This is a genomic window from Pseudomonas sp. AC229 (genome assembly GCF_979254655.1).
Genome location: NZ_CEEDHK010000001.1, coordinates 456,696 through 514,366, shown reverse-complemented (window position 1 = coordinate 514,366; position 57,671 = coordinate 456,696). Strand labels below are relative to the sequence as shown.

Sequence of the window (57,671 nt, the reverse complement as noted above, 5' to 3'; positions counted from 1 at the left end):
ATGACGACCCAGTGTTTCCAGTCAAAAATACCCATGGAACGGTTCCTCTCGAGATGGTGGGTTACGCAGCGCAGGCTGCGAGTAACGCGTTAAAACGGATAAGTCAGGACGGCTCGCGAGCAGCTTTCTCTGCGTGGCCCGATAAGCCAAAACGCCGGTCCAGTTCGTCCAGTACCGCTTGTGGGTGCTGGCCCAGCGCGGCAAGCATCACCAGGCTGTGGAACCATAAGTCGGCGGTTTCGTAGATCACGTCGCTGCAATCACCACTGACGGCAGCATCTTTGGCGGCAAGAATGGTTTCGACCGATTCTTCACCGACTTTTTCCAGAATTTTATTCAAACCCTTGTGATACAGGCTGGCCACGTACGAGCTGTCGGGCGCAGCGCCTTTGCGCTCTTCAAGCACCTGGGCAAGGCGGGCGAGGGTGTCGTTCATGCCTGCGTTATTCATGCCTGGGTTACTCATGGTTGTGCCCGCCGGCATAGATCGCGTGGGGGTCCTTGAGCACCGGGTCGACTGCCTTCCAGGCGCCGTCTTCGTACACGCGATAGAAGCAGCTTTCACGACCGGTGTGGCAGGCGATGCCGCCGAGTTGCTCAACCATCAAAATGATGACGTCTTCGTCGCAGTCCAGGCGCATTTCGTGCAGCTTTTGCACGTGTCCGGACTCTTCGCCTTTGCGCCAGAGTTTGCCACGCGAGCGCGACCAGTAAATGGCGCGCTGCTCGGCGGCGGTGAGGCTCAGGGCCTCACGGTTCATCCAGGCCATCATCAGTACGCGCCCGGTTTTGTAGTCCTGGGCAATGGCCGGCACCAGGCCGTCACTGTTCCAGTTGATTTCATCTAGCCAATCGTTCATTGCAATTCCGTCGTTCGGGCGGGCACATCGTCGGGCGAGTTTGCCAGTTGAGGCCGCTACTGGCTATCGGCGCAAAATCAGGTACAGCCCGCTCGCCGCCATCAGCCATGCCGGCCAAGTGGTCGCTGCCGTCAGGCTCGCGGCTGCCAACGCCAGGGTAATGCCGCCACCCAACAGCGCGGTGCCCAGCAAGCGCAGCGTCCATTTATCGCCGCCGCCCGGTTGCTGTTGCAGGGGCGGGTTATACAGATGCGGCTGCGCCATGCGTTCGAGCAACTCGCGGGTCATGTGCGCCAAGTGCGGCACTTGTTCGACTTGCGATTGCAGGTTCTGCAGCAGGTTTTTCGGGCTGACGCGTTCACGCATCCAGCGTTCCAGGTACGGCTGTGCGGTGGCCCACAGGTCCAGGTCCGGATACAGCTGGCGACCCAAGCCTTCAATGTTCAGCAAGGTTTTTTGCAGCAGCACCAGTTGCGGCTGAATTTCCATGTTGAAGCGCCGCGCGGTCTGGAACAGGCGCATCAGCAGCAGCCCGAAAGAAATGTCTTTCAGCGGTCGCTCGAAAATCGGTTCGCACACCGTGCGAATCGCCGCTTCGAAGTCGTTCACTTTGGTTTCTGCAGGCACCCAACCGGAGTCGATGTGCAACTGGGCGACCTTGCGGTAGTCCCGCTTGAAAAAGGCCACGAGGTTGCGTGCCAGGTAGTCCTGATCTTCCGGGGTCAGGCTGCCGATGATGCCGCAGTCGATAGCGATGTACTGCGGGCTCCACGGCGTGCGGGTGCTGACGAAGATATTGCCGGGGTGCATGTCGGCGTGGAAGAAGCTGTCGCGAAACACCTGGGTGAAGAAGATTTCGACGCCGCGCTCGGCGAGCACTTTCAGGTCGGTGCGCTGGTCGGCGAGGGTAGCGAGGTCGGTGACCTGCACGCCGTAGATGCGCTCCATCACCAGCACTTGCGGGCGGCACCAGTCCCAATACACCTGCGGCACGTACAGCAGCGGCGAACCTTCGAAGTTGCGGCGCAGCTGGCTGGCGTTGGCCGCCTCGCGCAGCAGGTCAAGTTCGTCGTAGATGGTTTTCTCGTAGTCGCTGACCACTTCAACCGGGTGCAGACGGCGCGCTTCGCCAGACACGCGCTCGGCCAGTTTGGCCAGCAAAAACAGCCAGGCGATGTCGGCGCGGATAACGGGTTTCAAACCGGGGCGAACCACTTTCACCACCACTTCTTCACCACTGCGCAGTTGCGCGGCGTGCACCTGCGCCACCGACGCGGAAGCCAGTGGCTGGGTGTCGAAACGGGCGAACACGTCGCCGACCTTGGCACCCAGTTGCGCTTCAATCAGCGCCACTGAATGCGCCGGGTCGAACGGCGGAACCTGGTCTTGTAGGAACGCCAGCTCGTCGGCCATGTCCAGCGGCAGCAGGTCGCGGCGCGTAGACAGGAGCTGGCCGAATTTAATAAAGATCGGCCCCAGATCCTGAAGCGCCAGGCGTACGCGTTCGCCGCGGCTCAGCGCCAGCTTGCGACGCGGCAGCCAGCGCCACGGCAGAAAGTAGCTGACGCTGCGCAGCCACCATGGCAGCGGCAGCTCAAGAATCAGATCATCGAGACGGTAGCGAATGACCACGCGCTGGATGCGCAACAAACGGCGGACGGCAAGCAGCTTCATTCGGGTTCGCTAGGTTTGGAGTTGAGGGTCAGGGCCAGGCGCTCGACGCGGGCGTCGAGCCGATCAAGGGCAAGCTTGAGATCATCCAGCTCGGCAAAACGCGCTTGTGCTTCGTTCTCGCCCACCAGGGTGCGCGACTCTTCGCTGAGATAATCCGCCACGTTCTGGCGCAGGCTGTCGAGGTTCTGACTGGTCCAGCGCGCGCGGCTTTTCAAATGACTGCTGAGCAACTGGCTGCCTATCGGCCCGAGCCAGCGGCCAATTTCGTATTCCCAGTCCAGTTCGAGGTCTTGCAGCACGCCGGCCAAGTCGAGCAGTACGGCGCTGTCGCCATCCAGCTCGACCTCGGGGCTGTGCAACACAGCGGTTTTGTCTTTGCTGACGCCCAAACGCACCAAGCTACTGGCCGGCGCGCGCAGGCGGCACGCGATGTCGCCTTCCCACTGGGAAGCCAGACGCAGACCGGCACCGTCGGCCAGCACGAATGCCTTCACGGCCGGCGAGCTGCATTCCACGGCAATCACTTTGCCGGCGAGGTGCGCGAGACGCGGCAAGGCGGTCGCGTCGAGGCGCAGCACGCGGTTGATGCCGGTCTCGGCCGCAGCCAGAAGCGCCTGGGTCAACATCAGGGTTTGATACCGCGGTGCAAGGCGACGATGCCGCCGGTCATGTTGTGGTACGTGGCGCGCTCGAAACCGGCCTCGATCATCATGGCTTTCAGGGTTTCTTGGTCCGGGTGCATGCGGATCGATTCGGCCAGGTAGCGGTAGCTTTCCGAATCGTTGGTGATCAGCTTGCCCATCAGCGGCAGCAGGCTGAACGAGTAGGCGTCGTAGGCCTTGGACAGCAGGTTGCTGGTGGGCTTGGAGAATTCCAGAATCAGCAAGCGGCCGCCTGGCTTGAGCACGCGCAGCATGGAGCGGATCGCTTCATCTTTATGGGTGACGTTGCGCAAGCCAAAGGCGATGGTTACGCAGTCGAAGTGGTTGTCCGGGAAGGGCAGCTTTTCCGCGTCGGCCTGTACGAACTGCACATTGTTGGCCACGCCGCTGTCGAGCAGTTTGTCGCGGCCCACTTTGAGCATCGAGGCGTTGATGTCGGCCAGGACCACTTCACCGGTGGGGCCGACCAAGCGGGAAAACTGACGGGTCAGATCGCCCGTGCCGCCGGCGATATCCAACACCCGATTGCCCGTGCGCACGCCGGAAAGCTCGATGGTGAAGCGCTTCCAGAGACGGTGAACGCCCCCGGACATGAGGTCGTTCATCAAGTCATATTTGGCGGCTACAGAGTGGAAAACCTCGGCGACTTTGTCGGCCTTTTGGCTTTCCGGCACGCTTTGGTAGCCGAAGTGGGTAGTCGGTTCGGCATCACTGCCTTTGCGCGGATCGTTCATATGCGGTCACCGGAAGAAAGTGCCGGCCATTCTAATCGCGGTCACCGGCTTTGTCTTGGCAAGGCGTGCGGTGGCGGTTACGGGGCGACTGCCCTTGGCGTGGCGCTCGCGTTATAGTCGCGCGACTTTTGGTCGCATGAGTTATCAACTATGGCCCGCATTACCGTCGAACGTTCACACACTCTTGGCACGCAAGGCGCGCGCGCCAAAGCCGAGGCGCTGGCCGAGCGCCTGGCCGAAGAGTATTCGGTGCGTTATCAGTGGAAGGGCGACGTGTTGGAATTCAAACTCAGTGGCGCTGACGGCACCATTGAAGTGGGCGAAGACAACGTGCGCGTCGAGCTCAAGTTGGGCCTGCTGTTATCGGCCATGAGCGGCACGATAAAACGCGAAATTGAAAAAGGCTTGGACGAGTCCCTTAGTTGAGCCCGTGCATACCTAGTATGTGAATTCTAATTTTCCCGGCTAATTTCGGTGCAGGCCTGCAAAGAGCAGGCGGTTTTTTCCTTCTCTTTGTGAGGTGCACCATGGCCAAAGTTGCAGCTAAAAAAGTCGTCGTAAAAAAAGACGAAATCCAAGCGTCCCTGCTGACCGATGTTAAACATTACAGCCGCCAAATCTGGCTGGCCGGTTTGGGTGCCTACGCCAAGGTTGGCAAAGAAGGTGCGGGCTATATCAAAGGCCTGGTTAGCGAAGGCGAAGGCATCGAACGACAAGGCAAAAAACTGGTCACAACGCAGGTCGAAGCGGCGAATAGCCAGCTCGACTCGGTTAAACAATCAGTCAGCAGCAATGTCTCCAGCGTTAAAAGCAAAGTTGAAGTGCAGTTCGACAAAATCGAAAAACTTTTCGATCGTCGGGTCGCCAGCGCGTTAAATCGTGTCGGTATCCCTTCGCGCCAGGATGTTGATGCGCTCTCTGCTAAGCTGGACGTGCTGAATGCGTTGGTTGCACGTGTCGCTAAGACTCAATAAGGAGAGCGGGATGGTTGCTAAAAAGAAAGTCGAAAAACAAAGCAGCTCGTGGGTTGGCGAAGTTGAAAAATACTCGCGCCAAATCTGGCTGGCTGGGTTGGGCGCCTATTCGAAAATCAGCAAGGACGGCACCAAGCTGTTCGACACGCTGGTAACCGATGGCGAGAAAGCCGAAAAGTTGGCCAAGACCGAAGTCGAGAAGCAAGTTGGCGCCGTGAAAACGTCCGCTAAAACATCTGCCAAGTCGGCAAAATCCAAGGTCGAGGAAGTTCGCGGCCTGGCGATTGGTAAATGGGGCGAGTTGGAAGAAGCCTTCGACAAACGTCTGAACAGTGCCATTTCGCGTCTCGGCGTTCCGAGCCGCAATGAAGTGAAAGACCTGAACAGCAAAGTTGATGTATTGACCAAGCAGCTGGAAAAACTGACTGGCATTTCTGCCAAAACAGTGGCCGCTAAACCAGCACCGAAAGCCGCTGCCAAACCCGCCGCTAAACCGGCTGCCAAGGCCGCTGCTAAACCTGCAGCCAAGCCCGCAGCAAAAGCGGCGGCCAAACCTGCAGCCAAACCAGCAGCAAAAGCCGCCGCTAAACCGGCTGCCAAAGCTGCCGCAAAACCAGCGGCCAAGCCTTTGGTTAAAGCCGCTGCTAAACCGGCTGCTAAACCAGCCGCCAAAGCTGCCGCCAAGCCTGCCGCGAAACCGGCCGCCAAGCCGGCTGTTAAAGCCGCTGCCAAACCGGCTGCTAAACCAGCCGCGAAAGCCGCAGCCAAGCCCGCTGCAAAACCAGCCGCCAAGCCAGCCGCGAAACCCGCTGCCGCTAAGCCGGCTGCCAAGCCTGCGGTAAAACCTGCACCGAAGCCGGCTGCTGCCAAGCCTGCTGCACCGAAGCCGGCGGCCGCTGCTGCCAAACCGGCGACACCCGCACCAACGCCAGCGCCAGCAGCTACCGCTGCAACCACGCCGGCTGCAACGCCAGCTGCACCGACGACGCCAAGCACGTCGTCCTGAGTGGATGTGCGGTAATTGAAAAACCCGGCCAGATGGCCGGGTTTTTTTATGGGCAACTCAAATTAAACGGGACCGCAGCTCATGGTCACGCTTGCAGGTAGCGCTGCGCCAAGAGTTCAGCCGTGCCGCGCGAGTCTTCGCGCAAATGCGGCGTCACCAGCATCATCACCTGAAACACCACCAACCGAAGCTCGCCGACGTTGCCCAGAATGCGTTGGTAGTCGAGGGAGAACAGCAGCGTCAGGGTGATTTGTTCCACCAACAATCCCAGCGCCTGGGTGTTGCTGGTGACATGCCCGTCCGCTTTCAAACCCGCCAGCAATGCCGCCAGGGTGCGCTTCAGCGAGTTGAGCCACAGGCGAATACCGCGTGCCAGTTTTGGCAAGCGGCCGGCCAGATTGGAAAGGTCTTGGAACAGGAAACGATAGTGCGCCAGGCGCTCGACGATCAGGTGCAGGAACAGCCAGTAATCCTCCACGTTCAAGCGCGCACCGGCCGGTGGGTCGAGCAGCGGCGCCATGTCGGTTTCGAAGCGTTCGAACAGCTCCATCACCAGCGGCTCTTTGCCGTGGAAGTGGTAATAGAGATTGCCTGGGCTTATTTCCAGCTCGTTAGCAATTTCCAGGGTGGAGACGTTGGGTTCGCCCTGCTGGTTGAATAACACCAAGGCACATTCGAGGATTCGGTCGCGGGTTTTCATCCATTCTTCTTATGTCAGACGATCCATTGGCCGACGTTAACTGGCCAGACGCCGCCTGGCCAGTGTTGTTGCGCTTTACACCTCGTGCACGTAGGTGCCGGGCGCGGCTTGCATCGGCGGGTAGTTTTGGTTGCCGATGGCCAGTAGCGTTTCGCGCTGTTCACCGGAGCGCGCTTGAATCCATTCCATCCACACGGGCCACCAACTGCCCGTGTGCTGCTTGGCGTCGTAATACCAGGCGCGCGGGTCGGAGGTGAGCTTGGCGTTCTCGAAGAAGTTGGCTTTCGGATTGCCCGGCGGATTAAGGATGCTTTGGATGTGGCCGCTGTTGGACAAAATAAAACGCCGGTCGCCGCCCATTAGGAGGGTGGAGCGGTACACCGCATCCCACGGCGTAATGTGGTCGTTGATGCCCGCCACGCTAAAACTGTCGACGTTCACTTTTTGCAGATCGATAGGCGTGCCGCACACTTCCATGGCGCCAGGGCGGGTCAGTGGGTTGTGTTTGAAGAAGTCCAACAAGTCGCCATGAAACGCTGCTGGCAGACGCGTGTTGTCGTTGTTCCAGTAGAGAATGTCGAAGGCCGGCGGCTGTTTGCCGAGCAGGTAGTTGTTGACCCAGTAATTCCAGATCAGGTCGTTGGGGCGCATCCAGGCGAACACGCGCGCCATGTCGCGACCATCCAGCACACCGTTCTGGTAAGACCGGCGTTTGGCGGCTTCGAGGGTTTTCTCGTCGGCGAACAACATGGCCGGACTCTCGATCTGGCTGTCGAGCAGACTCACCAAATAACTGGCGCTGCTGACGCGGCGCAGTTGCCGTTTCGCCAACAAATGACCTTGCATGGCAGCGATGGTCAGGCCGCCTGCGCAGGCGCCGATCAGATTGACGTCTTTGCTGCCGGTGATCGCGCGGGCCACGTCGGTCGCGGCTTCCAGCGCTTGTACGTAACTCGACAAGCCCCATTCGCGGTGACGTGCATCGGGGTTGCGCCAGCTCACCATGAACACTTGCAGGCCGTTCTTCAGGCAGTACTGGACGAAGCTCTTCTCCGGGCTGAGGTCGAAAATATAGAACTTGTTGATTTGCGGCGGCACGATCACCAGCGGTTTGGCGAACTGTTTTTCGCTCATCGGTTTGTACTGGATCAGCTCCAGCATCTCGTTGCGAAACACCACGCTTCCCGGCGTGGTCGCCAGGTTGCGGCCGACTTCAAAGGCGGTTTTGTTTACCTGCCGGGGCAGGCCGCTGTTGTGCAGCAGGTCGTCATAGAGGTGGCGCACGCCCTTGAACAGGCTGGTGCCGCCGCTGTTGAGCAGTTCTTTAATGGCCAGCGGGTTGAGCACGCTGTTGGACGGCGACAGGGCATCGCCGAGCAAGGTGGCAATGAATCTCGCGCGGGTGCGGTCGTCGTCAGGCAGGTCGCTTTCTTCGATCCAGCGGTTCAGTTGCTGCTGCCAGGCGAGATAGGCCTGCAAGCTGCGGCGGTAGAAGGGGTTGAGGTGCCAAGTGGGGTCGGCAAAGCGCACGTCGTTGGGGTTGGGTTTGTGCAGCGTATCGCCGATGAGCACGCGGCCTAGCTGCCCGCCCAGCGCCAGGGCGTGCTTGGCGCTGTACACCGGCCGGCGCAGGCCTTGAAGTGCCACGGTGCGCATGGTGCTGAGCAGGTCGCGGCCGCGCAAACCCATGACAGCGTTCTGCGCATTCATTGCATTGGCCGGTGCAGTCGTCACCGGGGTGGTCACAGATTTGTCTCGCATGGGGCAACACTCCGTCGTCAAACCAGCAAGGGACTCAACGTCAATTGGTACAGAGCAAGGCTTGTACCAAGGCGCGCCGGAGGTGCATTCCAGACAACCGCGCAAAGAACAGCAGGTGGGGCGCCCAGCGCCCTATTGGGTCAGGCGCGCACTGCTCGAACTGAATCGGTGCGCACCGCTGGGCTGCTTGTTGTTGGGTCAGTGATCGCGAGCCGGCGAAGGTGTCGGCTGTGGGTGCATCACCGCACGTTGGCGTTCCTCTTGTAAGAATTTCATGATGATTGGCGCAACCGCTTCTGCCCGCGTAATGAGGAAGAGGTGGCCGTCGTCGATCACATGCAGTTCCGAATTCGGAATTCTCCAGGCTAGCAGACGCATGTTGATCAGGGGGATCAACGGGTCGTCATCGCCTGCAAGTACCAGGGTGGGTTGGGTAATTTTGTGCAGCCAGTGCACGCTGGTCCAGCCCATGCCGGCGAACAATTGCCAGTAGTAACCGAGCTTGCCGGAAGAGCGCACTTTGCTGGCGTGGGCCATCGCCAGGTTGGGGTCGCGACGGAACGCTCCGCCGTAAATATCCGGGGCGATCTGCACGCCGTAAGACGGCTGTACGTAGCGCCGAGGACTGGCCATGCGCCACAGCACTTTTGGTTTGCCCGGCACCATCACGGCGCCCGCTGAGGTGGCCGCGAGCACCAGCTTTTTACAGCGCTCCGGGTAGTCATGAGCAAACTGCTGGGCCAGCGCGCCGCCCCACGACACGCCGATGGCGTTGACCTGGCCGATGTCCAGGTAGTCGAGCATGCGCGCCGCCAGTTTGGCCAGGCCGGGAAAGCGGTAAGGCCGATTGGGCGTCGACGAGCCGCCTACGCCCGGGACGTCGAAGGCGATGACTTCGAGGTCAGGGTCCAGGGCGGCAACGAAGGGGAAAACCAATTCGAGGTTGGCGCCGATGCCATTGAAAATGAGCAACGGCGTCAGGTGCGGCTTACCTGGTCGGACCGCCGTGCGAATGGTTTGCCCATCGAGGTCGATGGTGCGGAAAACAAATGGTAACGGCATGCGCTAGCCCTATGGGTGACCCTACGAAGCTCTGGCGGCGCCGTCCCGCGCGCCTGTCCAGAATAACGAAACCGGCGTCCTTGCTGGCTTCGTGTCCACGACCGGCGTGTCAGGCCAGCAGTGGGCGGCACATCCGGGTGCCGCGGGCAGTGTATGCAGTCAATCTGTTTGTGGTGCCGCTCAGTAGCTTCGGCCGCGCGCATTGCAATCAGCCGCTCGCCCTTACCGCTCGTGTACATAGGTGCCGGGCGATGCTTCGCCTGGCGTGTACTGTTTGTTGCCCAGCACCACAGGTGCCTTTTTCAATTTGCCAGAGCGATCGGCTAGCCATTTTTGCCAGTGCAGCCACCAGGAATCGGTGTGTTTGGTGGCGTCTTCCTGCCAGGCTTTCGGGCAATCCGGCAGGTCGCCTTCGCTGGTGGAGAAGCGCGCTTTCGGATTACCCGGCGGGTTGAGAATGCTCTGGATATGGCCGCTGTTGGACAACACGAATTCAATCTTGCCGCCGAACAGCCGCGCCGAGCGGTAGCAGGCTTCCCATGGCGTGATGTGGTCGTTGGTGCCGGCGAGGCTGAAGATGTCGGCGGTGACTTTTTTCAGGTCGATAGGCGTGCCGCACACTTCCAGCGCGTCGGCGCGGGTCAGCGGGTTGGTTTTGAACAGCTCGATCAGGTCGCCGTGGAAGGCGGCCGGCAAGCGCGTGGTGTCGTTGTTCCAATACAGAATGTCGAACACCGGCGGTTCATTGCCGAGCAGGTAGTTGTTGACCCAGTAATTCCAGATCAGGTCGTTGGGGCGCATCCAGGCGAACACCTTGGCCATGTCGCTGCCTTCCAGAACGCCGGCCTGATACGAACGACGCTTGGCGGCTTCCAGGGTTTGCTCGTTAACGAACAGCGCCACCTGGGTGTCGAGTTTGGTATCGAGCACGCTGACCAGCAGGGTCAGGGCATTCACCTTCTTCTCGCCAATGGCCTGGTAGTGGCCGAGCAGGGCGGCGGTGGTGATGCCGCCGGAGCAGGCGCCAAGCATGTTGACGTCTTTGGCGCCGGTGATCGAAAGGATCACTTCAATGGCTTCTTTCAGCGCTTCGATGTACGTCGACAGGCCCCATTCACGCTGCGCCTTGGTCGGGTTGCGCCAGCTGACGATGAACGTCTGCACGCCGTTGCGCAGGCAGAAACGCGCCAGGCTTTTTTCCTGCGACAGGTCGAATACATAGAATTTGTTGATTTGCGGCGGCACCACCAGCAACGGGCGTTCGTGCACTTGCTCGGTGGTGGGCTTGTACTGAATCAGCTCCAGCAGGTTGTTGCGAAACACCACCGAGCCTTCGCTGAGGGCCAGGTTTTTGCCGACCTCGAAGGCGTCCATATTGACTTGGCTCGGCATGCCGCCGTTATTGACCAAATCTTTGGCCAGGTGGCCGAGGCCGTCTAGCAAACTCTTGCCGCCGGTTTCGAAGAAGCGTTTGAGCGCGGCCGGGTTGGCCATGCTGTTGCTTGGCGCCATGGCTTCGGTGAGCAGATTGATCACGAAGTGGCCCCGGCTGATGTCGGTCTCTGACAGGTTGCTGTGCTCGACCCAGCTGTGCAGTTCTTTGCGCCAGGCCAGGTAGCTTTGCAGGTAGCGCTTGTACAGAGGGTTTTGACTCCAGGCGGGATCGGCGAAACGTTTATCGCCGGCGTCGGCGTCCAGTTCGGAGCTGCCGAGCAGGACGTTTTTCAATTCGATGCCCAGGTGGGCGATGTGCTTGGCACTGTGCAGCGGTTGTTTGTAAGCCTGTGCAAGGATCATGCGGGCAGAAGCGAGAATGTCTTTGCCGCGCAGGCCAATGACAGGATTGAGCCCTAGGGTGTTGTCCGAGGCCTGGCGTTGCAGGTCTTCATTATTTTTGTTGCTCATCAACGACGCTCCATTGTCCTGAGGCTGATACCGGCATGCTGCTGTGCACGGACACAGGGCGTTGGCGCCTAGTACTGCTCGGGTTACCGGGGGCGGAGCTAGCTCCGCTTCATTCATTGCATCTGACACAGTCAAATGCACGGAACCTGCCAGGTAATTGGTTACCCGAGTTTCAGCGTTTGCGCAAGCAGGCCAGTCACTTGGCCAAGCGCGTAGGGGAGTATGCCGAGGGGGTTTAGAAAGTTCGCCCTAACCTGTCGGAAGGGTCGGATTAGAGCATCAGCTTGACCACGGACACCGCCGGGTCACGCGACTTTCCGGCGCGCGCGAGCTCTTGAAGATAATCAGCCCAGAGTTCTTCCTGACGTTGCGCCAGTTGCTCCAGATAGTCCCAGGTGAACAATCCGCTGTCATGCCCGTCGTCGAAGCACAACTTTAGTGCGTACTGCCCAGCCGGTTCGATACGGCTCAAGCCGACGCCTAATTTGCCAACCTGCAGAATCGGTTTGCCATGGCCCTGCACCTCCGCCGAGGGCGAATGCACCCGCAGAAATTCAGCGGGCAGGGTGTAGGTTTCGTGCTCGCCGTATTTCAGCGTCAGGGTTTTTGAGGCTTTGTGCAGCTCGATGGCGGTGGGAATACGCATGGTGCTGCTCGCTTGGAAAACAGGATGTTGAATCGTAGGAGCCAGCTTGCTGGCGAACCCTGGAAACGAGGTTTTCAGGGTTCGCCAGCAAGCTGGCTCCTACGAAAAGAAGAACGCGTTAAAGAATATAGCGCGACAAATCTTCGTCTTGCGCCAGTTCGCCCAGGTGGCTGTTGACGTACTCGGCGTCGATGCTGATGGCCGTGCCGTCCTGGCTGCTGGCCAGGTCACCGGCGCTGAACGACACCTCTTCCAGCAAACGCTCAAGCAACGTGTGCAAGCGGCGCGCGCCGATGTTTTCGGTCTTCTCGTTTACCTGCCAGGCAATTTCGGCCAGACGCTTGATACCGTCCGGGGCGAAGTTGATGCTCAGGCCCTCGGTCAGCAACAGCTCGCGGTATTGCTCGGTGAGCGAGGCGTGCGGCTCGGTGAGAATGCGCTCGAAGTCATTCGGCGTCAGGGCCTTCAACTCAACGCGAATCGGCAAGCGGCCTTGCAGCTCGGGCACCAAATCGCTTGGCTTACTCAGGTGGAACGCGCCGGAGGCGATAAACAGGATGTGGTCGGTTTTGACCATGCCCAGCTTGGTGTTCACCGTGCAGCCTTCGATCAGCGGCAGCAAGTCGCGCTGCACACCTTCGCGGGACACATCGGCCCCGCCGACATTGCCGCGCTTGGCCACTTTGTCGATTTCATCGATAAACACGATGCCGTGTTGCTCGACGGCTTCCAGCGCTTGGGCCTTCAATTCCTCTTCGTTGACCAGGCGCGCCGCTTCTTCGTCGCGCACCAGCTTGAGTGCCTCTTTCACCTTGAGCTTGCGGGCTTTCTTTTTGCCCTTGCCCATATTGGAGAACAGGCTTTGCAGCTGGTTAGTCATTTCTTCCATGCCGGGCGGGGCCATGATTTCCACGCCGCCGGGCGCGTCCGCCACTTCGATCTCGATGTCTTTATCGTCCAGTTGCCCTTCGCGCAGACGCTTGCGGAACAGTTGGCGAGTGTTGGAGTCGTGACTTGGCGTCTGGTCTTCATTGAAGCCAACGCGGGCCGGCGGCAACAGAGCGTCGAGGATGCGTTCCTCCGCGGCGTCTTCCGCGCGGTGACGGACTTTGACCATCTCCTGTTCGCGCAGCATTTTGATCGCGGCGTCTGCGAGGTCACGGATGATCGATTCCACATCGCGACCGACGTAGCCGACCTCGGTGAATTTGGTCGCTTCCACTTTCAGGAATGGTGCGTTGGCTAGCTTGGCCAGGCGGCGGGCGATTTCGGTTTTACCGACGCCGGTCGGGCCGATCATCAGAATGTTCTTCGGCGTTACTTCAGCACGCAATTCGGCAGGCAGCTGCATGCGGCGCCAGCGGTTGCGCAGCGCGATGGCTACGGCACGCTTGGCTTCGTCCTGGCCGATGATGTGACGGCTCAGTTCGTGAACAATTTCGCGGGGCGTCATGGGCATGGAATGGTCGGGCCTCAGACAGCGAGGTCCAGCTCCTCGATAGTCAGATTGTGATTGGTGAACACGCAGATATCGCCGGCGATACCCAATGCAGTTTCGGCCACTTCGCGGGCACTGAGTTCACTGTGCATCAGCAGCGCGCGGGCAGCGGCCTGGGCGTAAGGCCCGCCGGAGCCCATGGCAATCAGGCCGTCTTCGGGCTCAACGACGTCACCGTTGCCGGTGATGATCAACGAGGCGTCTTTATTCGCCACGGCGAGCATGGCTTCCAACCGGCTGAGGGAGCGGTCGGTGCGCCATTCTTTGGCCAACTCGACGGCTGCACGAACCAGGTGGCCCTGGTGTTTTTCCAGTTGCCCTTCGAAGCGCTCGAACAGGGTGAAGGCGTCGGCGGTTGCACCGGCGAAACCGGCAATTACCTGGCCGTGGTACAGGCGACGGACTTTTTTCGCATTGCCTTTCATCACGGTGTTGCCGAGAGAAACCTGGCCGTCGCCGCCCATGACGACTTTGCCGTGGCGACGAACTGAAACGATGGTGGTCAAGGGGAAAGTCTCCACGCTGGGGGCGAAAGTGCCCTAGTGGAAACTCATATGGGGGAGGGTGCCGGGCATTTCAACCGCTGCCGGGCAATGGGGTGGGATCAACGTTTACGTCAGTGTGTGTCAGCGTGGCGACGCTTAAGAAACAGCGAGGCAGGCGCCTCGCTGTTTCAACCGAACGCTAGTAACTCCTCAGGTTATTCGCGGGTCCAGGCCATTTGCCAATGCGAACCGGTGCCCGGCTCGTATTGGGTTGCGCTGGTGCTCCACTGCACGCAGTAGCCGCTGTAGGGGAACGGCTTGCAGACGTAAGTGTTGCCGTCGCGGGCCAACACTTTCGTGCCGGCTTTGTAGCTCTTCAGGCCATTGGGGAACACGTAGTCATGGGCGCTGACGCTTGGCGCGTCGATAGTGAAACGGTGGGTTTTTTGCAGCGGCTCGCCTTGTTCCGGCTTCGCCACCACCACCAGGTCGTAGCTGCCGCCCGCCGGGTTATCCAAGGTGAACATTAGGTGTGGCGAGGTCACGCCCGCAGCGCTCTGTTGATACGCCACGCTTTCGCCTGCGGCGTTGAAGATTGTGGCGCTGACGGTGTATGCGCCGCCTTGGGTGAGGGCGTTGAAATGCAGCTGTGCTTTGCCGCCTTCGACCCGGTAGGTGTCTTGCAGGCCGTTTAGCTCAAGGCTGCCCGCCGTGATGGGTGCGCCTTGAATCTTCTGGACTTCGACCCGCACGACATCGCTGTCGGCCTTGCTGTACACGCTGTTTTGCCCGTAGTTGGGCACCACTTCGTTGCGCGTGTTGAGCTCGCCCATCAAGTAACCGGCGTTAGCTTTCGCCACCTTTTGCGCCAGCAGGAACGGCCAAATGTTGGCTTGGGCCTGATCGGCCGTTTCGATGGTCAGCGTGGTTTGGCGGTCGGCTTGTTCGCCTTGGGCAGTGAATACGCGGGTTTTTACCGTGTCGCCCACTTGCAGGTCTTGCGGCTGCACGGTGCCGATATTTCTCCAGGCAGCGGCCGGTACGGTAACTGGCGGTGTGGCTGTACCTGGAGCGCTGGCGCCGGTGCCGCTGATGTTGACGTCGATGACTTGGTAGAACGTGGCGGCGGTGTCGGCAATTTTCCACGTGGCCAAGATGACGTGGTAGCCAGTGTGGTCGTTCGGAATATTCACCGTATGGTCGCTGCTGTCGCCGTTTGCGGGGCGCGCACCGTAGGCGTCTTCATGCAGCAGCGGCGTCAGTTCGAATGAGTCACGCGTCAGCGGTTGGTTGGGATTCCAGTCTTTCTTGGTGATGTAGAACTGGTAGTACGAGGTGGCGTGGCCAGCGGTGTAGTGCCATTTGAAGGTGTTTGGGCCGGGCTTGATCGGGTTCTTTGCCCAGCGCGTGGCGGATTGCTCGTTCAACTGACCGAACGCCGCCATGCCCGCGGCGGCGATGGTTTCGTTGGCCGGGCCGCATTGAGTGAAGTCGCCGGCACAGTACGCGCCGTTGAAGTGGTGGTTGACCGAGGGGCTGTATTCCAGGCTTTGAGGTTCGTACGCCACGCTGCCGCAGTTGCTGTTCAGGTTGCCGGCCGAGGCCGTGCACAGGACAGCACGCGATTTGGGTTGTTCCACATAACCGTGGGCCGATACCTGCTGAGCTGTAAGCCCGGCCAGACTCATCGCAGCTAGAAGTGGCAGATGACGTAAAGGCGAAGGAAGGGATGACTTATGCATACGAAGCGACCTTTTCATTAGGAGAGGACGCTCGGGCGGATAGGGCGTTGGCGTAGCTTTTTTCACGCTTAGCCCGAGCGGCTTCGACTATGCCGCTCGGGGGTATGGCGCCTATGTAGGAAGCTGCCCAAGGCCAGGGGGGCAACTTTGCGGCGCGCGGTGGCTTAACGCCCTTGTCGCTGTTGCAGCAGCAAGTTGCTGAAACCGCTGCCGGCCAGCTTCTTCTGCGCGGCCGTGAGTTGCTCACGGTTGCTAAACGGACCCACCAGCACGCGGTACCAGGTCTCCTCGCGCACCATGCCCGACTCCACCTGGACGTCCTGCCCCAGCAGAATGATCTGCGCGCGTACTTTGTCGGCGTCGTCTTGCTTGCGGAACGAGCCGGCCTGCAAGAAATATTGGGTCACTGCCGCTTTAACCGCCGTGGGCAATGGCGGCGGGGTTTCGCCCTTGAGTGCCGCTTCCGCGCGCGCGGCGTCGGCTTTGGCCAGCTCGGCCGGGGTGGCAGGTGGCGGCGTTTTCTCCGGCACGGCTTCCGGCGGCACGATAACTTCCGACTCGGGCAGCAAGGTATAGAAGTCGTACTTGGGCTTGACCGGACCGCTGGGCGTCGGCGTGTTGGGGTTCGCCGGGGTTTTCGGCACCACGGTGGTTTTGGTGTTCTTGTCGTCCGGCTTGTCGCGCTGGATTTCTTTGCGTCCCGGTTCAAGCTTCATCAGCAGCACAATGAACGCGCCGATGGCCAAGCCGCACGCCAGCCAGATCCAGCCCGGCACGGGACGCTTCGCAGGCGCTTGATAGCGGCTTGCGCCGCGCTTGGGTGCAGGTTTTTTCTTAGCCGCCAACTTACATACGCTCCAGAGTTTCCAGGCCCAGCAATTCCAGACCCTGCTTGAGGGTGCGACCGGTCAGGGCCGCCAGGCGCAAACGGCTTTGCTGAGTAGCCGGGTCTTCGGCAGCAAGAATTGGGCAGTGTTCATAGAAACTGGAGAACAGGCCGGCGAGCTCGTAGAGGTAGGTGCACAACGTATGCGGCGTGCCTTTCTCGGCCACGTTGCTCAGCACTTCACCGAACTGCGCGAGCTTGGCGGCAAGGTCTTGCTCTTGTGCGGCGTCCAGACGGATCTGGCCTTCCACTTCGTCGTAACCCTTGCCCAGCTTGCGGAAAATGCTCGCCACGCGGGTGTAGGCGTAGAGCAAATACGGCGCGGTGTTGCCTTCAAAGCTGAGCATCTGTTCGAAGTTGAAGCTGTAGTCGCTGGTGCGGTGTTTGCTCAGGTCGGCATATTTCACCGAGCCGATGCCCACCACACGGGCAATGGTGCGCAACTCGTCTTCGCTCACGTCCGGGTTCTTTTCTTTAACCAGGGCGTAGGCTCGCTCCTGCGCTTCATCGAGCAGGTCAATCAGCTTAACGGTGCCACCGTCGCGGGTTTTGAAAGGTTTGCCATCGGCACCGTTCATGGTGCCAAAACCCATGTGCTCAAGCTGCATGCCGGGGTGCACGAAGCCTGCGCGGCGCGCCACTTCGAATACCTGCTGGAAATGCAGCGCCTGGCGCTGGTCGACGAAATACAGCACGCGATCAGCCTTCAACACCTGGCTGCGGTAGCGCATGGCGGCCAAGTCGGTGGTGGCATAGAGGTAACCGCCGCCAGCCTTTTGCACGATCACCGGCAGCGGGTTGCCTTCGGCGTTTTTGAACTCATCAAGGAACACGCATTGTGCGCCGTTGCTTTCGACCAGCAGGCCGGCGCTTTTAAGGTCGGCGACCACATTGGCCAGGTCGTCGTTATAGGCGCTCTCGCCTTTTACGTCGGCGGGTGTGAGTTTCACGTTGAGGCGGTCGTAGGCTTTCTGGCAGTGCGCCAGGGAAATGGCATTAAAGCTATGCCACAGGCGCATGCACTCCGGTTCACCGGCTTGCAGCAGCACCACGAGTTCGCGGGCGCGGTCAGCGAATTCTGGGGATTCATCGAAGCGCTGCTTGGCCGCGCGATAAAAACCCTCGAGGTCTGACAATTCTGTTTCGCTGGTCGCCGGATTTTCCTGCAGGTAGGCCAGCAGCATGCCGAACTGGGTGCCCCAATCGCCCACATGGTTTTGCCGAATGACGGTATCGCCAAGGAACTCCAGCACCCGCGACACGCCGTCGCCAATGATGGTGGAGCGCAGGTGGCCGACGTGCATTTCTTTCGCCAGGTTGGGCGACGACAAGTCGACCACCACGCGCTGGGCAGGAGCGCCTTTGCGCACGGCGAGTTTGGCGTCGGCCAGGGCCAACTCAAGGCGTTCGGCGAGGGCCTGGGTGTCTTGGTAGAAATTCAGGAAACCGGGGCCGGCGATTTCGACCTTGCGGATTTGCGGGTCGACCGGCAGGGCAGTGATGATTTTTTCAGCCAGGTCGCGCGGCTTCATGGCAGCCGGTTTTGCCAACATCATGGCGATGTTGCTGGCGAAATCGCCGTGGCTTTTGTCTTTGGTGTTCTCGACCTGGATCACTGGCGTAAGGCCTTCGGGCAGTACGCCGTCGCTGACGAGGCGGGTGAGGGCTTGCTGGATCAGCTGGCGAATGGTGTCTTTCATGGTCTGCTCGTGCGGCCATCGGGGCGCCAGGGCGCCGGGAAGCGGGTGGAAAATGGGCCATTATCCGTGGCGATGACGGCATTGCCAACCGCACCGGTCATCGGTGGGGCTGCGATGGAGGCTGACAGGGTGTACGAAAAACGGATCGAACCGGCGGTTTAAAGTTACGCCTGGCTAAAACAGGTCAATCGGATCAACGTCCAGCGACCAGCGAACGGCTCGGCCGCTGGGCATCTTTTCCAGCGCCGTCAGCCAGTAGTTGAGCAGCTTGTGCAGCGGCGCACGGGCGTTGGCTTGCACCAGCAATTGAGCGCGGTAGCGGCCGGCGCGGCGTTCCATGGGGGCCGGCACCGGGCCGAGGAGTTCAATGCCGGTGAGGCTTAGCTCACCCAACAGGTGTTCTGCTTCGGTACAGGCCTCGTCCAGGAAGCCCTCGGCTTGGCCGGGTTTGTGTGCTTCGGCGCGCAGCAATGCCAGATGACAGAACGGCGGCAGGCCCGCCGCGCGGCGCTCGCTCAGGGCTTGCTCGGCAAAGGCGAAATAACCTTGTTCGGTCAGTTGCACCAGCAGCGGGTGATCGGCGAGATGGGTCTGGATAATCACTTTGCCCGGCTCTTCCGCCCGGCCCGCGCGGCCAGCCACCTGCACAATCAACTGCGCCATGCGCTCGCTGGCGCGGAAGTCGGCGGAGAACAGGCCGCCGTCGGCATCCAAAATGGAAACCAGCGTGACCCTCGGGAAGTGGTGCCCCTTGGCCAGCATCTGCGTGCCGATGAGGATGCACGGCTCGCCTTTGTTTATGGTGTTGAACAGGTTCTGCATGGCGTCTTTGCGCGAGGTGCTTTCGCGGTCGACGCGCAGCACGGGCACATCGGGGAACAAGGTAGCGAGGCGATCTTCGGCGCGCTCGGTGCCGGCGCCGACCGGACGCAGGTCAACTTGTGCGCATTTCGGACAATTGCTCGGCTGACGCTCGACGTGGCCGCAGTGGTGGCAACGCAGTTCGCGTGAGCGCTGATGCACCGTCATGCGCGCGTCGCAGCGGGGGCATTCCGACAGCCAGCCACAGTCGTGGCACAACAACGTAGGGGCAAAGCCGCGACGGTTGAGAAACACCAGCACCTGTTGGCCTGCCGCCAGGGTTTGGCCCATGGCTTGCTGCATGGGGCCCGAGATGCCGCTATCGAGCGGCCGGCTTTTTATGTCCAGGCGCAGAAAACGCGGTTGCTGAGCGCCGCCGGCGCGCTGGTTCAGCCGCAGCAGGCCATAGCGGCCGGCGTGGGCGTTTTGCAAACTTTCGAGGGAGGGCGTAGCCGAGCCCAGCACGATGGGAATGTTTTCCTGGCGCGCTCGCACCAACGCCAAGTCGCGCGCGTGGTAACGCAAGCCCTCCTGCTGCTTATAAGAGGCGTCGTGCTCTTCATCAATGATGATCAGGCCTGGGTTTTTCATCGGCGTGAACAGCGCGGAGCGCGTACCGATAATGATGTCTGCCTCACCGTCGCGAGCGGCGAGCCAGGCGTCCAGGCGCTCGCGGTCGTTGACGGCCGAGTGCAGCAAGGCGATGCGCGCATTGAAGCGACGCTCGAAGCGCGCCAGTGTCTGCGGGCCCAGGTTGATTTCAGGAATCAGCACCAGCGACTGCTTGCCGGCCTCGAGCGTTTCGCGGATCAGCTGCAAATACACTTCGGTTTTGCCACTGCCGGTTACGCCCGCCAGCAAAAACGCATTAAAGGTATCGAAACCGCTGCGGATGGCCTCGGTGGCGGCGCGCTGTTCCGGATTGAGCGGCAGTTCGGGTTGGGCAAGCCAATTGCCGTGGCGCTCGATGGCGGCATGGCGGCGAGCCTCAACGGTCACAAGGCCTTTCTCGCGCAGCAGTTCGAGGCTGTCTTTGTTGAGCTGCAGCTGACTGAGCAACCGATGCGCTACGCCGTGGGGATGCTGTGCGATGATTTTCAGGGCCTCGCGCTGGCGCGGGGCTCGGGCGAGGCGGGGGTCGTCCTGGGACGCTCCTTCGGTGACCTGCCAAAAGCGTTCCTGCCGCGCTTCGGCCGGTTCGCCTTGGCGCAACAATGTGGGCAGTGCCCAGCTAAAGGTGTCGCCAAGGCTGTGCTGGTAATATTGAGCAGTCCACAGGCACAGCTTGAAGAACGCGGGCGGCACGGGCGACTGCGCGTCGATGAGCGCGATGGCGGGTTTGAGCTTATCGGCCGGCACGTCGCTGTGGTCGCTGAGCTCGACCAAGATGCCGATTATTTCCCGTTTTCCAAACGGCACTCGCAGCCGCATGCCCGGCTGCAAGTCGCTGCCTGACACGCCATTGGGCGGCAGATAGTCGAACAGGCGGCGCAGGGGAGAGGGCAGAGCGAGGCGCAAAATGACGGCGGGCACGCGGTTATGTCCTGAAAAACGAGGCGCGATCTTAGCATGCACATGGCTGACGATCGGTCTTGCGTCAGCGCCGCACTCTGATAAGATGCGCGGCCTAATTCCGTGCGGTACTCGACAATAGTGTTGGGTGGCGGCGCGATAGACCTGAGGAATACACCATGAAAGCTGATATCCATCCAGTTTACGAAGCCGTAACCGCTACCTGCAGCTGCGGTAACGTGATCCAAACTCGCTCCACCCTGGCCAAGCCACTGAGCCTGGACGTGTGCAACGAGTGCCACCCGTTCTACACCGGCAAGCAAAAAGTGCTGGACGTTGGCGGCCGTGTTGATCGCTTCAAGCAGCGTTTCGGTGTGTTCGGCTCCAAGGCCTAATTGGTCTTGTTGCTTCGGAGGGCCTGATGGGCTTTTCGATGTTGTTGAAAAAGGCGTCCCTTGTGGGCGCCTTTTTCGTTTCTGCGATTTATCTATCCCCCGTTGCTGCGTTTTGCTCGGCGCCGGAGGGGTTGCCCATCGTCGCTGTGCAGAAAGTGGTCGATGGCGACACGCTGCGTTTGGTCGACGGACGCAGCGTGCGTCTGATCGGCATTAATGCGCCGGAAGTTGCTCATAATCGCCGCCCCGCTGAGCCATTTGCCGAGCAGGCCAAGCGGCGTCTTCAGGCATTGGTTGCGGAAAGTTCTGGGCGCGTGGCTGTGCAGGTCGGACAGCAAGCGAAAGACCGCTACGGTCGCACGCTCGCCCATGTCTATAACGGCAGCGGGCAAAACATCGAAGCACAGCTGTTGGCCGAAGGGCTGGGATTGCAGGTCGCTATCGCGCCGAATGTGGCGTTACTGGCGTGCCAACAAGCGGCAGAGCGTCAGGCCCGTTCCGCACGACTTGGGGTTTGGCAGCAATCGCTGATGCTTACCGCAGAGCAGCTCAGCGCCAGCGGCTTCGCCTTGATTCACGGCAAGGTCGTCAAGGTTGAGCAGAATCGAGGCGGAATCTGGTTGCAAATGGATGGCCCGCTGGTCGTCCATGTCGCCGAAAAGGCGCTCCCAACGTTCGAGCTAAAAACGCTACGCTCATTGCAAGGGCGATGGGTTGAAGTGCGTGGCTGGGTCATTGATCGTTCGCGCCGTGGTAATCAGCAGTCAGGCGAGGCGCGCTGGATGTTGCCCCTGACCCATCCGGGAATGTTGGAGGTTCTGCCATGAGAATGCGGTTGTTTGGCCTGCTGACGCTGCTCATGTTGCTGCAGGGCTGCGCGCAGAATCCGGCTACCGGCGAGAGTAATTTCGTGATGATGAGTGAGCGCCAGGAGCTTGAGCTCGGCCAAAGCTATAGCCAGGAAATTGCTAAGCAATACCCGCGTTACCCCGACGAGAAGCTGCAGGCCTATGTGCAGCAGGTGGGCGAGCGGGTGGCCAAGCACAGCCACCGCAGCAACCTGACTTACCACTTCACCGTGATCGATAGTCCAGACATCAATGCGTTCGCGTTGCCCGGCGGCTACATCTACATCCATCGCGGCTTGCTGGCGTACCTGAGTTCTGAGGCTGAGCTGGCGGCGGTGCTCGGCCATGAGGTGGGTCATGTCACGGCGCGCCACAGCGTGCAGCAGCAAAGCCAGTCGCAAGCCTGGGGCATTCTCGGCCAGGCGGTGGCGATAGGCACAGGCGTGGGCGCGGCGGCAGATGTCACCAGCGCGTTGGGTTCGGCGTTCGTGCGCGGCTACGGGCGTGATATGGAGCTACAGGCCGACGGGCTCGGCGCGCAATACCTTGCCCGCGCCGGCTATGACCCGCAGGCGATGATCGAGGTGGTTGAGGTGTTGAAAAGCCAGGACGACTACGCCCGCGACGAGGCCAGAAAAGCCGGGAAAGCGGAGCCAACGTCGAGCTACCACGGCGTGTTTGATACCCACCCTGGGAATGATCAGCGTCTTCAGCAGGTCGTCGGTCCGGCGCGGGCATTGGCGACCGGCCAACAAGAGGTTGGGCGCGACGTCTTTTTGCGGCATATCGATGGGCTGCCCTACGGCGATTCTGAATCAACCGGGATTCGTCGCGGCCAGCAGTTTTACCACGCAGATCTCGGTTTCACGTTCAGCGCGCCGCCGCACTGGGAACTGATCAATCGCCCCGATGCGGTGATTGCCGCCACTCCCGAACAGGACGCCTTTATTGCCGTGGTGTTGGAGAAGACCAAGCCGGGGCAAACGCCCCAGCAGTTCATCCGTTCGAAAGTGTCAGGGAGCCTCGCCGAGGAGCGCGAGTTGCAGCAAGCCGGGCTGCAGGGTTACACCGCAATTATTCCGGGGCGACCGGCCAAGCGTGTGGCTGTCATCTACAAAGGCGACTCGGCATACGTCTTTATTGCGAGCGTCAAGACGCCGGCCTCGTTGCAAACCGAAGACGAAAATTTCCTGAAAGTGATCAATAGTTTTCGACCTCTGAGGGCGGACGAGCGTAAGCTAGCGCAACCTCTCCGGCTGCAACTGGTGCGTGCCACAAGCGCGCAAACCATGACCAAGCTAGCTCAGGGCAGTACGCTGCCCGGTGACGCCGAGTCCCGTCTGCGCCTACTCAATCATCTATACCCAAGTGGCGAGCCCCGTCCTGGGGATTGGCTTAAAGTCGTACGTTAGAGCGCTTGACAGACGTGACTGATCAGTCTTGTTCGGGTTCGGCATCTTGCGTATCCTCGCTGCCTTGTCTGATTAACAGCATAAAAATGCGGAAATGCCACCATGTCTGATCTGAAAACTGCCGCTCTTGAGTACCACGCCCATCCACGTCCGGGAAAGCTGAGTGTCGAGCTGACCAAGCCCACTTCTACCGCACGTGACCTTTCTTTGGCGTACAGCCCGGGCGTGGCCGAGCCGGTACGGGAAATTGCCCGTGACCCGGAGCTGGCCTACAAGTACACCGGCAAAGGCAACCTGGTTGCAGTAATTTCCGATGGCACCGCCATCCTCGGTCTGGGCGACCTCGGCCCGCTGGCATCCAAGCCAGTAATGGAAGGTAAGGGTGTGTTGTTCAAGCGTTTCGCCGGCATCGACGTGTTCGATATCGAAGTCGATTCTGAAAGCCCGCAAGCCTTCATCGACACCGTTAAGCGCATCTCCATCACCTTCGGTGGTATCAACCTCGAAGACATCAAAGCACCTGAGTGCTTTGAAATTGAACGCGCGTTGATTGAGCAATGCGACATTCCGGTTTTCCACGATGACCAGCACGGCACCGCGATCGTAACGGCTGCCGGCATGCTCAATGCGTTGGAAATTGTTGGCAAAACCCTGTCCGATGCCAAGATCGTTTGCCTGGGCGCTGGCGCTGCCGCCATCTCGTGCATGAAGCTGCTGGTCAGCATGGGCGCCAAGATCGAAAACATCTTTATGGTCGACCGCAAAGGCGTAATTCACGCCGGTCGCGACGACCTGAACCAGTACAAAGCAGTGTTCGCTCACGAAACCCCGAAACGCTCGCTGTCGGACGCGTTGGACGGTGCGGATGTGTTCGTGGGCCTGTCGGGCGCCAATCTGCTGACCGCCGAAAACCTGAAGCGTATGGCGGCTGACCCTATCGTTTTCGCCTGCTCCAACCCTGATCCTGAAATCTCGCCGGAGCTGGCGCACGCCACCCGTGACGACGTGATCATGGCGACCGGTCGTTCGGATTACCCGAACCAAGTGAACAACGTGTTGGGCTTCCCGTTCATTTTCCGTGGCGCACTTGATGTTCGTGCGACCCGCATTAATGAAGAGATGAAAATCGCTGCCGCGGTTGCCTTGCGCGAATTGGCCAAGCTGCCGGTGCCTAAGGAAGTATGTGATGCGTACGGTGGCGTTGAGCTGTCGTTCGGTCGCCAGTACATCATTCCGAAGCCAATGGATGCACGCCTGATCACCGTGGTGGCAGACGCCGTGGCTAAAGCTGCGATTGAAAGCGGTGTGGCAACCCTGCCGTATCCGAAGCACTACCCGCTGACTTCGGTTGAAGACGTGTTCAACGGCTAACCGCAGTGACCCAATAAAAAGCCCCGCTAAGTGCGGGGCTTTTTATTGGGCTGGGCATCAGCATTAGCGCAGGGCTTACCTGCTCCGCGCCTCATACATCAGAACAGATCGATGGGTGCGGCATCATCGGCGGGCAAGGGGCTGCCGGGTGCGCTGGTGCCGGGATCTAGCTCGTTCATGGGTGGCGGAGAATCTTCATTCTTGAACACTTCGAAGTAGGCGTTTGGCGTGCCCGGCGCCGCAGCACGGCCGCTTACCGGGTCGATGCGCAAGGTGAGCAAGCCAGGTGGTTCCGGCAAGGTATGAGCCGGTTTGTCTTTCAGGGCGGCGCTCATGTAGTTCATCCAGATTGGCAGCGCGACGGTGCCACCGAATTCATGGCTGCCGAGGCTTTCTGGCTGATCGAAGCCGGTCCAGACGGTGGTCATGTAGTCGGCGTTGAAGCCTGAGAACCAGCTGTCCTTCGACTCGTTAGTCGTACCTGTTTTGCCCGCGATGTCGCTACGACCCATCGACAGTGCGCGGCGCCCGGTGCCGCGCTTGATCACGTCCTGCAGCATGCTGGTGAGGATGTAAGTGGTGCGGGCGTCGACGATGCGTTCGGCAACAGCGGGGGCGGGGGCGTTGCTGGCTTGTACTGGCAGGTTCTCTGCAACCGCTGCTGGGTCGACCACTGTTTCCGGTTGGTCTTCGTTTTCGCCGGGTGCGCTGGGCGGATTGGCCACGAAAAGGGCTTCGCCATTGCGGCTGTGAATGCTTTGAATCAGGTATGGCTGAATCTTGTAACCGCCATTGGCGAACGTGCTCCAGCCGCCGGCGATCTCCACTGGCGTGAGGTTGGCGGTGCCCAGCGCTAAAGAGAGGTTGCGCGGCAACTCTTGCTTGTTGAAGCCGAAGCGGCTGACGTAGTCGAGGGCGTATTCGATGCCAATGGCCTGCAACAGGCGAATCGATACCAGGTTGCGCGACTTATAAAGTGCTTCACGCAGGCGAATGGGGCCGAGGAACGTATTGGTGTCGTTTTTCGGGCGCCATACCTGGTCGAGGTATTCATCTACAAACACAATCGGGGCGTCATTCACCAGGGTGGCGGCTGTATAACCCTTGTCCAGCGCGGCGCTATAAATGAAGGGCTTGAAGCTTGATCCGGGCTGGCGCTTGGCTTGGGTGGCGCGGTTGTAATTGCTCTGTTCAAACGAGAAACCACCGACCAGTGCGCGTATGGCCCCATTCTTCGGGTCAAGCGAAACCAGAGCGCCTTGCGCCGCTGGGATCTGGCTGAAGCCGAGGTTCCCGTCTTCCTGGCGGAGCACGCGAATAAGGTCGCCAACTTGCACAACATCGTCCGGTTTTTGCGGGCGTGGGCCGAGGCTGTTGGTGTTCAGGAAGGGGCGCGCCCATTTCATGCTTTCCCAACTCACGGTTTCTTCCTGGCCGCCGCGAGTGAGTACCAGGATTCCGCTTTTTTCAACTTGCGTGACGATTGCAGGCTCAATGCCGTTCTGCACTTTCTGCTTGGCTAGCTCGGTTTGCCACGCTTCACGGGTCATGCCGGGGAGGCGTGTTTCCGGGCCTCGGTAGCCGTGACGCTGGTCGTAACTGATCAAACCGCTGCGAACTGCTTCGTTGGCTGCTTCCTGCAAATTGCTCGGAACAGTCGTCGTGACGTGAAAGCCTTCGGTATAGGCTTCGCTGCCATAGCGCCCGACCATTTCCGCGCGCGCCATTTCGGCAATGTAAGGAGCCTGAACTTCCGGGGTTGGCACGTGGTAACTGGCGTCGATGGGTTCCGCCAGGGCGGTCTCGTATTGGCCTTGATCGATCTTGCCAAGTTTGAACATGCGGCCCAGGATCCAGTCGCGGCGTTCTTTACTGCGCTGTGGATTGACCAGTGGGTTGAAGCGAGAAGGCGCTTTTGGCAAGCCGGCGATCATCGCCATCTGTCCCAGGCTCAAATCGTGCATGGGTTTTCCGTAGTAAACCTGTGCTGCTGCTTCGATGCCGTAGGCGCGGTTGCCGAGGTAAATCTTGTTGACGTAGAGCTCGAGAATTTCATCTTTGCTCAGCTCACGCTCAATCTGTAACGCCAACAGGATTTCATTGATCTTGCGGGAGAAGCTGCGCTCGTTGGTGAGGAAGAAGTTCTTCGCCACCTGCATAGTGATGGTGCTACCGCCTGACTGGATTTGGCCGCCGCTTTTTAATAATTGCGTGGCAGCGCGCATCAGGCTGCTGAGGTCGACGCCATAATGATTGGCAAAGTTGTCGTCTTCGGCCGAAAGCAGCGCTTTGATGAAGTTCGGAGGGATGTCAGCGAAGCGGATGGGGGTGCGGCGCATCTCGCCAAATTCGGCGATCAGCTTGGCGTCACTACTGTAGACGCGTAGCGGGATCTGCAGTTGGATGCGGCGCAGCGAATCCACGGATGGCAAACCGGGGCTAAGGTACAGATAAGCGCCGGACAGACTGAGCAACAGTCCACAAAAAACGGCTACGCAGGACCACCAGAAGAACTTCAGCAGGCGCATCAAAATGTTTGGATTTCCAGATAAAAGAAAGAGTTAAGCGTAGGGCGATGTCGAAAGGGAAAAACTGTTCACATTATAAGCGCTTTTTTTGCCAGGTAGCCATTTGCGCTTATGTCAAGACTGTTATTTAATGTGAAAAAACATAAATAGTCCGTAAGTCGCGGATGCCAATAGGAAATCGGTCGTGCTAGGGCTCTTCAATAAGAAAGCGAATACGCTGCTGGGGATCGATATCAGTTCGACCTCCGTCAAGCTCCTCGAATTGAGTCGCTCAGGAAGCCGCTACAAAGTAGAGGCTTATGCTGTAGAGCCGCTCCCACCAAACGCAGTGGTCGAGAAAAACATTGCTGAACTGGAAGGCGTAGGCCAGGCATTGTCGCGCGTATTGGCCAAAGCCAAGACTGGCGTCAAGACCGTTGCCGTCGCAGTAGCCGGTTCTGCGGTCATTACCAAAACCATCGAGATGGAAGCCGGCCTTTCTGACGATGACTTGGAAAACCAGCTCAAAATTGAAGCTGACCAGTACATTCCTTATCCGCTTGAAGAAGTAGCCATTGACTTCGAAGTGCAGGGACCTTCGGCACGCAATTCTGATCGTGTAGACGTGCTGCTAGCCGCCTGCCGTAAAGAAAACGTGGAAGTTCGCGAAGCCGCGCTAGCGTTGTCTGGCATGACCGCCAAAGTCGTCGACGTTGAAGCGTATGCGCTCGAGCGTGCTTACGGCTTGCTGTCCGCCCAGTTGGGTAGCGGTCATGACGAGTTGACCGTAGCAATTGTCGACATTGGCGCGACCATGACGACGCTGAGCGTTTTGCATAACGGTCGGACCATTTACACCCGCGAGCAGTTGTTCGGTGGTCGCCAGTTGACGGAAGAGATTCAGCGCCGTTATGGCCTGTCTGTGGAAGAAGCTGGGCTTGCTAAGAAGCAGGGCGGTCTTCCGGATGACTACGACAGCGAAGTATTGCAGCCGTTCAAAGAGGCCGTTGTGCAACAGGTTTCTCGATCGCTACAGTTTTTCTTCGCCGCTGGCCAGTACAACGATGTCGATTACATCCTGCTGGCAGGTGGCACCGCCTCAATTCCCGATCTGGATCGCCTGATTCAGCAGAAGATCGGTACGCAAACATTGGTTGCCAACCCGTTTGCCGACATGGCGCTTAGTGGCAAGGTCAACGCAGGCGCTCTGGCTAGTGATGCGCCAGCCTTGATGATTGCCTGTGGTCTGGCGATGAGGAGTTTCGACTAATGGCGCGTATTAACTTACTGCCGTGGCGGGAACAGCTGCGCGAGGAGCGCAAACAGCGGTTTCTGGTGACGTTGGCAGGCGTATTGATTGTAGCCGGCGGTGCTGTGTTTCTCGGCGACCAATACTTGAATGGCGCGATTGACCAGCAGAACGCGCGTAACGAGTTCGTCAAAAAAGAAATTGCGGTACTGGATGCTCGAATTAAGGAAATCAGCGAACTGAAGACTCGTCGCCAGCAACTGCTTGAGCGTATGAAGATTATTCAGGACTTGCAGGGCAATCGGCCGATTATCGGGCGAGTGTTTGATCAGTTGGCCAGGACGTTGCCTGATGGCGTGTACTTCACTTCATTGAATATGAAGGGCAGTACGATCGCTATTGAAGGCGCCGCCGAGTCTAACAACCGCGTCTCGAACCTTATGCGTAATCTCGATGCTTCAGAGTGGCTGACCGCTCCGAACCTGACGGCAGTTAAAGCGATTACCGCAGGTGAAATTGATCAGGCCAACGTATTCCAGTTGACGGTCCAACAGACCCAGCCTTCCATCGAAGCAGAAGGGGCTAAGAAGTGAGCATTTCTGATTCGTTAGCAAGTTTGCGGAACGTAGACTTTGCAGATCTGGATTTTAACAATTTGGGTTCCTGGCCCGCAGCTGTTAAAGCAATAGCCTGTTTTATTCTGCTCGTGGTGGTGTTGGCGCTCGGTTATAACTTTCACCTCAAAGAGCTCCAAGAGAACCTTGAGGCGCAGCGCGCTCAAGAGGAGGCGCTTAAGCAACAGTTCTCCACAAAAGCATTTCAGGCTGCCAACTTGGAAGCTTACAAAGACCAGATGAAAGAAATGGAAGTTTCTTTCGGTGCGCTCTTGCGGCAACTGCCAAGTGATACCGAAGTACCTGGTCTTCTGGAAGATATAACCCGTACCGGTCTTGGTAGCGGCTTGGAGTTTGAAGAAATCAAGCTTCTTCCAGAGTCCACTCAGCAGTTCTATATCGAACTGCCGATTCAGATTTCGGTTGTAGGCGCTTATCACGATCTGGCGACATTCGTCAGCGGCGTGGCAAGTCTTCCGCGTATTGTTACCTTGCATGATTTTGCTATTAAGCCTGTAAGTGCTGATAGCACCTCTAAGTTGCGAATGACCATCTTGGCTAAGACCTATCGCTACAACGATAAGAATGTCATCGATGACAAGGCTTCAGCGAAAGCCAAGGCGGGGGCGAAAAAATGAGACGCTCCAAACTAATCCTTAGTGCTTTGGTACTCGCTACATTGGCTGGCTGTGATTCGAGCGGCGATTTTGCCGACCTGCAGACGTATATGGACGAAGTCCGTACTCGTCCGAAAGGCTCGATTGAACCGCTTCCCAAGTTTCAGCCGTACGAAGCTTTTACCTACAGTGCTGCTGCGCTGCGAAGTCCTTTCCAGCCGCCGATCAAAATTGATCTGGTCAATCGCCAGAAAGGCTCGAAAGAGATCAAGCCTGACGAAACGCGCATCAAACAATTCTTGGAAGGCTTCAATATTGAAGTCTTCCAGATGGTGGGCACACTCTCAAACGAGGCCGGTATGTTTGCCTTGGTTAACGGCGCGGGTGGTGTGCACCGTGTGAGAGTGGGTGACTACTTGGGACGTAACAATGGACGCATCATTGCCATCAGCGAAGGCAAAATCGACGTAGTCGAAATTGTTCCTGATGGTGAAGGTGGCTGGCTAGAGCGGCCACGAAGCCTCTCTCTCAAAGAGCGCTCTTAAGGGTGGGGTGGAAGATGAAAAACAATTACCGGTCGGTACAACGGAACCTGAGTATGAAAAGCTCGCTGTCGCGCATCTGCATATCTGTTTTGGTCGCGGTTATGTCGCCAACCTTGTTGGCCGCTAACTTGAAAACGCTCGACGTCGCTGCTTTGCCGGGCGATCGCGTTGAGCTCAAATTGGCATTTGACGAGCCGGTCGCTGCGCCTCGTGGTTACACCATCGAGCAGCCGGCGCGCATCGCCCTGGATCTTCCAGGCGTAACCAACCAGACGGGTTCGAAGAACCGCGAACTGGGTGTTGGCAACGCACGCAGCGTGACCGTTGTGGAAGCTAAAGACCGCACGCGGCTGATTATTAACCTCGCCACATTGGTTCCCTACAGCACCCGCGCTGAAGGCAATAACCTGTTCGTGGTGGTAGGCGAAGGCGCGTTGTCCAACGCTCCGGTGGCAAGCGCCGTGGCGCCTGTTGCACCCCTCTCGTCTACTCCAGCGAAGAAGAACTTCGCACCAGTCAATAAAAGCATTGGCAACATCGACTTCCAACGCGGTGAGCAGGGCGAAGGTAACGTCGTTATCCAATTGTCCGATGCATCGGTGAACCCGGATATCCAAGAGCAAGGCGGCAAGATCCGCCTAGCCTTTGCCAAGACTGATCTTCCCGAGTCGTTGCGCGTTCGTCTTGACGTAAAAGACTTCGCCACGCCTGTGCAGTTCGTGAGCGCGGTTGAAGAGGGTGATAAAGCTATCATCACCGTCGAGCCTACCGGCATGTACGACTACCTGGCTTACCAGGCTGATAACAAACTGACAATTAGTGTCAAACCGTTGAGCCAGCAAGATGCCGAAAAGCGTAAGCAGGATCGCTTCGCCTACAGCGGTGAGAAGCTGTCGCTTAACTTCCAAGACATCGATGTTCGCTCGGTTCTTCAACTGATCGCCGACTTCACCGACCTCAACCTGGTTGCGAGTGACACGGTGCAAGGCAACATCACCCTGCGTCTGCAAAACGTACCGTGGGATCAGGCGTTGGACTTGGTGCTGAAAACCAAGGGCCTGGACAAGCGCAAAATCGGCAACGTGCTGATGGTCGCTCCGGCTGACGAAATTGCTGCCCGTGAGCGCCAAGAGTTGGAGTCTCAGAAGCAAGTTGCTGAGCTGGCTCCGCTGCGTAAAGACATCATTCAGCTTAACTATGCCAAGGCTTCGGACATTGCCAAGATCTACGAAGATGAAGGCGCCAAAGGCACGCTGAAAGACGATATGCGTGGCTCGGTAATTTTCGATGACCGCACCAATAGCCTGATCGTGACCCTGACCCAGGAACGTATCGACGAGCTGCGCCGCATCATTACTCAGCTCGACATCCCGGTTCGTCAGGTGATGATTGAAGCGCGCATCGTTGAAGCCAACGTCAACTACGACAAGAGCCTCGGTGTTCGTTGGGGCGGCTCGCAGTCTTTCTCCAATGGCAAAGGCCTGGTCTATGGTAACGACGATCTCGGCGATGAAAGTGGCGACACTGGCGACGACATGTCCGGCAACGTGCCGTTTGTAGATATGGGCGTTGTGAATCGTACTGCCGGCATTGGTATCGGTTTCGTGAGCGACAACCTGATCCTCGATCTGGAATTGTCGGCCATGGAAAAAACCGGCAACGGTGAAGTGGTTTCCCAGCCCAAGGTTGTTACCTCGGACAAAGAAACCGCGAAGATCCTCAAGGGCTCTGAGATCCCGTACCAGGAAGCAAGCTCCAGCGGCGCTACCAGTACCTCGTTTAAAGAAGCATCGTTGTCGCTGGAAGTAACCCCGCAGATCACGCCGGACAACCGCATCATCATCGAGGTGAAAGTCACCAAGGATGAGCCTGACTTCGCCAACGCCTTGAACGGTGTTCCGCCGATCAAGAAAAACGAAGTTAACGCTAAGGTGCTCGTCAGTGATGGCGAAACCATCGTGATCGGTGGTGTGTTCTCGAATACCCAAACCAAGTCGGTGGATAAAGTGCCGTTCCTGGGCGACTTGCCTTACCTCGGTCGTTTGTTCCGTCGCGACATCGTTTCGGACAACAAGAACGAACTGCTGGTTTTCCTGACTCCGCGTATCATGAACACCTCGGCAATCGCTGTGAGTCGCTAAATCTGTGCGAAATTTGATTCTTGTAGGCCCGATGGGAGCAGGGAAAAGCACCATCGGGAGATTGCTGGCAAAAGAGTTAAGGCTGTCATTCAAAGACTCTGATAAGGAAATCGAGCAGCGAACCGGAGCCAACATTCCCTGGATCTTCGATGTTGAAGGGGAGGCGGGCTTTCGCGAGCGCGAGCAAGCAGTAATCGGTGAGCTCTGTGAGCTTGACGGAGTCGTGCTTGCAACCGGAGGTGGCGCAGTGCTGCGTCCGGAAAATCGCTCAGCGCTGCGTGCTGGTGGTCGCGTGGTCTATCTGCATACATCGGTTGATCAGCAGATAGACCGCACCTCTCGGGATCGTAATCGTCCTCTTCTTCGCACGGCGAATCCTGGCAAAGTGCTCGCCGATTTGATGCATATCCGTGACCCCCTTTACCGGGAAATCGCGGATGTGATTATCGAAACGGACGAGCGCCCACCGCGCATGGTGGTGCAGGAAATTCTGGAGCGCCTTGAGGCGCTTCATCCCCGTTAAAGCGCGCCGCGATATGCGCTATCCTATGGCCCTTTTCTCGTGGGGGCTTCATGCAGACTCTTCAGGTTGAGCTGGGCGAACGTAGTTATCCCATCTATATCGGTGCGAACCTTCTGGTTCAGTCCGCCCTTTTTTCACCGCACATTGCCGGCAGGCAAGTTGCCATCGTCAGCAATGAAACCGTTGCTCCCCTTTACCTCGAGTCCCTCCAGCAAGCGCTAAGCGGCTTTGATGTAGCGACCGTTATTTTGCCGGACGGCGAGGTTTATAAAGGGTGGGAAACGCTGCAGCTGATTTTTGATGGCCTGCTGACCGCGCGACACGAACGCAGCACCACGGTTATTGCCTTGGGTGGCGGCGTTATCGGTGACATGGCGGGCTTCGCGGCGGCCTGTTACCAGCGTGGAGTTGACTTTATTCAGGTGCCTACCACGTTGTTGTCCCAGGTCGACTCTTCGGTGGGCGGCAAGACGGGCATTAATCACCCGTTAGGCAAAAACATGGTCGGCGCGTTTTATCAGCCCAACGCCGTGCTCATCGATACCGCAACCCTCAACACATTGCCGCCGCGTGAGTTGTCTGCCGGTTTGGCCGAGGTGATCAAGTACGGGTTAATTTGCGATGAGCCCTTTCTGTCCTGGCTCGAAGAAAACATGGACGCGTTGCGTCGTCTCGACCAAACAGCGCTGACCGAAGCCATTGCGCGCTCGTGCGCGGCGAAGGCCAAAGTCGTAGGCGCTGACGAGCGCGAGTCCGGCGTGCGCGCCACGCTCAATCTTGGCCATACCTTCGGCCATGCCATCGAAACCCACATGGGGTATGGCGTCTGGCTGCACGGTGAAGCTGTTGCTGCCGGCACCGTAATGGCGCTGGAAATGTCCTGCCGGCTTGGCTGGATCAGCACGGCCGATCGTGACCGTGGCATTCGCCTGTTCCTTAAGGCGGGACTGCCCGTTATTCCGCCAGAAGAAATGACCGCTGAGGACTTTCTCACCCATATGGCGGTCGATAAGAAAGTTCTTGGCGGTCGGTTGCGCCTTGTCCTGCTCCGCCAGATCGGCGAAGCCGTGGTGACAGGCGATTTTCCGCGCGAGATTTTGGATGCCACTCTGGTTGCGGACTACCGCGCCATGGTGGAACACCTTGAAGACTAATTGAGAGCCACATGACCAGTCTGCACGCCGACGAGGCCTTTCTCGGCCACTACCAATTCAGTCACGACCCTTTTGCCGCTCGCGTTCCAGGCTTCAAGTTTTTTCCTGCGCAGCGCAAGCCGGTACTCGGCCAACTGCACCACTTGGCGCGCTACAGCCAGTTGCTGCTGGTAGTGAGCGGGCCGCAAGGCAGCGGCAAAACCCTGTTGCGTCAGGCGCTGGTGGCCAGCACCAACAAACAGGCCGTGCATAGCGTGGTGTTCTCCGCACGCGGAGCGACCGACGCCGCTGGCGTGATGCGTCAAATCGCTCAAGGGCTGAACGTCCAGCAAGCGGACGCTCGGTCGCTGCTCTCGCAGGTCGCGCAGCTGTCGCTGACCGGCCAAGAGGTCTACCTGCTGATTGATGATGCCGAGTCGCTGGACGACGAGGCGTTGGACGCTTTGCTCGCATTGGCCGCTGGCAATGCCGAAGGTCGTCCTCACGTGTTCCTTTTCGGCGAGTCTGCCTTGTTGCCGCGCTTGGAATTGTTAGCCGATGGCGAAGAGCGCTTTCACGCCATTGAGCTCGATCCGTACAGCGAAGAAGAAACCCGCGAGTACCTGGCTCAGCGCCTGGAGGGTGCGGGGCAGGGCGTCGAGTTGTTCACCGATGAGCAGGTGGCGGATATCCACCAGCAGTCGGCGGGCTGGCCGGGCGCAATTAACCAGGTGGCTCGGGAAACGCTTGTCGAATCGATGCTGGCCAATCGGGGCAATGCGCCCAAAGGCGGTATGGCATTCAAACTGCCGAAAAAGCATTTGCTGGCTCTGGTGGTCGTCGCGATTGCTGTCGGCGCGGCGTGGATGATGCAAGGCCGCAGCAAGCAGGAGCCTGAGGCGCCAGCCACTGCTCAGCTGCCGTTGGGCGGCACTGCAGCGCCGACGACCGAAGGGGCGGCTCCGGCTGCGCCTGCGGAAGGTAAAGGGCCTGCGATGGAATTTGCCGGGTCGAACCAGCCACTGCCGTTGCCGTTGGTTGGGCAAGCGCAGCCTGTTATTCGCGAGCCGCTCGCCCAAGCCTCGGGTTTGGGTGACAGCGACGACGACGGCGCTGTCGAGCCGCCGGCTAGCGCCGTTCCACCGACCGTTACCAGCATGGCGCCGCCGCAAGGCGCCACAGCCAGCACTCCACCCGCTGCGCCGGTTATCGCGCCGTCTGCTCCGGTGGTTGCTCCGCCAGCGCCAACAGTCGCCACGGCTGCGAAGCCGCAAGCGCCAGCCTCGGCTGCCAAGCCTGCAGCGCCAGCCGCCGCAGCCGCAAAACCTGCTGCTACGCCGGTGAAACCGGTGGCTAAAGTCGAGAAGCCTGCGGCCCCGGCAGCTAGCGGTTCCGGCAGCGGCTGGTACGCCAGCCAGGCGGGCGGAAACTTTGCGCTGCAGGTGTTGGGTACCGGTTCCGAAAGCGCCGCGCAGGCGTTTGTTCGTCAGAACGGTGCCGAGTACCACTACTTCAAGAAAACCTTGAACGGCAAGCCGCTGTACGTCGTCACGTATGGCAGCTTCGCTAACCGCAGTGCCGCCCAGGCCGCGATCAAGAGCCTGCCTGCCAAGGTGCAAGCCGGCAAGCCGTGGCCACGTACCTTCTCCAGCATTCAGCAGGAAGCTCAAGCGCGCTGATCGATGCGCGCTTAGACCGCAATGACCGGGTGGTCTTTAGCACGACCGCCTGGTACTTTCTTATAAAAAGGCGACATAAGGTTTCGCGGTTTCGCCGCTCAACATTTGTTCGCTGATATTCGTCTGTGTACAATGACCCCCCTTTTGCCTGCGCAAAGCTGGCGCAACGACCTGCGCGCACGGTAAGTGTTTGAAATAGATCAAAGTTTGCCTGGTGAGAGTCCCTATGAAAGCAGGTCTATACCATCCTGATGAGTTCAAGGATAACTGCGGCTTCGGCCTGATCGCCCATATGCAGGGCGAGGCGAGTCATCACTTGCTGCAAACGGCTATCGAAGCCCTGACCTGTATGACGCACCGTGGCGGCATCAACGCCGACGGTAAGACAGGTGACGGCTGCGGCCTGCTGATCCAGAAGCCTGACGCTTTCCTCCGTGCCGTTGCCAACGAGCAATTCGCCGCCGAGCTGCCCGCGCAATACGCCGTGGGCATGGTGTTCCTCAACCAAGACGCCGCCAAAGCCGACGTTGCGCGCGAGAACATGAACCGCGAGATTCTCGCCGCCGGCTTGCAATTGATCGGTTGGCGCAAAGTGCCGATCGACACCAGCGTTCTCGGCCGTCTGGCCCTGGAGCGTCTGCCGCAAATCGAGCAGGTGTTCATTGGTGGCGAAGGCCTGAGCGATCAGGAATTTGCGATCAAACTGTTCAGCGCCCGTCGCCGTTCTTCGGTGGCTAACGCTGCCGACACCGACCACTACATCTGCAGCTTCTCGGCCAAGACCATCATCTATAAAGGCTTGATGATGCCGGTCGACCTGCAGCAGTTTTATCCGGACCTCGGTGACGAGCGTCTGATGACCGCCATCTGCGTGTTCCACCAGCGCTTCTCCACCAACACCCTGCCGAAGTGGCCGCTGGCCCAGCCGTTCCGCCTGTTGGCGCACAACGGCGAGATCAACACCATCACCGGCAACCGCAACTGGGCGCTGGCCCGTCGCACCAAATTTGCCAACGATCAACTGCCGGACCTCGATGAACTGGGCCCGCTGGTTAACCGCGTCGGTTCCGACTCATCGAGCATGGACAACATGCTCGAGCTGATGGTTACCGGTGGCATGGACCTGTTCCGTGGCATCCGCATGATCATTCCGCCGGCATGGCAAAACGTCGAAACCATGGACGCCGACCTGCGCGCCTTCTACGAATACAACTCCATGCACATGGAGCCGTGGGATGGTCCGGCCGGCGTGGTGCTGACCGATGGCCGCTACGCGGTGTGCCTGCTCGACCGTAACGGTCTGCGTCCGGCGCGTTGGGTCACTACCAACAACGGCTACATCACCATCGCCTCGGAAATCGGCGTGTGGGATTACAAGCCCGAAGACGTTATCGCCAAGGGCCGTGTCGGCCCGGGTCAAGTGCTGGCCGTGGACACCGAAACCGGCCATGTGCTGCACACCGACGACATCGACAGCCGCCTGAAATCGCGCCACCCCTATAAACAGTGGCTGCGCAAGAGTGCCGTGCGTATTCAGGCAACCATGGACGACGACCATGGCGCCGCCAGCTACGGCAGCGACCAGCTCAAGCACTACATGAAAATGTTCCAGGTCACCTTTGAAGAGCGTGATCAGGTGCTGCGTCCGCTCGCCGAGCAGGGCCAGGAAGCCGTCGGCTCCATGGGCGATGACACGCCGATGGCCGTGCTGTCGCAGCGCGTGCGCCCGACGTACGACTACTTCCGCCAGCAGTTCGCGCAGGTCACCAACCCGCCGATCGACCCGCTGCGTGAAGCCATCGTAATGTCCCTGGAAATCTGCCTGGGCGCCGAGCGCAACATTTTCGAAGAATCACCGGCTCACGCCTCCCGCGTGATCCTCAGCTCGCCGGTCATCTCTCCGGCCAAGTGGCGTTCGCTGATGAACCTCGACACCCCCGGGTTCGAGCGTTACGTCATCGACCTCAACTACGACGAGAGCATGGGCCTGGAAGCCGCAGTGCGTAACGTGGCCGACCAAGCTGAAGAAGCCGTTCGTAGCGGAAAATGCCTGCTGGTCCTCACCGACCGCAACATCGCGCCGGGCAAGCTGCCGATCCACGCCTCGCTGGCAGTGGGCGCCGCGCACCACCGTTTGATCGAGAAAGGCCTGCGTTGCGACTGCAACATCCTGGTCGAGACCGCCACCGCCCGTGACCCGCACCATTTCGCGGTACTGGTGGGCTTCGGTGCCTCGGCGGTTTATCCGTACCTGGCGTACGAAGTGCTGGCCGACTTGATCCGCACCGGCGAAGTGCTGGGCGATCTGTATGAAGTGTTCAAGAACTACCGCAAAGGCATATCCAAAGGTCTGCTGAAAATTTTGTCGAAAATGGGCATTTCCACCGTGGCTTCGTACCGCGGTGCCCAGTTGTTCGAAGCTGTCGGCCTGTCGGAAGAAGTCGTCAGCCTCAGCTTCCGTGGCGTCGCCAGCCGTATCAAAGGCGCGCGTTTCGTCGATATCGAAGCCGAGCAGAAGTTGCTGGCTGCCGAAGCCTGGAACAACCGCAAAGCCATTCAACAGGGCGGTTTGCTCAAGTTCGTGTACGGCGGTGAATACCACGCCTACAACCCGGACGTGGTCAACACCCTGCAAGCCGCCGTGCAACAAGGCAGCTACGCCAAGTACAAGGAATACGCCACGCTGGTCGACACCCGTCCGGTGTCGATGATCCGCGACCTGCTGAAAGTCAAAGAAGCCGAAACGCCATTGGCGCTCGACCAAGTCGAGCCGCTGGAAGCGATCCTCAAGCGCTTCGACTCCGCCGGCATTTCGCTGGGCGCCTTGTCGCCTGAGGCGCACGAAGCCATCGCCGAAGCCATGAACCGCCTCGGTGCGCGTTCCAACTCCGGTGAAGGTGGCGAAGACCCGGCGCGTTACGGCACCGTGCGCAGCTCGAAAATCAAGCAAGTGGCCACTGGCCGTTTCGGTGTAACGCCGGAATACCTGGTGAACGCTGAAGTGCTGCAGATCAAAGTTGCCCAGGGCGCCAAGCCGGGCGAGGGCGGTCAGCTGCCAGGCGGCAAGGTCAACGGGTTGATCGCCAAGCTGCGTTATGCGGTTCCAGGCGTGACGCTGATTTCGCCACCGCCGCACCACGACATCTACTCCATCGAAGACTTGTCGCAGCTGATTTTTGACCTCAAGCAGGTCAACCCGTCGGCCTTGGTTTCGGTGAAGCTCGTGGCTGAGGCAGGCGTAGGCACCATCGCCGCTGGCGTGGCCAAGGCTTATGCCGACCTGATCACCATTTCCGGTTACGACGGCGGTACCGGCGCTTCGCCGCTGACCTCCATTAAATACGCCGGTGCGCCGTGGGAACTGGGCCTGGCCGAAACCCACCAGACCCTGCGCGGCAACGACTTGCGCGGCAAGGTTCGCGTGCAAACCGACGGCGGCCTGAAAACCGGTCTCGACGTCATCAAGGCCGCGATTCTTGGCGCTGAAAGCTTCGGCTTCGGCACCGCGCCGATGATCGCCCTGGGGTGCAAATACCTGCGTATCTGCCACCTGAACAACTGCGCCACCGGTGTCGCGACCCAGAACGACAAGCTGCGCAAAGACCACTTCATCGGCACCGTGGAAATGGTGATGAATTTCTTCACCTTCGTGGCCGAAGAAACCCGTGAGTGGCTGGCGAAAGTGGGCGTGGCAAGCCTTGAGCAACTGATTGGTCGTACCGATCTGTTGGAAATGCTGCCGGGCGAAACCGACAAGCAGAAGTTCCTCGACCTCAGCCCATTGCTGGGCAGCGACCATATTCCGGCGGACAAACCTCAGTTCTGCCAGGTCGACCGCAACCCGCCGTTCGACGAAGGCAAGCTGGCCGAGCAAATGGTCGGCATGGCCAAGTCGGCTATCGACGGTCTGACCGGCGCCGAGTTCGAGATGGACATTTGCAACTGCGACCGTTCCATTGGCGCCCGTGTTTCCGGCGAGATCGCCCGTGTGCACGGCAACCAAGGCATGGCCAAGGCGCCGATCACCTTCCGTTTCAAAGGCACGGCCGGGCAGAGCTTCGGCGTGTGGAACGCGGGCGGTCTGAACCTGTATCTGCAAGGTGACGCCAACGACTACGTCGGCAAGGGCATGACCGGCGGCAAGCTGGTTATCGTGCCGCCGGCCAACAGCGCGTTCAAAACACAGGACGGCGCCATTGTCGGCAACACCTGCCTGTACGGCGCTACCGGCGGCAAGCTGTTCGCCGCCGGTACTGCCGGTGAGCGCTTCGCCGTGCGTAACTCCGGTGCTCACACCGTGGTGGAAGGCACAGGCGACCACTGCTGCGAATACATGACGGGCGGTTTTGTCTGCGTGCTGGGCAAGACGGGCTACAACTTCGGTTCGGGCATGACCGGCGGTTTCGCCTACGTGCTCGATCTGGACAACACCTTCGTTGACCGCGTGAACCATGAGCTGGTGGAAATCCAGCGCATCAGCGGCGAGTCGATGGAGTCGTACCGTAGCCACTTGCAACGTGTGCTGGCCGAGTATGTGCAGGAAACTTCCAGCGAATGGGGTCGCAACCTCCTGGAAAACCTGGACGACTACCTGCGCAAGTTCTGGCTGGTCAAGCCGAAAGCCGCCAGCCTCGGGTCGCTGCTCTCCAGCACCCGTGCTAACCCACAATAATTTGCGCCTGCCGTAGTGTGATGAGGTTTTTACAATGACTGAACGTCTGAACAACGACTTCCAGTTCCTCGATGTCGGGCGCAAAGATCCGAAGAAGAAGCTCTTGCGCCAGCGCAAGAAGGAATTCGTCGAGATCTATGAGCCCTTCAAACCGGCCCAGGCCGCTGACCAGTCGCATCGTTGCCTGGGCTGCGGTAACCCGTATTGCGAGTGGAAGTGCCCCGTGCACAACTTCATTCCGAACTGGCTGAAGCTGGTGTCGGAAGGCAATATTCTGGCCGCTGCCGAGCTGTCGCACCAAACCAACACGCTGCCGGAAGTATGCGGCCGCGTGTGCCCGCAAGACCGTCTGTGCGAAGGGGCGTGCACCCTTAACGACGGTTTCGGCGCGGTCACCATTGGTTCGGTGGAGAAGTACATCACCGACACCGCGTTCGCCATGGGCTGGCGTCCGGATATGTCCAAGGTCGTGCCGACCGGCAAGCGCGTCGCCATTATCGGCGCCGGTCCTGCTGGCCTGGGCTGTGCCGACGTGCTGGTACGCAATGGCGTGTCGCCGGTGGTATTCGACAAGAATCCGGAAATCGGCGGTCTGCTGACCTTCGGCATCCCCGAGTTCAAGTTGGAAAAAAGCGTACTGACCCGCCGTCGTGAAGTGTTCACCGGCATGGGTATCGAGTTCCGCCTAAACACCGAAGTGGGCAAAGACGTCGCCGTCGACCAACTGCTCGAAGAATACGATGCCGTGTTCATGGGCATGGGCACCTACACTTACATGAAGGGCGGCTTCCCCGGTGAAGACTTGCCCGGCGTGCACGACGCGCTGGATTTCCTGATCGCCAACGTCAACCGCAACCTGGGTTTCGAAAAAGCGCCGGAAGACTTCATCAACATGAAGGGCAAGCGCATCGTCGTACTCGGCGGCGGCGACACGGCGATGGACTGCAACCGCACCTCCATTCGCCAAGGCGCCAAGTCGGTAACCTGCGCTTATCGTCGTGACGAAGAGAACATGCCCGGCTCGCGCAAAGAGGTGAAGAACGCCAAGGAAGAAGGCGTGAAATTCCTCTACAACCGCCAGCCAATCGCCATTGTTGGTGAAGACAAAGTCGAAGGCGTGAAGGTGGTCGAAACCCGTCTCGGCGAGCCGGATGCCCGTGGCCGTCGCAGCCCCGAGCCGATTCCGGGCTCCGAGGAAATCATTCCGGCTGAAGCCGTGCTGATCGCTTTCGGCTTCCGTCCAAGTCCGGCGCCGTGGTTCGAGCAGTTCAGCATTCAGACCGACAGCCAAGGCCGCGTGATCGCGCCGGAGCAATCCAAGTTCAAACACCAGACCAGCAACCCGAAGATCTTTGCGGGCGGCGATATGGTGCGCGGTTCGGACTTGGTGGTTACGGCGATCTTTGAAGGTCGCCAGGCGGCGGAAGGGATTCTCGACTACCTCGAGGTTTAATCCCGGCCGCTCCTACAGCGTCTGGCGCGCGACAAATTGACTCCATAGACAAAAGGCACGGCACCCGCCGTGCCTTTTGCTGTGCGCTCTGCGAAAATGCCGGCACTTTTTTGCTGCCTACTTTTTCTCAGGAAATGACATGACCGCCCTGAAGAACGACCGCTTCCTACGTGCTTTGCTAAAACAGCCTGTCGATGTCACCCCCGTATGGATGATGCGCCAGGCCGGTCGTTACCTGCCGGAGTACCGTGCCAGCCGCGCCAAGGCCGGCGATTTCATGGGCCTGATGCAGAACCCGCAATTCGCTTGCGAAGTGACCCTGCAACCACTCGACCGCTACCCACAACTGGATGCGGCCATTCTGTTCTCCGACATCCTCACCATTCCCGACGCTATGGGCCAAGGCCTGTATTTCGAAACCGGCGAAGGCCCGCGTTTCAAGAAAGTCATCAGCAGCCTGGCCGACGTTGAAGCCCTGCCAATTCCCGATCCGGAAAAAGACCTCGGCTATGTGATGGACGCCGTGCGCACTATTCGCGGCGCCCTCAACGGCCGCGTGCCGCTGATTGGCTTCTCGGGCAGCCCATGGACGCTGGCGACCTATATGGTCGAAGGCGGCTCCTCCAAGGACTTCCGCAAATCCAAGGCCATGCTTTACGACAATCCGCAGGCCATGCACCTGCTGCTCGACAAGCTGGCGCAGTCGGTCACTCAGTACCTCAACGGTCAGATCCGCGCTGGCGCCCAAGCCGTGCAGATTTTCGATACCTGGGGCGGCAACTTGTCGTCGGCGGCGTACCTGGAGTTCTCGCTGGCTTATATGAAAAAGATCGTCAGTGGTCTGATTCGCGAGCACGAAGGTCGCAAGATTCCGGTGATTCTGTTCACCAAGAACGGCGGGCTGTGGCTAGAGTCGCTCGCCGACGCCGGTGCCGACGCGCTGGGCCTGGATTGGACGTGCGACATCGGCGAAGCGCGCCGTCGCGTGGGTGAGCAGGTCTCGCTGCAAGGCAACATGGACCCCACCGTGCTTTACGCCCAGCCCGCGGCCATTCGCAACGAAGTGGCGCGCATTCTGGCCAGCTACGGCAAAGGCAGCGGCCACGTGTTCAACCTCGGTCACGGCATCACGCCGGAAGTGAACCCGGCCCATGCCGGCGCGTTCCTGGAAGCGGTACACGAGCTATCGGCGCAGTATCACCAGTGAGGTGATAGGCCAAACAAGAAGGGCGCCATATGGCGCCCTTCTTGTAGGTAGGTTGGGTTGAGCTTTCAAGCGAAGCCCAACACCGCGGTCAACCTAAGGCAACGGCGCAAACGGCGATCCACCGTCCGCCGTCTGCAACTCAATCAAGTAATTACGAAAAATCTGCCCCAGCACCTGCGTAGCAATTTCCAACTGCTCGCGGGGCATTTGTGCGGCAACCTGGTCGGCCGTGTCCAGCGCATCTTCGGCACCGTTTACCGCCGCCATCTTCAGCACGATATACGCCTGCACATTGTTGGCCGGCACGCCTTCGCCACGGAAGAACATCATCCCCAAACGATACTGGCTTTGCGCGTGGCCTTGCAGCGACGCTTGCTCGAACAGGGTCAACGCCTGCGGCAAGTCACGCGGCGTGCGTTGTCCATCATAGTAATACTCGCCAAGTTCGTATTGGGCTTCGGGGTCGCCACTTTGAGCGGCTTGCTGGCAGGAGGCCAAGGCTTCCGCCTGGTCTTCAGGAAGGGTGTTGAGCGAACAGCGGCCAGCGGCCGGAATCAGCAAGGAGTTGCCGCCCGCCGATGCAACCAGTGGCAGCAAAAGCAACAGGCAGCCCAGGGACAGGGTGCGGCCGATGCAATTCATAACAATCAACACGCCTCATCAAGCAGTGCGGGCCAGGCCCGGCCGACGGAACGCGACGGCCCGCGCATTATGGAATAAGCCGGGCGCCTGTTACAAAGTCTTTACCGACTTTTGTGTCCCGTCTGTCACACCCTGGCGGCCGTGCAGGTGCAGCAGCAACCAGGCCAACAGCGGATACGCAACGCTAAGCAGCCCATGAAACACGTCGACCCGCAGAACCGGGCCGAAGTTTCCCTGGGTGCCCACCACCAGACCAGCGACGATAAGCAGCGCCACCGCGCCCACCGCTGCGGGCAGCGCTTTACCGCCCTGAGTAAAACCGGCGTAAAGCAACATCAGCAACGTGACCACGTTCAACAGCAGCGTATAGCTGCCGAGTACGCCCCAGCGCTTGGCGCCTTCGAACAACACGCTGAGGCAGATGATCACCCAGCACCAACCCAGGCGCTGCCAATGCCAGCCGCGAACCAGCGTCAGTGCCGCAACGCCCAAAGCCGGCAGCGCGAGCAGGCTGCTGGCTTGGCTCAGCTTGGTGTGCAAAGGTTGCCAGCGTTCGTCCACGCCGAAATGCAACACACCGACCGTCGCCGCTGCGCCGGTCAGCAACAAGGCTGCGACGGCGATCCACCAGGTGGCGCGCAAGGGTTTTTCGCCCCAACGCGGGCTGCGCCAGATGCCCAGCACGCTGGCCAAACAGGCCAGCGCCAGCAACGCGTCGGACGCGGCGGTGCTGTATTGCATCAGCGCAGAGCCGCGAACGCACGCTCGGCGGCGTCGAGGGTGATCTGCAGCTCTTTGTCGCCATGGGCAATGGAAGTAAAGCCGGCTTCGAAGGCGCTCGGCGCCAAGTACACGCCGCCTTCCAACATCAAATGGAAGAATTTCTTGAAGCGCTCGGAGTCGCTGCCCATCACGTCGTCGAAGGTGACAATGTCGTCAGCGCCGCTGAAGTACAGCCCGAACATAGCGCCCGCTTGGGTCGTCACGAACGGCACACCGGCCGCGTCGGCGCGTTGCTGCAGGCCATCAAGCATCCGGCTGGTGTAGGCGGTGAGCTCGTCATGGAAGCCCGGACGACGAATCAGGTTCAGCGTGGTTAAACCGGCCGCCATCGCCAGCGGGTTACCCGACAGCGTGCCCGCCTGGTAAACCGGGCCGAGCGGGGCGATTTGCTGCATGATTTCGCGCTTGCCGCCGAAGCAGCCGACCGGCATGCCGCCGCCGATGATCTTGCCGAACGTGGACAGGTCTGGCGTCACGCCGTAATGCGCCTGAGCGCCGCCGAGGGCGACGCGGAAACCGGTCATCACTTCGTCGAAAATCAGCACCACGCCGTGCTTGTCGCACTGCTCGCGCAGGCCTTCGAGGAAGCCCGGCGCGGGCGGCACGCAATTCATGTTGCCGGCCACCGGCTCGACGATGATGCACGCCACTTCTTTGCCTACTTCGCTGAGCATTTGCTCCACGGCGCCGATGTCGTTGAACGGCAGGGTCAGGGTGTGTTTAGCGAAGGCCGCCGGTACGCCGGCCGAACTTGGCACGCCCTGGGTCAGGGCGCCCGAGCCGGCTTTCACCAACAGGCTGTCGGAGTGCCCGTGGTAGCAGCCTTCGAATTTGATGATGCTGTCGCGGCCGGTAAACCCACGGGCCAGGCGGATGGCGCTCATGGTCGCTTCGGTGCCGGAGCTGACCATGCGCACCATTTCCATCGACGGCACGATCGAGCACACCAGCTCTGCCATTTCGGTTTCCATGGCGGTTGGCGCGCCATAGGACAACCCATGTTCCAACTGCTTGCGTACCGCCTCCAGCACGTCCGGGTGGCTGTGGCCGAGAATCATCGGGCCCCACGAGCCCACGTAGTCAACGTACTGCTTGTTGTCTTCGTCCATCACATAGGCGCCGGCCGCGTGCTTGAAGAACAACGGCGTGCCGCCGACGCTGCGGAATGCGCGCACGGGCGAGTTAACGCCGCCGGGAATGTGTTTTTGCGCGCTGGCGAACAGGGCTTCGGAACGGGACTGGGTCATGGGCAGACTCCTTTAACTAAACAGTTGGCGGCGGCCAGGCAGACCTGCCGGCGCTCGGGGAATTCGGCGGTTAAGACTAAAACAGGGCGCTGAAAGCGCGGGCGCGGCGGTTCACTTCCTGGGCGTTTTCGGCGCTGAACAGGGCGTGAATGACGGCTAACAAGCTGACCCCGCCGGCCACCAGAGGTGCGGCATTTTCCAGGTCGATACCGCCAATGGCGCAGATCGGCAACTGCACGCTGGCGCGCGCTTGCTGCACCAACTCAAGGGTGGCAGCCGGGGCGCCCGGCTTGGTCTGCGAATTGAAGAAGCGGCCGAACGCCACATAGCTCGCGCCTTCGCGGGCGGCTTGCTGGGCCAGCTCAAGCTGCGCCAGGCAAGTACCGCCAATAATGGCTTGGCGGCCCAGCAAGGCGCGAGCGGCGGACAACGAGCCGTCGCCCTGGCCCAGGTGCACGCCAACGCCCAACCGCGCGGCCAGCTCGGCGTCATCGTTAATTAGCAGACTGGCGCCATACCGCTCGCAGAGGTTTTTCAGCGCTTGGGCTTCGCGCAGGCGTCGGGCTTCGTCGCTGCTTTTGTCACGGTATTGCAGCAGCGTGGCGCCACCGTCGAGGGCGGCTTCCACATACGGCAGCAGCTTGCCACCGGCCAGTAATTGGCTGTCGGTGATGGCGTACAGGCCGCGCAACGTCACGAGTTAAAGTCCAGCGGCAAGCGGCGCGGCACGTACTGGCCACGGCCCAACTGCTCGGCATCGCGCAAGGTGCGCCAGGTATAGGCGAGCGCCGACTGCACCGCGCTCACCAGCTCTTCGCCTTGAGCGAGCCGGCCGGCGAGGGTGCTCGCCAAGGTGCAGCCCGAGCCGTGATAACTGCCCGGCAGACGTTCACAGGTGAAGGTGTGCTGGCTGCCGTCACGGCTGTAAAGACGGTTGTGTATTTGCGCTTCGTCACCATGCCCGCCGGTGATCAGCAGGTGCTGGCAGAACGGCAGAAGTTTGGCCGCGCACTCATCGGCCGTGCCTTCTGGCAGTTCGGCGAGAATGCGCGCTTCGGGCAGGTTAGGCGTGGCGATGGTGGCCACCGGCAGCAAGCGCTCGCGCATGGCGAAGCCCACTTCATCCTTGCCCAACGCGCCGCCGCCGCCGGCTCGCAGCACGGGGTCGCATACCAGCGGAACGCCGGGCAATTTCTGCATGATTTCCAGCACGGTTTCGACCATTTGCACCGAGCCGAGCATGCCCAGTTTGACGGCCGCCACCGGCATGTCGGCGATCACGGCATGGGCCTGGGCCAGCACCCATTCGCGGTCAAGCACGCGGAAGTCGCTGACGTTGACGGTGTCTTGCACTGTCAATGCGGTTACCGCCGGAGCGGCGTGGCAGCCTTGCGCAAGCAGGGCTTCGATATCGGCCTGAAGACCGGCGCCGCCACTCGGGTCGTGACCGGAAAGGCAGAGAACAACGGGGCGGGAGGTATAGGTAGTCATGGTGCGCGAGCTTATCACTTTTCACCTTTTTTGCCCCAGGCGGGCGCTCTGTTCACAGGGTGAGTAGTGAGATGGCAGATGACACCAATGGGGCACCACAATTTCCCCTCATGCAGGTGGCCAGTATCGCTGCTGGCACTCGCGATGCCTTGCTGGGGGCGGCTTTCAGCGTAGGGCGGCTATGCTAGAGTGGCCCCCATTTTTGAATAAATCAGGTCGGCAGGTGACGTCACTTACGGAGATGGGGCTCCGACGTCAACCGCCAGGCCTTTGCGGGGCAGCATGCGCTACGGTCTTCTACTTGTTCTGTGTTTACTGGCGAACCTGGCCCACGCGGTCGAATTCGACGAGTACACCACCCAGCTCGTGCTCGGTCAGGAAATGGACGTGTTCGAAGATGTGCGCGGCGACGCCACCATCAACGACATCACCTCGCCGGCACTGCAAGCCAACTTCCGCCGCCACGACAAACCGGTGCTCAACTCCGGTTACTCGCACTCGGTGTTCTGGCTGCGTATCGACCTCGCTTACCGCCCGCAAGCGCTGCTCGGCCAGCAACCCTGGCTATTGGAATTGGCCTATCCGCCGCTCGATCACCTCGACCTGTATCTGCCCGATGGCCGCGGCGGCTTCCAACTGGCCGAGCGCACCGGCGATGCATTGCCCTTCGACAGCCGGCAGATCAAACAAAATAACTACCTGTTCGAAATCAACTTGCAGCCGTATCAGCCGCAACGCGTTTACCTGCGCATTCAAAGTCAGGGCTCGATTCAGGCGCCGCTCAATCTGTGGTCACCTAAGGTGTACATGGAACAGATGCCCGGGCGCATCTACCTGCTCGGCATCATCTATGGCGTGCTGCTGGGCATGCTGATTTACAACCTGTTCATCTTCCTCAGCGTGCGCGACCCGAGCTACCTCTACTACATCCTCTACATCGCCTCGTTCGGGCTGTATCAGGTGTCGGTCAATGGCGCCGGCATCGAATATTTCTGGCCCGACAACCCGTGGTGGGCGAACGCCTCCACGCCGTTCCTGATTGGCTCGGCGACGCTGTTCGGCTGTCAGTTCGCGCGCACCTTTTTGCACACCGGCGAGCACAGTCCGTGGGTGGACCGCACGTTGCTGGCGCTTATGGCCGTTGGCGCGCTGGTGATGGTGTTGGCGCTCACGGTCAGTTACAGCGTGTCGCTGCGCCTGGCGACGTACCTTGCGCTGCTGTTCACGGTGGTGGTGTTTACCGCCGGCCTGATTGCCTGGCGTCGCGGCATGCGCGTGGCGCGCTATTTCATCTTTGCCTGGACCACTTTCCTGATTGGCGGCGTGATCAACACCTTGATGGTGCTCGGCTACCTGCCCAACGTGTTCCTCACCATGTACGCCAGCCAGATCGGCTCAGCGATTGAAGTGGGGCTGCTGTCGCTGGCCTTGGCCGACCGCATCAATTCCATGAAAGAAGAGCGCGCGCGCATTCTTTATGACTCGGGCCGCAAGCTGGAAACCCTGAACCTCGAATTGGCCAACAGCAACCGACTCAAAGATGAATTCCTGGCCACCGTCACCCACGAATTGCGCACGCCCATGAACGGTGTGATCGGTTCGCTGGAACTGATGCAAACCGTGCCCATGGACGTCGAGCTGGAGCAGTACCAAAAAACCGCCAGCGCCTCGGCGCGCGACATGATGCGCATGGTCAGCGACATCCTTACCCTCACCGAACTGCAAGCCGGCAAGCTGTACCCATGGCGCGAGCCGTTCAGCCTGCGCGGTCTGTTTGGCGGACTGCGCAGCCAGTTCGCCCCGCGTGCCGAAGAGAAAGGGCTGGGCTTCACCCTGGAAATGGACGAAAGCCTGCCCGACACCCTGGAAGGCGACGCCGGCAAACTCAGTCAATGCATCGGTTACCTGCTCGACAACGCGATCAAATTCACCCCCGGCGGCGCCGTGACCTTGCGCGTGTCGGCGGTGGAGCGTGGGCGCGAAGGGTTGGTGCTGAAAGTGGGCGTCATTGACAGCGGCATCGGGTTTAGCACGCCGAAAGACGGCTCGCTGTATCAGCGCTTCCACCAGCTCGACGGCTCGATGACTCGGGAATACGGCGGCCTGGGCGTGGGTTTGGCGATTTGCCGCAAGCTGGTCAGCCTGATGGGCGGCGGCTTGAGCCACACCTCGGAAGTGGGCGAGGGCAGCCACTTCGAGCTGACCGTGCCGCTGTTTCTCTCCAACAACGGCAACCACCTCGCCAGCGCGCCGTCCCGTGAGCCAGCGCGCCGTGGCGGCGGCCAGGCCCTGCGCCGGCCGGAGGAGTGCACGGTGCTGGTGGTGGAAGACAACGGCATCAACCAATTGGTGATGCGCGGCATGTTGCTCAAACTCGGCTACCGCGTGCGCTGTGCCGACAACGGCAGCGATGCCCTGGAACTGCTGCGCCGAGAGCCGGTAGACGCCGTGCTGCTGGACTGCCAGATGCCGGTAATGGACGGTTTTGCCACCTGCCGCGCCTTGCGTGCGATGTCCAACTGCGCCGACTTGCCGGTGCTGGCCATTACCGCACACAGCCACAGCGGCGACCGCGAGCGCTGTTTGGCCGCTGGCATGAGCGACTACCTGGCCAAGCCGGTGAAGTTTGAACAACTGCAAGCGTTGCTGCATGACTGGCTGCTCAGCCTGGAGCCGCCAGCGCCGGTGCGGATCTCCTGAGTCGGCTGACCGTGTAGGAGCTAGCTTGCTAGCGAACCCTGCAATCGCAAGAGCTTCGCTAGCAAGCTAGCTCCTACAGGTCGTTGGCCCTCCGTTTGCACCCTTTCTTTTGGCAAGAATGCCCCTTCTTCCAAACTCTGAATCCTGATTCACTAGCGCCAAATGAACCAGGATTCAGACTATGGCCTACCGACACAGCGCCGCCCGCATCGACCGCGACCAAGAACAACGGGAGCGCATTCTTGACTGCGCATTGTTGCTGGTGGTCGAGGGTGGTTTTGCCGCCTTAACCATGCAAAGCCTCGCCGAACGTGTGGGCATCGCCACGGGCAGCCTGTACCGGCACTTTCGCGGCAAGGGCGAACTGGCGGCCGAGGTATTTGCCCGGGCCAGCCAGCGTGAAGTCGACGCCATGGCCAGCGCGCTGCAACTGCCGGGCAGCGAACCCAAACGCCTGGCCGGCGCCCTTGAGCAATTCGCCGCCCGTGCCTGGCAAAGCCGTCAACTGGCATTCGCCCTGATCGCCGAGCCCGTGGATCCGGAAGTGGATGAACGCCGCCTCGAATTTCGCGAGGCGTACGCCGCTCAACTCAGCACCGTTATCGAACAGGGCGTGGCCACTGGCGCGTTTCGAACCTCGTCGGTGGCGGTCAGCGCCGCGTGCCTGGTGGGCGCCATCAGTGAAGCGTTGGTCGGTCCGCTTTCACCCCAAGCCCGCGCCGCTCGCGAAGCGGGCGAGCCTGCTCTGCAACTGGCGGACGTCAGCGCCGCCCTTGTTTCCTTTTGTCTACGCGCCCTTGCCGCCGAGGAGTCACAGCCATGAGCACTGCCGTTAATAGCTACGCCGCGTTTGCCGAAACCCACGAAGTGAGCAATCAGCCGCCGTCGCTCGACGGCATCAACCTGTACCGCGCCGACCTGCCGCTGCAGGAATGGACGCGGCACTTCGGCGGCGGCTGGGCGCACGACCGCATCGATGCCTACGGCGCTTTGGCTGGCGGCCCGCTGATGGCGGCCGGGTTTCTCGCCAACGAAAACAAACCGGTGTTCAAAAGCCACGACCGCTACGGCAACCGCATCGACCTGGTGGAGTTTCATCCCGCCTACCACGAGCTGATGAAGGCGGCGGTGGAACACGGCCTGCCGTCATTGCCCTGGACCGACCCGCGTGCTGGCGCCCACGTCGCCCGCGCTGCCATGACTTATATGCACAGCCAGGCCGAAGCCGGCACCGGCTGCCCGCTGACCATGACCTTCGCCAGCGTGCCGGCGCTGCGTATGCAACCCGACGTCGCCGAGGTGTGGGTGCCGAAAGTGCTCGCCACCCAATACGACCCGCGCAACGTGCCGATGGCGGAGAAGGCCGGCGTCACCATCGGCATGGCCATGACCGAGAAGCAGGGCGGCACCGACGTGCGCGCCAACACCACGCGCGCCTATCCGGTCGGCGTGCCTGGCCCCGGTCAGGCTTACGAATTGGTCGGACATAAGTGGTTTTGCTCGGCGCCCATGTGCGACGCCTTCCTTACCCTGGCGCAAACCGACAAAGGCTTGAGCTGCTTCCTGCTGCCGCGTCATCGCCCGGATGGCACCCGCAACGAGTTCTACATCCAGCGCCTGAAAAACAAGCTCGGCAATTGCTCCAACGCCTCCAGCGAAGTGGAATACCGCGGCGCGCTGGCCTGGATGCTGGGTGAAGAAGGGCGCGGCGTACCGACCATTATCGAAATGGTGTCGATGACCCGCTTCGACTGCATGGTCGGCTCCAGCGCCTTGATGCGCCAGGCGCTGAGCCAGGCGGCCAACCACTGCGCGCACCGCACCGTGGGCGGCCGCGTGCTCAGCGAGCAAGCGCTGATGCAAAACGTGCTGGCCGATTTGGCCCTGGAAAGCGAAGCCGCCATCGCGCTGAGCCTGCGCATGGCCAAAGCGCTGGACAACGCCCACGTTGAGTCCGAAGACAAATTCGCGCGCCTGGTAACGGCCGTAGGCAAGTATTGGATCTGCAAACGCGCGCCGGCCATGATCAACGAAGCCGCCGAATGCATGGGCGGCGCCGGTTATGTGGAAGACAGCATTCTGCCGCGCCTGTACCGCGAAGCGCCGGTGAACTCGACCTGGGAAGGCTCCGGCAACGTGCAGTGCCTGGACGTGCTGCGCGCCTTGTCCAAAGAGCCTGGCGTGCTCGACGTGTTGTTCAACGAGCTGGGCGACGGCCACGGCGACGCGCGCCTGAAAGCCCATATCGACGGGCTGAAGGCCGGCTTTCGCGACACCGCCGACATCCAGTACCGCGCCCGTCAGCTCACCGAAGACGTCGCGGTCGGCTTGCAAGCCAAACTGCTGCTGGAAAGCGGCAATGCGGTGGTGTCTGACGCATTTATCGCCAGTCGCCTGGGCCAGAGCGGCCGCGCTTACGGCACCTTGCCGCGCGGTGCGGACGTGGAAGCGTTGGTCGCACGCAGCACGCCCCATGTTATGGAGTAATGCGACATGATCGATGCGGGGCAGGCTTCAGTCTCGATTGCCTTTTCCAGGAATCGCGGCTGAAGCCTTCCCCACAGTCATGCCTTTTGCCAACGATGCAGGCAAGATAGGCCGCATGCGAGTCCAGACAGGAAGGCCGATCGTGACCAGCAATACCGACAGTTTTGTTATCGCCCACACCCCCGAAGACGCCGTGGAACGCCTGGCCGAGTTGCATCAGCGGGCCGTGGATGGCCTTAGCCAGGCGCTCAAGGCGTACCTCAAAGATCGGGTCAAACCGGACCCGAGCCAACGCGGTCTGTTCCGCTACCCCGAACTGCGCCTGACCTACCTGTGCCAAGGCGAAGTGCCGACCACCGTGCGCGCCTACGCCAAAGTGCAGGTGCCCGGCACCTACAGCGTGACCGTCACCCACCCGGCGGCGTTTCGTAAGTACCTGCTCGAACAACTGCGCCCATTGATGAACGACTTCACCGTGCAGGTGGAAGTCGGCGTGAGCCAACAGGACATTCCGTACCCCTACGTGGTGGAAGGCGGCGATGAACTGGCCGGTTCGGGCGTGACCGCAGCGGAATTGTCGCGCGTGTTCCCAAGCACCGATCTGTCAGCCGCCACCGACGGTATCGCCGACGGCCTGTACGACTGGCAAAACATCGACCCGCTGCCGCTGGCACTGTTTGACGCGGCGCGTGTGGACTTCTCGCTGCGCCGTCTGGTGCATTACACCGGCAGCGACTGGCGCCACGTGCAGCCCTGGATTTTGCTGACCAACTATCACCGCTACGTTGACCAATTCATTCGCCACGGCCTGGCGCAACTGCGCGACGACCCGCGCTTTGTACGAATGGTCTTGCCAGGCAACGTGATCATTGAGCGCGGTACGTCTGAAGAAGACGCGCAAGCGGTCGCCGATGCCGTGGTTTGGCACCGTTATCAGATGCCGGCGTATCACCTGATCGCCGCGGATGGCCATGGCGTGACGCTGGTAAACATCGGCGTTGGCCCCTCGAACGCGAAAAACATCACCGACCATTTGGCCGTTTTGCGTCCGCACTGCTGGCTGATGATTGGTCACTGCGGCGGCTTGCGTCAGTCGCAAACCATTGGCGACTACGTGCTGGCCCACGCCTACATGCGCCGCGACGGCATTCTGGACCGCGTGGTGCCGCCGCACGTGCCGATTCCGGCCCTGGCCGAAGTGCAACTGGCCTTGCAGGAAGCCGCCGCTGCCGTGACCGGCGAAAAGGGCGAAGCGCTGAAACGGCGTCTGCGTACCGGCACGGTATTGACGTACGACGACCGCAACTGGGAACTGCGCTGGGCCCAGGAACGGCCGCTGATTAACCTGGCTCGCGCCATTGCCGTGGACATGGAAAGCGGCACCATCGCCGCCCAGGGCTATCGGTTGCGGGTGCCGTACGGCACGTTGTTGTGCGTATCGGACAAACCGTTGCACAGCGAAATCAAACTGCCGGGCGCGGCGGGCGCGTTCTACGAGCGAGCGGTGAACCAACACCTGCACATCGGCATCGCCGCCCTCGACCTGATGCGCACCCAACTCGACTCACTGCACTCACGCAAACTGCGCAGCTTCGATGAGCCGCCGTTTAGATAAGGCGGGAAATTTCTTCGTTAACCCTGTGGCGCGGCTGGCGGCGTTCCGATTAGCCGCGATGCTTTTGGAAAAAGAGCATCGCGGCTAAAGCCGCTCCCACAGGTTTCGATTGTGGGCGAAATCGGCCGTCCCGTTCAGAGGACAACACAGCAAACGCCGTCATTCCCGCGAAGGCGGGAATCCAGAATCTCCAAGGGAACCCACAACCGTGGACATTCCCCGCTCGCGAACGACCAAGCCGCTCACACAGGATAAATACCGCCCCTGTGGGAGCGGCTTCAGCCGCGATGCTGTTGAAATCACCGTCTCAAAGCGTAGCCACCGAGGGCGTGTTCAAGGGATTGCCCACGAATCGCCCGGCTGCGGCACCCGAAAGGTCTGCGGGTCCACTTCCTGTTCTTGCAACGCCGCTGCCAGATCCGCCGGCGGGGCGAACTGGCCTTCGTCAGTAAGCCGGAAGGTGCCGAAGTGAATGGCCATGCTGTTTTTGGCCTGCAATTGCCGGTGTGCCTGCACGGCGTCGTCGGGGTTCATGTGGTGGTCGCGCATAAACCAGCGCGGCGCGTAGGCGCCGATCGGCAACAGCGCAAAGCGCATCGGCCCGAAGCGTTCATTGATCAGTTTGAATTCCGGACCCAACCCCGTGTCGCCGGGGAACAGCAGCGGGCCACTCGCGGCTTGCAGCACAAAGCCCAGCCACAGCGTGTGGTTGGTATCGCTGCGGGTGCGTGACGACCAATGCTGCACCGGAACGCCATGCACGCTGAGGGTCGGGCTGATGGGCAGTTCCTGCCACCAATCAATCTCTGCCACGTCGGTAAAGCCGGTCTGCTTGATCAGCGCGCCGTTGCCCAGGCCCGTGACCACTTTGGCTGTCGGAAAGCGCAGCGCCAGCTTGCGTAGGCTTTCCAGGTCAAGGTGATCGTAGTGGTTGTGGCTGACGAGAATCAGGTCAATCGGCGGTAACTGCTCGATGCTCAGCCCCGGTTGCTGGAAGCGTTTCGGGCCAATAAACGTGAACGGGCTGACCCGCTCGGACCACACCGGGTCCGTGAGAATGTTCAGGCCCTGATGCTGCAACAGCACGGTGGCGTGGTTGATGTAAGTGGCTTGCAGCGCATCGCCCATCACCCGCTGCGCCAGCACGGGTGGTGTTTTTGCCGCCGGTTGGCTGACCCAGGCGTCGGTGCGCTCGCGGTTGAGCTGCCACTTGAGCAGGTCGCGCAGGCTTTTTTCCGGGGTGGGTTGAATGTTGCGGAAGCGCTCGCCATCGAAGTGGTCGCTGGCGGGGCCTTGGTAAGCGGAGTTGTTACAGCCGGCCAGGGTCAGCAGGCTCAGTAACCAGGTGGGGCGGAGGTTACGTGGCATTGACGAAACTCGCAGGGGAAGATGCAGGCAAACCTAGCATGGCCGCTTGGGTTTGCCTGCTCCCTTACATGTTTTGCAACTCAACGCAGCGCGTTATTTGCTGGCGTCGAGCACCACGCGGTAACGGGCTTTGCCGGCGCGCAGGTGATCGATGGCGTCGTTCACTTTGCTCATGGGGAACATTTCCACCTGAGGCACGATTTGATGACGGGCGCAGAATTCCAACATTTTCGCCATGTTGGCCGGTGAGCCTACGGGCGAGCCGGAGATGGCTTTTTGCGCGGGAATCAAGCTGAACACGTGCACCGGAATGGCGCTCGGCACGATGCCGACAAAGTGCAGGCGGCCACGGCCACGCAAGGTGGCGAGCAGGCTGTTCCAGTCCAGATCAGCGCTGGCGGTCACCAGAAGGAAATCCAGAGTGCCGGCAATCGCTTTCATCGCCGCACTGTCGGTGGACGCCACCGCTTTGTGCGCGCCCAGGCGCTGGGCTTCTTCCTGCTTGCTTGGCGAGGAGGTAAACGCCGTGACTTCGCAGCCCCACGCATTGAGGAATTTCAGTGCCAGGTGACCGAGGCCGCCGATGCCAACCACGCCGACGCGGTCGGTGGGTTTGATGTCCAAGTCCACCAGCGGGCTGAACACCGTTGAGCCGGCACAAAACAGCGGGCCGGCCAAGCTTGGGTCGATGGCCTCTGGAATCGGAATGGCCCAGGCCCAATGGGCGCGCAGGCGATCAGCGAAGCCGCCATTGCCGCCGATGATGGTGGGTTGCACGGTGCGACACAGCTGGTGGGAACCTTCCATGCACGAAGCGCAGTGCATGCAGCTGCCTTTGTTCCAGCCGATGCCCACACGCTGGCCACGTTTGAGGCCACGCACCTGGTCGCCCACGCGCACCACGGTGCCGACCACTTCGTGGCCGGGAATGAACGGATAGCGAGTGCGGCCCCATTCGTTGTCGATCATCGATTGGTCGGAGTGGCAGATGCCGCAGAACTCCACCGCCACTTCAACATCTTCGGCGGCCAGCGGGCCTGGATCGTATTCATACGATTGCAGCGGGGCTTTGGGCGCGGTAGCGGCCCAACCGGTGAACTTCTCGACCTCGGACGTGCTCATGCAAGGATTCCTTGTGGGTTAGACGGCGCAACGCAGCAGCATAACCATAGACGGCAAATGATGAAGCGAGATAAGCCCGATTGATGGTGCGTACATGGCCTCGCGTTACACTGTGCAGCCTGCTCGTTGCCCTGGATTGTTCATGTCGCGCCCACCTCGTCCCGCCCGCCCAGCTCCCCGCCGCGTCGCCAAAGCGCCGCCGGCTGAGCCGACGTTGTTGCTGTTCAACAAGCCGTTCGACGTGCTGACTCAGTTCAACGATGAGCAAGGCCGCAGCACGCTCAAAGACTTTATTGCGGTGCCCGGCGTGTACCCGGCCGGGCGGCTGGACCGCGACAGCGAAGGGCTGCTGCTACTGACCAACGATGGGCAGCTGCAAGCGCGAATTGCCGACCCCAAACACAAGCTGGCGAAAACCTATTGGGTGCAGGTCGAAGGCGAGCCGACCGAAGCGCAGCTGCAACAATTGCGTGATGGCGTGACCTTGAATGACGGACCGACCTTGCCGGCTGAAGCGCGGCAGCTGGCCGAACCTGAACTGTGGGAGCGCAATCCGCCGGTGCGGTTTCGTAAGAGCATTCCGACGTCGTGGTTGGAATTGGTGATCAGGGAAGGGCGCAACCGCCAGGTGCGGCGGATGACAGCGGCAGTGGGGCTGCCGACGTTGCGGCTGGTACGGGTGCGGATTGGGCCGTGGAGTATCGAGGGGCTGGGGTTGGGGGAGTGGAAGGCGGTTGAGGCACGGCTTTGAGTCGTTCGTCGTAGGTTGGGCGGTGCGCGTGGCTCACCGAGCGCGACCAACCCAACCAGCGCGCAAATTCCTGCTCGGCTCTAGAAGCCTTCCAGGCTTCCAATCACCACGGTCTTGATGATGAAGCCCAACACGCCCAGGCCAAGGGCGAGGAACAGGACCATGGTGCCGTAGCGGCCGGCTTTGGATTTTTTCGCCAGATCCCACACGATGAAGGCCATAAACATCACCAGGCCGCCGACCAGGATGATCATCATCCACTCTTCAAACTTTTCCGGTTCCATTACAACCTCAGGTATTCGTCAGACACACACGTATAGCCACACGCCTCAAGGGCGGGCCTTGGCGGGCGATTATACGTCAGCCTCCGGGCCCGTGGCCGCAGGTTGTCGGGGCAAGCGTTTAGCCGCGCAGGTGTTGTAACGGCAGTT

Annotated in this window: 50 protein-coding genes (2 of these 50 cut by a window edge); 23 read left to right on the top strand and 27 right to left on the bottom strand. The window is 60.3% G+C overall.

Going from position 1 to position 57,671, the window contains the following annotated elements; translation table 11 throughout:
- The 6 genes from AC0IW7_RS02305 to ubiE form a co-directional block, all read right to left on the bottom strand.
- On the bottom strand, positions 1-35 hold the beginning of the coding sequence (locus AC0IW7_RS02305) for a twin-arginine translocase TatA/TatE family subunit (RefSeq protein WP_463383796.1). Its footprint begins 226 nt before the window's first position; only the first 35 of its 261 coding nucleotides appear in the window; the start codon lies at positions 33-35; its stop codon lies beyond the left edge, outside the window.
- Positions 36-103: 68 nt separating this feature from the next.
- The gene (locus AC0IW7_RS02300) at positions 104-436 is read right to left on the bottom strand and encodes a phosphoribosyl-ATP diphosphatase (protein WP_122494769.1); all 333 of its coding nucleotides are present in this window, start codon (positions 434-436) and stop codon (positions 104-106) included.
- A 22-nt stretch (positions 437-458) separates the two neighbouring features.
- The gene (hisI, locus tag AC0IW7_RS02295; RefSeq protein ID WP_471815544.1) at positions 459-860 is read right to left on the bottom strand and encodes a phosphoribosyl-AMP cyclohydrolase; all 402 of its coding nucleotides are present in this window, start codon (positions 858-860) and stop codon (positions 459-461) included.
- A gap of 63 nt (positions 861-923) precedes the next feature.
- Positions 924-2,534, bottom strand: a complete 1,611-nt coding sequence (gene ubiB, locus AC0IW7_RS02290; RefSeq protein WP_471815543.1) for a ubiquinone biosynthesis regulatory protein kinase UbiB — start codon at positions 2,532-2,534, stop codon at positions 924-926.
- A complete protein-coding gene (locus tag AC0IW7_RS02285) occupies positions 2,531-3,160 on the bottom strand; it encodes an SCP2 sterol-binding domain-containing protein (protein WP_122494549.1) in 630 nt (209 codons plus the stop codon). The genes ubiB and AC0IW7_RS02285 overlap by 4 nt, the downstream gene beginning before the upstream one ends.
- On the bottom strand, positions 3,160-3,930 hold the full coding sequence (gene ubiE, locus AC0IW7_RS02280) for a bifunctional demethylmenaquinone methyltransferase/2-methoxy-6-polyprenyl-1,4-benzoquinol methylase UbiE (RefSeq protein ID WP_122494547.1): 771 nt from the start codon (positions 3,928-3,930) through the stop codon (positions 3,160-3,162). The genes AC0IW7_RS02285 and ubiE overlap by 1 nt, the downstream gene beginning before the upstream one ends.
- Before the next feature lie 150 nt (positions 3,931-4,080).
- On the opposite strand from ubiE, the gene AC0IW7_RS02275 reads away from it, so the two are divergent.
- The 3 genes from AC0IW7_RS02275 to AC0IW7_RS02265 all read left to right on the top strand — a co-directional run bounded on the left by AC0IW7_RS02275 (position 4,081) and on the right by AC0IW7_RS02265 (position 5,910).
- Positions 4,081-4,356, top strand: a complete 276-nt coding sequence (locus AC0IW7_RS02275) for a polyhydroxyalkanoic acid system family protein (RefSeq protein ID WP_471815542.1) — start codon at positions 4,081-4,083, stop codon at positions 4,354-4,356.
- Positions 4,357-4,457: 101 nt separating this feature from the next.
- Complete coding sequence (locus AC0IW7_RS02270; RefSeq protein WP_122494543.1) at positions 4,458-4,904, top strand: phasin family protein; 447 nt, start codon at positions 4,458-4,460, stop codon at positions 4,902-4,904.
- A 10-nt stretch (positions 4,905-4,914) separates the two neighbouring features.
- Positions 4,915-5,910, top strand: coding sequence for a phasin family protein (locus AC0IW7_RS02265; RefSeq protein ID WP_471815541.1), 996 nt, complete (start codon positions 4,915-4,917; stop codon positions 5,908-5,910).
- 85 nt (positions 5,911-5,995) lie between these two features.
- On the opposite strand, the gene AC0IW7_RS02260 is transcribed toward AC0IW7_RS02265, so the two are convergent.
- The 11 genes from AC0IW7_RS02260 to AC0IW7_RS02210 all read right to left on the bottom strand — a co-directional run bounded on the left by AC0IW7_RS02260 (position 5,996) and on the right by AC0IW7_RS02210 (position 20,689).
- Positions 5,996-6,610, bottom strand: a complete 615-nt coding sequence (locus tag AC0IW7_RS02260) for a TetR/AcrR family transcriptional regulator (protein WP_463550533.1) — start codon at positions 6,608-6,610, stop codon at positions 5,996-5,998.
- A 75-nt stretch (positions 6,611-6,685) separates the two neighbouring features.
- On the bottom strand, positions 6,686-8,371 hold the full coding sequence (gene phaC / locus AC0IW7_RS02255; protein ID WP_471815540.1) for a class II poly(R)-hydroxyalkanoic acid synthase: 1,686 nt from the start codon (positions 8,369-8,371) through the stop codon (positions 6,686-6,688).
- 198 nt (positions 8,372-8,569) lie between these two features.
- A complete protein-coding gene (phaZ, locus tag AC0IW7_RS02250) occupies positions 8,570-9,433 on the bottom strand; it encodes a poly(3-hydroxyalkanoate) depolymerase (protein ID WP_122494535.1) in 864 nt (287 codons plus the stop codon).
- A 222-nt stretch (positions 9,434-9,655) separates the two neighbouring features.
- Positions 9,656-11,338, bottom strand: coding sequence for a class II poly(R)-hydroxyalkanoic acid synthase (gene phaC, locus AC0IW7_RS02245; RefSeq protein WP_122494533.1), 1,683 nt, complete (start codon positions 11,336-11,338; stop codon positions 9,656-9,658).
- 271 nt (positions 11,339-11,609) lie between these two features.
- Positions 11,610-11,984, bottom strand: coding sequence for a gamma-butyrobetaine hydroxylase family protein (locus AC0IW7_RS02240; RefSeq protein WP_463550531.1), 375 nt, complete (start codon positions 11,982-11,984; stop codon positions 11,610-11,612).
- Between the two features lie 118 nt (positions 11,985-12,102).
- Positions 12,103-13,443 carry an ATP-dependent protease ATPase subunit HslU gene (hslU, locus tag AC0IW7_RS02235; RefSeq protein WP_471815539.1) on the bottom strand — a complete coding sequence of 447 codons (1,341 nt, stop codon included), beginning with the start codon at positions 13,441-13,443 and terminating at the stop codon, positions 12,103-12,105.
- A gap of 14 nt (positions 13,444-13,457) precedes the next feature.
- On the bottom strand, positions 13,458-13,988 hold the full coding sequence (gene hslV, locus AC0IW7_RS02230) for an ATP-dependent protease subunit HslV (protein ID WP_122494527.1): 531 nt from the start codon (positions 13,986-13,988) through the stop codon (positions 13,458-13,460).
- Between the two features lie 194 nt (positions 13,989-14,182).
- Positions 14,183-15,709, bottom strand: a complete 1,527-nt coding sequence (gene gbpA / locus AC0IW7_RS02225; RefSeq protein WP_471815538.1) for an N-acetylglucosamine-binding protein GbpA — start codon at positions 15,707-15,709, stop codon at positions 14,183-14,185.
- 164 nt (positions 15,710-15,873) lie between these two features.
- The gene (locus AC0IW7_RS02220; protein ID WP_122494523.1) at positions 15,874-16,554 is read right to left on the bottom strand and encodes an SPOR domain-containing protein; all 681 of its coding nucleotides are present in this window, start codon (positions 16,552-16,554) and stop codon (positions 15,874-15,876) included.
- 1 nt (position 16,555) lies between these two features.
- Positions 16,556-18,295 carry an arginine--tRNA ligase gene (gene argS / locus AC0IW7_RS02215; protein ID WP_471815537.1) on the bottom strand — a complete coding sequence of 580 codons (1,740 nt, stop codon included), beginning with the start codon at positions 18,293-18,295 and terminating at the stop codon, positions 16,556-16,558.
- A 174-nt stretch (positions 18,296-18,469) separates the two neighbouring features.
- Positions 18,470-20,689: a primosomal protein N' gene (locus tag AC0IW7_RS02210; RefSeq protein WP_471815536.1), complete on the bottom strand. Its 2,220-nt coding sequence runs from the start codon at positions 20,687-20,689 to the stop codon at positions 18,470-18,472.
- Between the two features lie 158 nt (positions 20,690-20,847).
- On the opposite strand from AC0IW7_RS02210, the gene rpmE reads away from it, so the two are divergent.
- From rpmE to AC0IW7_RS02190, 4 genes are all read left to right on the top strand, one after another.
- Positions 20,848-21,063 carry a 50S ribosomal protein L31 gene (gene rpmE, locus AC0IW7_RS02205; RefSeq protein ID WP_108096257.1) on the top strand — a complete coding sequence of 72 codons (216 nt, stop codon included), beginning with the start codon at positions 20,848-20,850 and terminating at the stop codon, positions 21,061-21,063.
- 26 nt (positions 21,064-21,089) lie between these two features.
- Complete coding sequence (locus AC0IW7_RS02200) at positions 21,090-21,890, top strand: thermonuclease family protein (RefSeq protein WP_471815535.1); 801 nt, start codon at positions 21,090-21,092, stop codon at positions 21,888-21,890.
- 2 nt (positions 21,891-21,892) lie between these two features.
- Positions 21,893-23,323 carry a M48 family metalloprotease gene (locus AC0IW7_RS02195; RefSeq protein ID WP_471815606.1) on the top strand — a complete coding sequence of 477 codons (1,431 nt, stop codon included), beginning with the start codon at positions 21,893-21,895 and terminating at the stop codon, positions 23,321-23,323.
- A 102-nt stretch (positions 23,324-23,425) separates the two neighbouring features.
- Positions 23,426-24,694 carry a malic enzyme-like NAD(P)-binding protein gene (locus AC0IW7_RS02190; protein WP_122494513.1) on the top strand — a complete coding sequence of 423 codons (1,269 nt, stop codon included), beginning with the start codon at positions 23,426-23,428 and terminating at the stop codon, positions 24,692-24,694.
- A 98-nt stretch (positions 24,695-24,792) separates the two neighbouring features.
- On the opposite strand, the gene AC0IW7_RS02185 is transcribed toward AC0IW7_RS02190, so the two are convergent.
- The gene (locus tag AC0IW7_RS02185; RefSeq protein WP_471815534.1) at positions 24,793-27,222 is read right to left on the bottom strand and encodes a penicillin-binding protein 1A; all 2,430 of its coding nucleotides are present in this window, start codon (positions 27,220-27,222) and stop codon (positions 24,793-24,795) included.
- 184 nt (positions 27,223-27,406) lie between these two features.
- On the opposite strand from AC0IW7_RS02185, the gene AC0IW7_RS02180 reads away from it, so the two are divergent.
- From AC0IW7_RS02180 to hemE, 11 genes are all read left to right on the top strand, one after another.
- A complete protein-coding gene (locus AC0IW7_RS02180; protein ID WP_122494509.1) occupies positions 27,407-28,471 on the top strand; it encodes a pilus assembly protein PilM in 1,065 nt (354 codons plus the stop codon).
- A complete protein-coding gene (locus AC0IW7_RS02175; protein ID WP_463550524.1) occupies positions 28,471-29,043 on the top strand; it encodes a PilN domain-containing protein in 573 nt (190 codons plus the stop codon). The genes AC0IW7_RS02180 and AC0IW7_RS02175 overlap by 1 nt, the downstream gene beginning before the upstream one ends.
- Positions 29,040-29,702: a type 4a pilus biogenesis protein PilO gene (gene pilO / locus AC0IW7_RS02170; RefSeq protein ID WP_471815533.1), complete on the top strand. Its 663-nt coding sequence runs from the start codon at positions 29,040-29,042 to the stop codon at positions 29,700-29,702. Before AC0IW7_RS02175 ends, pilO begins: the two co-directional genes overlap by 4 nt.
- Complete coding sequence (gene pilP, locus AC0IW7_RS02165) at positions 29,699-30,226, top strand: type 4a pilus biogenesis lipoprotein PilP (protein WP_122494503.1); 528 nt, start codon at positions 29,699-29,701, stop codon at positions 30,224-30,226. Before pilO ends, pilP begins: the two co-directional genes overlap by 4 nt.
- A gap of 53 nt (positions 30,227-30,279) precedes the next feature.
- Complete coding sequence (pilQ, locus tag AC0IW7_RS02160) at positions 30,280-32,367, top strand: type IV pilus secretin PilQ (RefSeq protein WP_471815532.1); 2,088 nt, start codon at positions 30,280-30,282, stop codon at positions 32,365-32,367.
- Between the two features lie 4 nt (positions 32,368-32,371).
- The gene (gene aroK / locus AC0IW7_RS02155; protein ID WP_122494498.1) at positions 32,372-32,890 is read left to right on the top strand and encodes a shikimate kinase AroK; all 519 of its coding nucleotides are present in this window, start codon (positions 32,372-32,374) and stop codon (positions 32,888-32,890) included.
- A 50-nt stretch (positions 32,891-32,940) separates the two neighbouring features.
- Positions 32,941-34,044, top strand: coding sequence for a 3-dehydroquinate synthase (aroB, locus tag AC0IW7_RS02150; RefSeq protein WP_471815531.1), 1,104 nt, complete (start codon positions 32,941-32,943; stop codon positions 34,042-34,044).
- Between the two features lie 11 nt (positions 34,045-34,055).
- Complete coding sequence (locus AC0IW7_RS02145) at positions 34,056-35,702, top strand: AAA family ATPase (RefSeq protein WP_471815530.1); 1,647 nt, start codon at positions 34,056-34,058, stop codon at positions 35,700-35,702.
- A 226-nt stretch (positions 35,703-35,928) separates the two neighbouring features.
- Positions 35,929-40,374, top strand: a complete 4,446-nt coding sequence (gltB, locus tag AC0IW7_RS02140) for a glutamate synthase large subunit (RefSeq protein ID WP_471815529.1) — start codon at positions 35,929-35,931, stop codon at positions 40,372-40,374.
- Between the two features lie 34 nt (positions 40,375-40,408).
- Complete coding sequence (locus AC0IW7_RS02135; RefSeq protein WP_471815528.1) at positions 40,409-41,827, top strand: FAD-dependent oxidoreductase; 1,419 nt, start codon at positions 40,409-40,411, stop codon at positions 41,825-41,827.
- A 139-nt stretch (positions 41,828-41,966) separates the two neighbouring features.
- The gene (gene hemE, locus AC0IW7_RS02130; RefSeq protein ID WP_471815527.1) at positions 41,967-43,034 is read left to right on the top strand and encodes a uroporphyrinogen decarboxylase; all 1,068 of its coding nucleotides are present in this window, start codon (positions 41,967-41,969) and stop codon (positions 43,032-43,034) included.
- A gap of 93 nt (positions 43,035-43,127) precedes the next feature.
- Here hemE and AC0IW7_RS02125 read toward each other — a convergent pair whose 3' ends face one another.
- The 5 genes from AC0IW7_RS02125 to AC0IW7_RS02105 form a co-directional block, all read right to left on the bottom strand.
- Positions 43,128-43,676: a tetratricopeptide repeat protein gene (locus tag AC0IW7_RS02125; protein WP_122494486.1), complete on the bottom strand. Its 549-nt coding sequence runs from the start codon at positions 43,674-43,676 to the stop codon at positions 43,128-43,130.
- A 90-nt stretch (positions 43,677-43,766) separates the two neighbouring features.
- On the bottom strand, positions 43,767-44,417 hold the full coding sequence (locus tag AC0IW7_RS02120) for a DUF6962 family protein (protein ID WP_471815526.1): 651 nt from the start codon (positions 44,415-44,417) through the stop codon (positions 43,767-43,769).
- The gene (gene hemL, locus AC0IW7_RS02115; RefSeq protein ID WP_471815525.1) at positions 44,417-45,706 is read right to left on the bottom strand and encodes a glutamate-1-semialdehyde 2,1-aminomutase; all 1,290 of its coding nucleotides are present in this window, start codon (positions 45,704-45,706) and stop codon (positions 44,417-44,419) included. Before hemL ends, AC0IW7_RS02120 begins: the two co-directional genes overlap by 1 nt.
- A 76-nt stretch (positions 45,707-45,782) precedes the next feature.
- Positions 45,783-46,403 carry a thiamine phosphate synthase gene (gene thiE / locus AC0IW7_RS02110; protein WP_471815524.1) on the bottom strand — a complete coding sequence of 207 codons (621 nt, stop codon included), beginning with the start codon at positions 46,401-46,403 and terminating at the stop codon, positions 45,783-45,785.
- A complete protein-coding gene (locus AC0IW7_RS02105) occupies positions 46,400-47,197 on the bottom strand; it encodes a hydroxymethylpyrimidine/phosphomethylpyrimidine kinase (protein ID WP_122494478.1) in 798 nt (265 codons plus the stop codon). The genes thiE and AC0IW7_RS02105 overlap by 4 nt, the downstream gene beginning before the upstream one ends.
- A gap of 282 nt (positions 47,198-47,479) precedes the next feature.
- Between AC0IW7_RS02105 and AC0IW7_RS02100 the strand changes: the two genes are divergently transcribed.
- From AC0IW7_RS02100 to amn, 4 genes are all read left to right on the top strand, one after another.
- Entirely contained in the window at positions 47,480-49,897 is a 2,418-nt protein-coding gene (locus AC0IW7_RS02100; RefSeq protein WP_471815523.1) for a hybrid sensor histidine kinase/response regulator, read from the top strand.
- A 181-nt stretch (positions 49,898-50,078) separates the two neighbouring features.
- Entirely contained in the window at positions 50,079-50,720 is a 642-nt protein-coding gene (locus tag AC0IW7_RS02095) for a TetR/AcrR family transcriptional regulator (RefSeq protein ID WP_471815522.1), read from the top strand.
- Entirely contained in the window at positions 50,717-52,384 is a 1,668-nt protein-coding gene (locus tag AC0IW7_RS02090; protein ID WP_471815521.1) for an acyl-CoA dehydrogenase family protein, read from the top strand. The genes AC0IW7_RS02095 and AC0IW7_RS02090 overlap by 4 nt, the downstream gene beginning before the upstream one ends.
- A gap of 142 nt (positions 52,385-52,526) precedes the next feature.
- Positions 52,527-53,999 carry an AMP nucleosidase gene (gene amn / locus AC0IW7_RS02085; RefSeq protein WP_241000574.1) on the top strand — a complete coding sequence of 491 codons (1,473 nt, stop codon included), beginning with the start codon at positions 52,527-52,529 and terminating at the stop codon, positions 53,997-53,999.
- Positions 54,000-54,332: 333 nt separating this feature from the next.
- On the opposite strand, the gene AC0IW7_RS02080 is transcribed toward amn, so the two are convergent.
- Both AC0IW7_RS02080 and ahr read right to left on the bottom strand, forming a co-directional pair.
- Complete coding sequence (locus AC0IW7_RS02080) at positions 54,333-55,367, bottom strand: MBL fold metallo-hydrolase (protein WP_471815520.1); 1,035 nt, start codon at positions 55,365-55,367, stop codon at positions 54,333-54,335.
- A 93-nt stretch (positions 55,368-55,460) separates the two neighbouring features.
- A complete protein-coding gene (gene ahr, locus AC0IW7_RS02075; protein ID WP_471815519.1) occupies positions 55,461-56,489 on the bottom strand; it encodes an NADPH-dependent aldehyde reductase Ahr in 1,029 nt (342 codons plus the stop codon).
- A 142-nt stretch (positions 56,490-56,631) separates the two neighbouring features.
- On the opposite strand from ahr, the gene AC0IW7_RS02070 reads away from it, so the two are divergent.
- Complete coding sequence (locus AC0IW7_RS02070) at positions 56,632-57,240, top strand: pseudouridine synthase (protein ID WP_463383768.1); 609 nt, start codon at positions 56,632-56,634, stop codon at positions 57,238-57,240.
- An 80-nt stretch (positions 57,241-57,320) separates the two neighbouring features.
- On the opposite strand, the gene AC0IW7_RS02065 is transcribed toward AC0IW7_RS02070, so the two are convergent.
- The gene (locus AC0IW7_RS02065; RefSeq protein WP_463540032.1) at positions 57,321-57,524 is read right to left on the bottom strand and encodes a DUF2788 domain-containing protein; all 204 of its coding nucleotides are present in this window, start codon (positions 57,522-57,524) and stop codon (positions 57,321-57,323) included.
- Positions 57,525-57,642: 118 nt separating this feature from the next.
- Positions 57,643-57,671: the end of an Lrp/AsnC family transcriptional regulator gene (locus AC0IW7_RS02060; RefSeq protein ID WP_471815518.1), read on the bottom strand. It continues 451 nt past the right edge of the window; 29 of the gene's 480 nt are visible here — the last part of the coding sequence; its start codon lies off the right edge, out of view — the gene reads right to left on this strand; the stop codon is at positions 57,643-57,645.

Bases quoted from the DNA above. Each gene is read 5' to 3' on its own strand.
- AC0IW7_RS02300 (WP_122494769.1), bottom strand. From the start codon at position 436: ATGAACGACACCCTCGCCCGCCTTGCCCAGGTGCTTGAAGAGCGCAAA.
- hisI (WP_471815544.1), bottom strand. From the start codon at position 860: ATGAACGATTGGCTAGATGAAATCAACTGGAACAGTGACGGCCTGGTG.
- ubiB (WP_471815543.1), bottom strand. From the start codon at position 2,534: ATGAAGCTGCTTGCCGTCCGCCGTTTGTTGCGCATCCAGCGCGTGGTC.
- AC0IW7_RS02285 (WP_122494549.1), bottom strand. From the start codon at position 3,160: ATGTTGACCCAGGCGCTTCTGGCTGCGGCCGAGACCGGCATCAACCGC.
- ubiE (WP_122494547.1), bottom strand. From the start codon at position 3,930: ATGAACGATCCGCGCAAAGGCAGTGATGCCGAACCGACTACCCACTTC.
- AC0IW7_RS02275 (WP_471815542.1), top strand. From the start codon at position 4,081: ATGGCCCGCATTACCGTCGAACGTTCACACACTCTTGGCACGCAAGGC.
- AC0IW7_RS02270 (WP_122494543.1), top strand. From the start codon at position 4,458: ATGGCCAAAGTTGCAGCTAAAAAAGTCGTCGTAAAAAAAGACGAAATC.
- AC0IW7_RS02265 (WP_471815541.1), top strand. From the start codon at position 4,915: ATGGTTGCTAAAAAGAAAGTCGAAAAACAAAGCAGCTCGTGGGTTGGC.
- AC0IW7_RS02260 (WP_463550533.1), bottom strand. From the start codon at position 6,610: ATGAAAACCCGCGACCGAATCCTCGAATGTGCCTTGGTGTTATTCAAC.
- phaC (WP_471815540.1), bottom strand. From the start codon at position 8,371: ATGCGAGACAAATCTGTGACCACCCCGGTGACGACTGCACCGGCCAAT.
- phaZ (WP_122494535.1), bottom strand. From the start codon at position 9,433: ATGCCGTTACCATTTGTTTTCCGCACCATCGACCTCGATGGGCAAACC.
- phaC (WP_122494533.1), bottom strand. From the start codon at position 11,338: ATGAGCAACAAAAATAATGAAGACCTGCAACGCCAGGCCTCGGACAAC.
- AC0IW7_RS02240 (WP_463550531.1), bottom strand. From the start codon at position 11,984: ATGCGTATTCCCACCGCCATCGAGCTGCACAAAGCCTCAAAAACCCTG.
- hslU (WP_471815539.1), bottom strand. From the start codon at position 13,443: ATGCCCATGACGCCCCGCGAAATTGTTCACGAACTGAGCCGTCACATC.
- gbpA (WP_471815538.1), bottom strand. From the start codon at position 15,709: ATGCATAAGTCATCCCTTCCTTCGCCTTTACGTCATCTGCCACTTCTA.
- argS (WP_471815537.1), bottom strand. From the start codon at position 18,295: ATGAAAGACACCATTCGCCAGCTGATCCAGCAAGCCCTCACCCGCCTC.
- rpmE (WP_108096257.1), top strand. From the start codon at position 20,848: ATGAAAGCTGATATCCATCCAGTTTACGAAGCCGTAACCGCTACCTGC.
- AC0IW7_RS02200 (WP_471815535.1), top strand. From the start codon at position 21,090: ATGGGCTTTTCGATGTTGTTGAAAAAGGCGTCCCTTGTGGGCGCCTTT.
- AC0IW7_RS02195 (WP_471815606.1), top strand. From the start codon at position 21,893: ATGCGGTTGTTTGGCCTGCTGACGCTGCTCATGTTGCTGCAGGGCTGC.
- AC0IW7_RS02190 (WP_122494513.1), top strand. From the start codon at position 23,426: ATGTCTGATCTGAAAACTGCCGCTCTTGAGTACCACGCCCATCCACGT.
- AC0IW7_RS02185 (WP_471815534.1), bottom strand. From the start codon at position 27,222: ATGCGCCTGCTGAAGTTCTTCTGGTGGTCCTGCGTAGCCGTTTTTTGT.
- AC0IW7_RS02175 (WP_463550524.1), top strand. From the start codon at position 28,471: ATGGCGCGTATTAACTTACTGCCGTGGCGGGAACAGCTGCGCGAGGAG.
- pilP (WP_122494503.1), top strand. From the start codon at position 29,699: ATGAGACGCTCCAAACTAATCCTTAGTGCTTTGGTACTCGCTACATTG.
- pilQ (WP_471815532.1), top strand. From the start codon at position 30,280: ATGAAAAGCTCGCTGTCGCGCATCTGCATATCTGTTTTGGTCGCGGTT.
- aroB (WP_471815531.1), top strand. From the start codon at position 32,941: ATGCAGACTCTTCAGGTTGAGCTGGGCGAACGTAGTTATCCCATCTAT.
- AC0IW7_RS02145 (WP_471815530.1), top strand. From the start codon at position 34,056: ATGACCAGTCTGCACGCCGACGAGGCCTTTCTCGGCCACTACCAATTC.
- gltB (WP_471815529.1), top strand. From the start codon at position 35,929: ATGAAAGCAGGTCTATACCATCCTGATGAGTTCAAGGATAACTGCGGC.
- AC0IW7_RS02135 (WP_471815528.1), top strand. From the start codon at position 40,409: ATGACTGAACGTCTGAACAACGACTTCCAGTTCCTCGATGTCGGGCGC.
- hemE (WP_471815527.1), top strand. From the start codon at position 41,967: ATGACCGCCCTGAAGAACGACCGCTTCCTACGTGCTTTGCTAAAACAG.
- AC0IW7_RS02125 (WP_122494486.1), bottom strand. From the start codon at position 43,676: ATGAATTGCATCGGCCGCACCCTGTCCCTGGGCTGCCTGTTGCTTTTG.
- AC0IW7_RS02120 (WP_471815526.1), bottom strand. From the start codon at position 44,417: ATGCAATACAGCACCGCCGCGTCCGACGCGTTGCTGGCGCTGGCCTGT.
- hemL (WP_471815525.1), bottom strand. From the start codon at position 45,706: ATGACCCAGTCCCGTTCCGAAGCCCTGTTCGCCAGCGCGCAAAAACAC.
- AC0IW7_RS02105 (WP_122494478.1), bottom strand. From the start codon at position 47,197: ATGACTACCTATACCTCCCGCCCCGTTGTTCTCTGCCTTTCCGGTCAC.
- AC0IW7_RS02100 (WP_471815523.1), top strand. From the start codon at position 47,480: ATGCGCTACGGTCTTCTACTTGTTCTGTGTTTACTGGCGAACCTGGCC.
- AC0IW7_RS02095 (WP_471815522.1), top strand. From the start codon at position 50,079: ATGGCCTACCGACACAGCGCCGCCCGCATCGACCGCGACCAAGAACAA.
- AC0IW7_RS02090 (WP_471815521.1), top strand. From the start codon at position 50,717: ATGAGCACTGCCGTTAATAGCTACGCCGCGTTTGCCGAAACCCACGAA.
- AC0IW7_RS02080 (WP_471815520.1), bottom strand. From the start codon at position 55,367: ATGCCACGTAACCTCCGCCCCACCTGGTTACTGAGCCTGCTGACCCTG.
- ahr (WP_471815519.1), bottom strand. From the start codon at position 56,489: ATGAGCACGTCCGAGGTCGAGAAGTTCACCGGTTGGGCCGCTACCGCG.
- AC0IW7_RS02070 (WP_463383768.1), top strand. From the start codon at position 56,632: ATGTCGCGCCCACCTCGTCCCGCCCGCCCAGCTCCCCGCCGCGTCGCC.
- AC0IW7_RS02065 (WP_463540032.1), bottom strand. From the start codon at position 57,524: ATGGAACCGGAAAAGTTTGAAGAGTGGATGATGATCATCCTGGTCGGC.